The sequence below is a fragment of the Tepidisphaeraceae bacterium genome, from assembly GCA_035998445.1.
Taxonomy (GTDB): Bacteria; Planctomycetota; Phycisphaerae; order Tepidisphaerales; family Tepidisphaeraceae; genus DASYHQ01.
Window position 1 is genome coordinate 1 of record DASYHQ010000064.1, and the last position, 50406, is coordinate 50406.

A 50406-nucleotide genomic window follows, 5' to 3' on the forward strand; every position below is an offset into this window, starting at 1 on the left:
CTCCCGCGTACTCGCCCCTGAGGGCTAGGGAGGGGGCCTTCTTGGCGACTCCGAACGGGTAGACCCCCACCCTAGCCCTCCCCCGGCGCAGGCGGGAGAGGGGACCAGACCGCAGGCGTGCGTCAAGTATGTGAATGCCCAGGAATGTCCGTCCCACTAGAAAGATAGGAGACAGGAAGAGACACAGAAGAGAGGCAGAGGAATACGGGGGGGGAGAGACAGGCAGGAATGCCTGTCCTACAGAAGAAGATGCCGCTAGAGGCGGGACGCGGACGAAATTACTCCGCCGCTTCGATCGCGGCGATTTTCTCGACGCGGCGGACGTGGCGGCCTTCCGATAGCTCGGCGGTCAGGAAGGTCTCGACGATCTTCTTCACGTTCTCCTCGCTCAGCAGATCGGTGCCGAGGCAGACGACGTTGCAGTGGTTGTGCTCGCGCGCGATGCGGGCCGTCACCTCGTCGTGGGCCAGCGCGGCGCGAACGCCTTTGATCTTGTTGGCCACCACCGACATGCCGATGCCGCTGCCGTCGAGCAGGATGCCGACGTCGTACTCACCGCTGGCCACGGCCTTGGAGACCGGGGCGGCGATGTCTGGATAATCGACCGCGGCGGTGCTGTCGCAGCCGAGGTCCTGCACCGTGTGCCCGGACTTCAGCAGAATCGGCAGCAGCTTGCGCTTCGCATCGTAGCCACGATGGTCGCACGCGATCGCAATCTTCATGGGGCGTTCCCTCTCGGCCGCGCGGGTTGGAGCGCGGCCACTCAATTCAGTCTGGTACTTCCGTGGCCAGAGCTACGAAATGTTCAACTCGTCCAGCCGCTTTTCGATTATACCCTTTAGCGAGCCGGCGAGGCTGGTGTAAAGCGCCTGGTCGCCACCGATCGGGTCCTCAATGTCACCGCTCGGGTCCAGCGTGGTCACCTTATCGCGCGCCGACGGCACGAGCGACAGCACCGCGCCCGCATGCGCCCGGCCCATGGTGAAGATGGCGTCGGCCTGGTGGATCAATTCGACCGTCAACGCCCGCGACCGGTGGCCCGACAAATCGCCGCCGAGCCCCTTTACCGCTTCCACCGCCTGCGGTGTCGCCCGCGCGCCGGCCATGGCGAAGCTGCCGGCCGAGATGATGCTGATGCCGCGCTTCTCCAGCGCCATGTCCTCGCCGCCCAGCTTCTTCACCAGGATGGACCGCGCCAGCGCCTCGGCCATGGGGCTGCGGCAGGTGTTGCCACTGCAGACGAACAAAATCGTGGTCTTCAGCATCTTCTCGATGATGCGCTCGTCGTAGACGCCCTGGCGGACGATCTCGTAGCGCGAGCCGTTCACGCGAAGCAGCGTCGACGGCTTGTTGTACCGCGTATGGCCGGCATCGAAGATCAAATCGACCTTGCCGTCCAGCTCCGTCGCCAGCCCGTCGGCCCGCAGCGCGGCGCCCCCGACGGCCGTCAGCACGATCGGGCCACCGGCCTCACCGATCACGTCGGTCGCGATGTTGTCGTCCGGGCAGCGCAGGACGATGCCACCACCGTCGTACAGGTCGGCCTCGTTCAGGTTCAGCGCCTTGGCCGCCTCGGCGCGCCGGTCGGCAGGCACGTCGAACCACAGCCCAACCGGGCCCGGCCATAGCTTCTTCATCATCCGCCGGCCGAGCTCGCTGACCTCGCCGAGGTACTGCATCGCGTCTTCGCGCTTGGCGAGGTGGATCGTGAACGGCTTGCCCGCCGACGCCTCACCGCGCAGCGCCGCGAGCTTCGCGCGGGCCTCGGCGATGTCCAACCGGCCGGCGGCGCCGTAGACGGTCTCGGTGGGCAGCACGACAAGGCCACCACTGGTCAGCGTCTGCACGCCGCGGCGCACCTCGGCCTCGTAGTCGCGCACGTCGAGAATGGGAATGACAGGTACTGGCATCAGGCTTACCCCGTATAAGAGGCGACCCGGCCAGATGTGTCAAGATGGAGAGAGCGTGGGGGCGGGGGAGGACATTGCGAATGACCAATGTCCAAACCCGAATGACCAATCAAATCCCAATAACCAATGACCAAAAGTCCCGCTCGTCTTCATTGGCCATTGGAACTTGGACATTCATTGGTCATTCGGGTTTGGTCATTGGTCATTGGTCATTCCTTCCGCTTTCCCTCATTGGCTCAACGGATCTTCCGGATACTTCTCCTTCAACCGCTGGCGCAGCGCCTTGCTCTTCTCCGCGTCCGACTTCTCCAACAGCCTCGCGGCGCGGTCGAGCAGCGTGGGGGCGTACGGTGAGTTCGGCACGGCACCGGCGAACGCCTCGGCGACCTTGGCGGCGGGGACGGGGTGGCCGCTGCGCTCGATGAGCTGCACCTTCAGCACCGCCGGGTAGCCGCTGAGGAAATCGGTCGGAAAGCGGGTCATCCAGTCGTCCCAAGAGGCGTTGCCGGATTCCCAGTCGTCGTCCTGCAGAAACGCCTCGATCGTCCGCGCCATCGCGCCACTGATCGCGGCCCGCTTTGCGGGCTCATCCTTTACATCGACCGCCTCCAGCAGCTTGGCGCCATCGTCCACCCGGCCAGCCAGCACGTAAGCCTGGCCCAGCCGCACGCGGTCGAGCGGCTGGCCCTTATCTTTGAACGGTTCAAGCACCGTCACCGCCTTGGCGAAATCACCGGCCGTCCACAACAGCAGCTCGGCCAGTTCCTGGGCGGCGGTGGGTTGAAGGTCGGAATCGGCCGGCACGCGCTCCCAGAGCGCCACCTTGGCCGCGGCGTCACCGGGCGCTTCGCGCAGGACATCGAGCACCGCGGCACGGTCGGCGTGCTTCTTTTCCGTCGCGATGCGCACGGCCACCGCGCGGGCGGCGTCGGGCTTGCCCCCTTCGCTCAGCAGGTCGGCGGCGGGCGCGAGCCAGTTCAACGGCATCTTGCCCACGTCGTACTCCGCCACGATTTCCGCAAACACGCTCGCCGCCTCCGACGGTGGCGCCAGCGGGTTACCGCGGAATGCGTCGTAGTCGCGGGCGACGTGGAACTGCGTGGTCTGGGCATCGCTGTTGTTGCCGATGCGGGCCGTCACGCGCACGGGGTAGACGCCCTGCGTGACGTAGACGTGGTCGACCGTTGCGCCGGTGGCCGTCTGGCCATCGCCAAAGTCCCACGCGAATTTCGCGCCCGACATTCCTGCGGGCAGTCGGCCGGTGAACTTGTAGCGATGGGCGTAGTTGCCGGCCGTCCAGCTCTCGCTGACGTGGTCGGCCGTGAAGTCGGCCACCAGCGGCTTCTTCTGCTGTTCCAGTGGCCCGGCGACCGCGCCGAACGCGGCGCCGGTCTCGGCCCGGCCGATCACGTCGTACTTGGTGGCGGTGGGGGGCTTCCAGGCGAGCGTGAACCGCGTGTCGCCACCGTAGTCGACGTGATAGAAGAGCAGATCGTGCCGGCCGCGCGTCAGCTTGACCTTGCCGTGGTGCCGCGCGTCGCCCGGGCCGATGCGCGCAAACACTAGCGGTTTGCCGGCGACGTACAGCGCGCCCACATCATCCACGCTGATCGCAAATTCATACTCGCCATCGACGGCGGCAAAGATCGCGCCGGATAGCTTGGAAACGACCTGTTGCTGCTCGCCGAACGGGTTGTACCCGAGCATGCCCGAGCCCAGGTACTTGCTGCCGATGTGGTCGCCACCTTTGTCCCACGCGGCCTCGATGGCGTCGAACCCGCCCACCTGCCCGCCCTTGTGGATGCGGCTTTCCATCAGCAGCGCCGCCCGCGCCTTCAGCGGTTCGGGCTTCTTGTCGTCCAGCTTCTTGTTGCCGAAGTAGGCGTAAAACTTCTGCTCCCCCTGCGGCATGGCGAACGCCACGCGCACCACATCGCCCGGCCCGGCGAACAGCACACGGCTCGGCACCAGCTTGCCGTCATCGGTGGCGATGCGCAAGTCGCGGCCCTTGGCGTCGGCGTGACCGGCGGTGTAGATGTCGGCCCAGCCCACGTCTTCGCCGGTCGGCCGATTCGCGTCCCACTTCACCTCTAAGGCCCGCCGATACGGCCACGCGGCGTCGAACCAGGCGGCGGTTGCGATCTGGGGCAAACACAGCAGGACGAAGACAAAACAACCACAAAGGCACGACGCCACGAAGCGGTTGCCGGCCGTTCGAGAGGCGCATCGGGGTTGCACGTCTGCGTGGTTCATCAGTTGTGTTACAGTCCGCCGCACGATGACGTTGATGGTACCGCAAGCGATTCTATTCGACATGGATGGCACGCTGACCCGGCCGATGCTCGACTTCGACGCGATCAAGGCCGAGATGGGCATTGGCGATCGCGCGATCCTGGAAGCGATGGACGAGATGTCGCCGGCGGACCGGCAGCGGTGCGAGATCATCCTCGATCGGCACGAGGAACTGGCCGCCGAGGGGTCGGAGTTGAACGAGAACTGCATGCTGGTGCTGAACGACCTGCGCCGCCGGGGGCTGCGCATCGCGTTGATCACGCGCAACAGCGGGCGCAGCGTAGAGACGGTGCTGGCCAAGCACGGGCTATCGTTCGAGTGCGTGATCGCGCGCGAGACTTGCACGCCCAAGCCTGATCCGGCGCCGCTGTTCATGGCCTGCCAGATGCTGGGTGTGCCACCGGCAGGGGCTTGGATGATCGGGGATGGCCGGTACGATATCGAGGCGGGCCAGGCGGCGGGCATCAGCACGGTGTGGGTTAGCCACGGCAAGCCGCGTCGGTTCACCGCTGAGCCTACGATGGAGGTAAGCGACCTGTGCGAACTGCAGGCGCTGGTCCGCAACGTTTTTGAAGGAGCGAAATGAAATCGATCGTCCTCGGTATCGCGTTGATCACCGCCACCACCGTCGGCTGCGCCAACGGGCAGCCCGCCGAGCCCGCGGCGCCACAGCAACCGACGTTGTCGCCCCCGGCGCAATCGCCGCAGGAGCCGCAGACGGGCGCCGCGAACACCGAACCCGCCGCCGCGGCGGCCGTCCCGGCGGCGAATCAGCCGGCGTCGGTGGATGAGGCGCTGGACCGTCTCGATGCGCTCGGCAAAGCCCTGAAGGATTTCAAGGCGGCCGTCACGCTGACCGAGATCGACAACACCAGCGGCAGCGACACTGCCCGCAACGGCAACGTGATCTACCAGACCACCCCCGACGGCAACTCGCGCATCCGCGTGTCGTTCTTAACCAAGGACGAAGGCACGAAACGCTTCGACGAGCGCATCGAATACGTCCTGCAGAACGGCGTGCTGATCGACCGCAACTACGAGACGAAGACCGAGGTTCGCCGGCAGGTGTTGAAGCCGGGCGAGAAGGCCAACCTGCTGAAGCTGGGCGAGGGCCCGTTCCCGCTGCCGATTGGCCAGGACAAGGCCGAGGTGCATCGCCTGTTCGAGGTGACGCAGATCCCGCTGACGCCCGACGACCCGCAGAACAGCGTGCACCTGAAGTTGACGCCAAGGCCCGACACGCAGTTCGCGACCAAGTTCACCGCCATCGACGTGTGGGTGGACGACCAGACCGACTTCCCCGTCCGCATCGACGCCGAGGATGCCAACCAGACCAGCGTGCGCAAGACCGAGTTTTCCGACGTCCAAACGAACAGCGGCGCTGCCGACAACGATTTTAAGCTGGAAGAAGTCGAAAACTGGAACATGCGCACGGAGGAGTTTGCGGAGTAATGGAGCGAATCGCCGACGGAGAGAGCCGCTCTTCTGTAGGACAGGCATTCCTGCCTGTCTCTCCCCCTGTTCTTTCTCCCCCCGTATTCTCTCTTCCGTGGCACAGACATTCTTGTCTGTGTCTTCCCCCGGCTTCCCTTCTTTCGCCTGCAATGATTCAATGAATAGCCAGATGCAGACCCTCAACATCGGCATTATCGGCGCCGGCGCGATCGCACTGGCCAACCACGTCCCCGGCTTCGCGCTCTGCGACGATGTCCGCGTCACCGCGCTCTGCGACAGCAACGCGCAGACGCTGGCGCAGGCGGCCCAGAAGTACGGCGTCAGCAAAACGTTCGAGCGGTGGGAAGATTTACTGGCTCAGGAGGACGTGCACGCGGTGGTGGTGGCGACGCCGAACTTCCTGCACGCGCCGATCACGATCGCCGCCGCCCGCGCGGGCAAGCACGTGTTGTGCGAGAAGCCGATCGCGATGAATGTTGCAGAGGCGGTCGCGATGGCGCGGGCCTGCGACGTTGCTGGCGTTCGTCACATGACGGCGTTCACATACCGCTTCGTGCCGGCGATGCGGTACATGACGCACCTCGTCCGCCGGGGGGATATTGGCCAGCCGTACCATTTTCGGGCGCAGCGGTTTCAGGACTGGGGCGATCGCAATCTTGGCTGGCGGCAGGTGAAGAAGCTGGCCGGCTCCGGTGAACTGGGCGACATGCTCACGCACCGCATCGACTACGGCCACCTGCTCGTCGGGCCGATCGAACGGCTCGTCTCCGACCAACAGCGCTTCCTCGACACGCGCGCCGGCAACACGCCGTCGGACCTGGACGATTGGGTCGCAATCATGGCCCGCTTCACCACCGGCGCCACCGGCATGCTGGAGAGCACCAAACTCGCCACCGGTCGCGGCGAGGGACACTACGGCCTGGACCTGGCCGAGGTGAACGGCCCCGGCGGCACGCTCGCGTTCACAACGCAGAAGCCGCTCGAACTGAAGATCGGCCGCCCCGGCGCGAAGGACCTGGAAACCGTGATGGTGCCGGCCGAGTTCCTCGTCTACCCCGGCTCGAATCGCGACCCCAAGCAGGGCGACCCCGTGGCGACGTTCCGGTACGATCAGAACGTCGAGTTCATCAACGCCATCCGCGACGGCCGCGATTGCAGTCCTAATTTGTGGGACGGCGCCGCGGTTCAGGCCGTGATGGACGCCGCGATTCAGTCGGCCGATGAACGCCGCTGGGTGGATGTGCCGCGGGTGGCAAGATCAATCGCTTCGCCATAGTAGGGTGCGACCGGCGGCTTGCCCGCTCATGCCTACCGGGATTTTCGATCGGACAACGGCTTACTCGCACCTCGTCATCCTGAGGTACTCCGAAGGATCTCCCCCCGTATTCACACGTGGGACGGAAGAGATCCTTCGGAGTACCTTAGGATGACGGACTTTTGACTTGGAACGCACTCACTATGAACAAATCCTCAATCGTAACCGGCGCAGGCAGTGGCGTGGGCCGTGCCGTGGCATTACGCATGGCCAGCGAAGGTTGGACGGTCGCGCTCGTCGGCCGGACTGCGGCATCGCTTGATGAGACGAAGCAATTGGCCGCCGGCAACAGCGACCGCCTGCACGTCTACCCCTGCGACATCGCCGACGCCACCGCGGTGGACGGTGTGGTCGCGGCGGTCGTGAAGCAGTTCGGCACGATCGCGGCCCTGATCAACTGCGCCGGCACGAACATCGGCAAGCGGTCGTTGGAAGTCGTCAACAGCGCCGACTTCCAGCAGGTGATCGACACGAACCTCGGCGGCACGTTCCACTTCGTGCGGGCCGTGCTGCCAGGCATGCGGTCGGCCAACAGTGGCACGATCGTCAATATCGTCTCCGACGCCGGCCTGATCGCCAACGCCAAGGCGGGCCCGGCTTACGTGGCCAGCAAATTCGCGGTGACAGGGCTGACGCAGTCGATTAACACCGAGGAACGCGCCCGCGGCATCCGCGCCTGCGCCATCTTCCCCGGCGACATCGCCACGCCGTTGCTCGACAAGCGCCCCGTGCCACCCCCGGCCGAGGCGCGGGTGAAGATGCTGCAGCCGGATGATCTGGCCGACTGCGTGATGCTCTGCGTGAACCTGCCGGCGCGGGCACTGGTGGAACAACTGGTGATCCGGCCGACGGTGGGGGGGTAGAAAGCGGGAATTTACCGCGGAGACGCGGAGGACGCGGAGGACGCGGAGGACGCGGAGATGGGGGGAGAGAAGCGGGCGAGCGGAGCGTAAAAGCGTGTGAAAGATTGCGGCCGCGTCCCGCTCCGACCGTGGCATGGGCGTCTCGCCCATGCTCGTAGTAAGGCCGGAAGGCGGGATTCATAGCAGCGGCTTGGTCAGCGCAGTGCTCAGTAAATTGTGCTCCCCGTTCCAGTCTACACGCATGGGCGAGACGCCCATGCCACGGTGAAGACCGGACCGGCCGGTGCACTTTCAGAATGACGAGTGCTCTCCGTGCGGCCCATTCGTCTCTTCTCCCTCCCTCTCCGCGTCCTCCGCGTCTTTACGGTTCACCCTCTTTACATCTCGGGCCTTCCCATCGTCCCCCCTCGCGGTTGAAATGCGGCCATGCCGCAACGCCCGGATCCCAATCGCCCGCGACCCGCCAAGTTCACGCGACCGGCGCGGCCCGCGCCGGCCAAGCAATCCAAGCCAAGCGGCATGACCCACTGGGCGGGCGTGGCCGACTGGTACGACAAACTCGTCGGTGACGAGGGCAGCGAATATCAGCGCGAGGTCGTGCTGCCCGGGGCGATGCGCCTGCTGGGGTTGAAGTCGGGCGACCGCTGTGCGGACATCGCCTGCGGGCAGGGGGTCTTCTGCCGGATGCTCGCCGACCGTGGCGTGGCCGTGCTGGGGATCGACGCCGCGGCCCCGCTCATCCACGCCGCCACGGCACGGCAGAAGAACGACGCCAGCGGGTCGAACACGCAGATCGACTACCGCGTCGCCGACGCGCGCGAGCTGGGCATTTTGGACGCCGAGGGTTTCGACGGGGCCGCCTGTCTGCTGGCGATTCAGAACATCAACCCGATCGCGCCGGTGTTTACGGGCGTCGCGCGGGCGTTGAAGCCGTGGGGCCGGTTCGTGCTGGCGATGATGCACCCGTGTTTCCGCAGCCCGAAGGAGACCGGCTGGGGCTGGGACGAGCAGGCCGGCGTGCAGTTCCGGCGGGTCGATCGCTACCTGCTGCCGCGCAAGTCGCCGATCGTCACGCATCCCGGCAAAGACCCCGACACTTACACCTGGACCTTCCACAAGCCCATCGAGGCCTACGCCCGCGCCCTGCGCAACGCCGGCCTGCTGATCGACGCGATCGAGGAATGGCCCAGCCACAAGCTCAGCGACAGCGGCCCCCGCGCCGCCGCCGAGAACACGGCCAAGAAGGAGATCCCGATGTTCCTGGCGATCCGGGCGATCAAGGTGCCGGGAATGGCTGGCGCAACCTGAATCGCCCGGAAGGTCTGATGGAGCGGGGCGAGGTCATCTGGTCCCTCTCCCGGTACTCCGGGAGAGGCTAGGTGAGGGTGACTTGGAACCGAAGACGGCCCACGAATGGCCACGAATCAACGCGAAAAAAAGCGCAATTGCATGCTGCTCTTACTCGTGTTCCTTAGTGCCCCTTCGTGGGCAACGCTTCGGTCACAACGCACGGTGCAGACCGAATCACCCTCACCTAGTCTCTCCCATGACTACATGGGAGAGGGACCGGACATAATACACGCGCTTCGGGAAACCCCCGACAGCTCCGTTCGATTTTCCGACTTGCGACCAAGGCCCCGAATCCCTATCTTCCGCCCCGGGTGCGGGCCGGCGTGGGCCGGGCCGCAGGTTTCGGGGTGATGGGGTCGTCACCTCACGTGGTTTACTCGCGGTGGCACGCGCGCGTCTGGATGGTTTCCGTCTGACGTACAGGTGCGTCCGCGACAGACACGGAGGTGCATCGTGCGCAAGGTTCTGCTCTACTCCGGCCTGCTCGTCGTCGGGCTCATCATTTCACAGTTCATGGGCAACGCGCCCGCGGCCGTCACGGGGACGATCACGTTCCTCACGATGCTCGCGCTGTCGTTCATCATGATCCACGTCGGCTACGAGTTCGAGATCGACAAGTCTCGCCCGCGGCAGTACGTCTGGGACTACGTCGTCGCCGGCACGGCGGCGGCGTTCCCGTGGATCATGGTCGCGATGTACTTCGTCTACGTCATGGCCCCGCGCGAGCTCTGGGGCCACGGCGACCTGTGGCGCGAATCGCTGCTGGAAGCCCGCTTTGCGTCCCCCACGTCGGCGGGCGTGCTGTTTTCCATGCTGGCGGCGGCGGGGCTGGCGGCAACGTGGGTGTTTAAGAAGGCCCGCATCCTCGCGATCTTCGACGACCTCGACACCATCCTGCTCATGATCCCCCTCAAGATCATGATGGTCGGCTTCAAGTGGCAGCTGATGCTGATCGTGCTCTTCATCGCCGTCCTGCTCGTGCTGGCGTGGCGATACCTGCACGTCGTGCGCCTGCCGGTGACCTGGCCGTACGTGCTGGCGTACGCGCTGGGCATCACCGTGGTCTCCGAGATCATCTACTTCGCCAGCATGCAGATCGATGCCGAGGTGCCGATCCACCTGGAAGTGCTGCTGCCCGCCTTCGTGCTCGGCAGCATGCTGGCCCGGCCGGCCGGCGCCGACCCGCACGCGAACGATGCGCTCGAGGGCACCGCACACGGCCCGGTAGCGGCCAATGAACAGCGGGTGTCGACGATCGTGTCGGTCTGCTTCATGGTGCTGGTGGGCCTGTCGATGCCCCCGATCGGGGGGACCGCCGAGCCACTGCAGGCCAACGTGCCGACCGAGGTCGCGCCCACCGTCGCCGGTGAGCAACCGACCGAGGCGCCGGTGACGGCCGCGCCCGCCAAGAAAAAGGCCTTGTCGTACGAGGGCGTGCCCACCGAGGTGATGGCGGAGAAGGATCGCTTCCCGGGCTGGGGCGTCATCGCCGGCCACGTGCTGATGATCACGTTCCTGTCGAACCTGGGCAAGATGTTCCCGGTCTTCTGCTACCGCCGCGAGGCGACGATCCGCGAGCGGCTGGCGGTCTCGGTCGCCATGTTCCCCCGCGGCGAGGTGGGCGCGGGCGTGCTGGTCGTCTCGCTCAGCTACGGCCTGGGTGGCCCGGCCCTCACGGTCGCGGTCCTCTCGCTGGCGCTGAACCTCGTCTGCACGGGCATCTTCATCATCATCGTGAAGAAGCTTCTGGCCGGCGACGAACCACGGCCGGCGCTGGCGTAACGGTGTGAGAAAGGCGAACCGCCAAGGACGCCAAGAGCGCCAATCGCCTTCGCAGTACCTTAGAGGGTGTTAAAGAACGACGCCGCGTCCGCTTCGACCGTGGCATGGGCGCCAGAGCCCATGCGTGTGTTAGGGCCGGAAGAGAGAATTGGTTGCAGCGACTCGGTCGGCGCAGCAGCCAATAAATGAAATTTCTCATTCCAATCCACTGGCATGGGCTCTGGCGCCCATGCCACGGCCAAGGCAGCCGCGACCGTGTTCTTTAACACCCTCTCAGAGTGACGATGTTGTATGGCTCGGCAGCCCCTTGCCTTTCGCAGTCCCCTCCATCCTCCATCTTCCACCCTCGCTTTCTCTTTCTTCCCTCGGCGTCCTTGGCGGTTCAACCCTCTTTCGCATCGCGGCACAATCCCCGCTAAAATGCATGCTCGCGATCCACGCCCGACATTACCCGAGGAGACCGCACCCGTGCCGCAATTTGTGTATGAGCCGACGATTCAATTAGGGGAAGACGACACCGATTACCGCCTGCTCAGCAGCGAGGGCGTCTCCACGATCGACGTCGGCGGGCGCACGCTGCTGAAGGTCGAACCGTCGGCGTTGCGCAACCTCGCCCGTCAGGCGTTCATCGACATCAACTTCCTGTTCCGCCCCAAGCATCTGCAGAAGCTGGCCGACGAGGTGAGCGACCCCGACGCCAGCGACAACGACCGCTTCGTCATCTACACGCATTTACAGAACGCCGTGGTGTCCGCCGCCGGGCAGTTGCCGAGCTGCCAGGACACTGGGACGGCCGTCATCGTGGGGAAGAAGGGCCAGTACGTCTTAACCGACTGCGACGATGCCGCGGCGCTGTCCGAAGGCATCTTCGACACGTATCAGCAGAACAACCTGCGCTACTCGCAACTGGCGCCGTTGGAGATGTTCAAGGAGAAGAACACCGCCAGCAACTTGCCCGCGCAGATCGACATTTCGGCTGAGACCGGCGACGCCTACAAGCTGCTCTTCATGGCCAAGGGGGGCGGCAGCGCCAACAAGATGTACTTCTATCAAAGCACGCCCGCGGTGCTGAACGAGAAGGACTTGGAAACGTTCATCCGCAGCAAGCTGAAGGAGATCGGCACCAGTGCCTGTCCGCCGTACCATTTTGCGGTGGTCATTGGTGGCACCAGCGCCGAAACGACGATGAAGACGCTGAAACTCGCCACCGCCAAGTACCTCGACAATCTGCCCACAACCGGCAGCGAGGGCGGCAGGGCGTTTCGCGATACCGCGTGGGAAGAGCGCATCTTGAACATCACCCGCGAGAGCAAGATCGGCGCGCAGTTCGGCGGGAAGTATTTCGCGCACGACGTGCGCGTCATAAGGCTGCCGCGCCACGCCGCCAGCATGCCCATCGGCATCGGCGTGTCGTGCTCGGCCGACCGGCAGATCAAAGCGAAGATCACCCACGACGGCGTCTTCCTGGAAGCCTTGGAACGCGACCCCGGCAAATACCTGCCCGCCGAGCAACCGAAGCTCGCGGCGCCGGTGAAGATCGACCTCTCGATCGGCATGGACCGCGTGCGGAAAATCCTGAGCCAGTTCCCCGTCAAAACGCGAGTGGAGCTGACCGGCACGCTCATCGTCGCCCGCGACGCCGCCCACGCACGGCTGCGGCAAATGCTGGAGGCCGGCCAACCGATGCCGCAGTACTTCAAGGACTACCCGATCTACTACGCCGGCCCCGCCAAGACCCCGCTCGGCATGGCCAGCGGCAGCTTCGGCCCCACGACCGCCGGCCGGATGGACGCCTTCGTCGACCTCTTCCAATCCCACGGCGGCTCCATGGTCATGATCGCCAAAGGCAACCGCAGCAAACCCGTCACCGACGCCTGCAAGAAGTGGGGCGGCTTCTACCTCGGCTCCATCGGCGGCCCCGCAGCGCTATTGGCGCAGTCGAACATCAAGAAGGTGGAACTGATCGACTTCGAAGACCTGGGGATGGAAGCGATTCGAAAGATTGAAGTGGTCGACTTCCCGACGTTCATCGTGGTGGACGATAAGGGGAACGATTTCTTTGAGGGGTTATAGAGCCGTCGTGAATCGCGCTGCTACTGCAAGGCCATTCCCGCGACGGCTGGCGTGAGACGCCCGTGCGTCCTATAGCGTCCGAGCGAGCCTTATATGACTTCACCAAGTCCGAAGCGAAAATGGCAACAGGTTGAAAACCCCGAACTCCAAGGGGAATCGATCTTTAGCACGCTCCTGTTCCGCGTCATCATCGGCGGCGGGATCTTTGGCGGAATGGCCTTGGCGGCCGTGCTGTTCCCCGAGGCGCCGCAGGCGAAGTTCGCAGTTGCGGGGCTGGTCGGCGGGATGGTGGGATACGTGTTGCATTGGGCAATCGAACGCTGGCGTGGGGACGAAAGCCCGCTGTTCGACCGTCAGCTGCGGGCCCATTGGATGCTCCTCGTGGGGATCGCGCTGGCGTTTGGGTTATCAGTCACGGTGCTAATTGCGAGCGTCACGGACGCAGCCAGGCAGGCGGAAGCCGAAAGGGTGTCTAAGCAGGAACGGGACGCGTACTACGAGAAGCTTCGCTCGCCTGAGGTGAAACGAGGTATGGAAGCGTACGGGGAGATCAAGGCCGCCCGCGAGAGGGCAAAACGAGTCGCGCCCGCGACACTGCCGACTGGTCCGTGAGTCGGGCAGACCGCGCTTTAGGTCAGACGGTACAGGCCCGGATTGGCATCGCTCAGTTCCTCAAGGGCGCTCTCCAATGCGTCCCATTCTTCCTGCGGAACCGAGGCGTCAATACGGGCAGTGTCGGCAACATTGCGGGTGACGGTAACGACGAGCGTGGGAGAGAAGCCCTGCCACGAACCGTTCTTCGGTGGACCCGAGTAGTACGCCACCGCCGTGAGGCGTTCACCCACCTTGGGTCGGCCGCCCGGTGCGTGTACGAGGTTGCCTGCATTCATCACGTAGATGGCTGGATGGCTGCTGCCATGTTCGGTCGACAGGTCGGTGTAGACTGCGACTCGGTAGGGCGCGTCTTTGATTACCACCGCCGGGCAGACGTTTCCGCTTGCCATCTGCTTTTTCTGTTCCGATAGCTGTGTCCAGATGATTATCGGTAGCATGAGAAGCGGCACCCACCAAAGCCATTGATATTTCTCGAAGAAGAGCATGCCGACCGAACATAGGCTCATCGCGATGGCGACGAAGCCTATCACGAACATATGGCAGCGAAGGTACTGGCCGGTCTCGATGTAGAGTTGTGCCGGGTTAGACGCGCGCGAGGACCCATCCGACCGAACCGGCACCTGCCGACCGCCCCCGATGGCGGCTCCCGGGGAATGCCGGGCAACGCTCTGCGTCCGGGGCGGATCGGAACCGGCCAAGTCATAGTCACCAAGTGCCGTCGGTTCACCTTTGGCCGCGGGGACGCTCATCGGTTGCTTGCACGCCTTGCATGCCACCCGTCGGCCGGCGAACGAATCGTCGACCTGGTACCGCTTGCCGCACCTACACTGAAATGAAATACTCATCAGATTTCTCTTCCGTATAACGCTAGTGAGTCCGCCGCATGCAAAACGGTGATTGTAGTCGCGCGCAGAGGCGCGACAAACCTGCCGCTAAAGGCCTTCCACAGAGGACAGCGATGACACCGTGAACGGTTCGAACAACTGCTGGCGGACGTGAAGGACCTCTAAACCCCGCATTTTTCCGCCGACAAACGTGTTCTGGCGGGCAATAATTCACCTTGGGCAGACCGCAGTGTGCGGGGTGCCGGGGCCGCGTTTTTGCGCGGTTCAATCGTGTCGGGACCGGGTGCGCCGGCCTGTTCAAGGCTGGCCGGGGTCGCGGGAATCCTACCGAAGAAGGAGGGAATCATGCTGGGTGCAAATCGGGTGCATGCGCGTGGCGATGTGGTGGCGAATGATAGAGTCGCCGTAGACGGAACTGCCGGTTTGGCAGGTGGGGCGATGGTGCAAAATGGTGCAGAATGGTGCACGAAATCGGGAAATGCCTTGCCCAGTTCGCCGGGCTCGCCGTATTCGCCGCGTGAAAATGAGCGGCCGGCGGTCCCGCGGTTGACGGAGCGGCAGCGGACGGCGGTGGCGCTGCTGTTGGTGGGGGAGAACGATTCGGTGGTCGCCGGGCGGTTGGGCGTGCATCGAAACACGATCTCGCGGTGGCGCAGTCAGAACCCGGTCTTCATCGCCGAACTGCATCGCAGGCAGCACGAGATGTTCGAGGCGCTGGTGGGGCGGGTACGCAAGCTTGCGATGAAGTCGATGCAGACGATCGACACCGCGCTGTCGGACAATGGCGCGGCGTACGACCCGGCGGCGCAGCGGCTGGCGGTCAGCGTGCTGCGCGGCACCGGCGCGTTCAAACAGGCGCAGCCGAGCGGCGCGCAGGACCTGTCGGCGGTCCTAAACGCCCAGGTGCGCGCAACGCGTGCGCCAGCGCAACGCAACGAGCCGGTGACCGACGACGAGCGCGATGCGATCCTGGCGCCATGGCTGGCCGACCCGGAAGCAGGTGACGCCATCGATGCGATCGCGCCGACCGCGCCAACGGAAACCATCCTGCGGCCGGCGTACGACCCGGCGCCACCGAAGCGCGATTGCAGCGAGGCGGTGGACGGTCGTACCATGGTGCCCATGACGACCCCGAACCCCGCCGTCGCGCCAGCAACGCCTGAGGAACCAACGAACTACGACGAGGCGAAGGTGCCGCAATACGAGCTGCCCGATGCGCTGCGCGCGAAGGACGGTTCGGCCGTCACGTCGCCGGCGGCTTGGCCGAAGCGGCGCGAGGAGATCTTGGAGCTGTTTCGCACGCACATGTTCGGGCGATCGTCCGGGCGGCCAGCGGAACTGCGGTTCGAGGTGATCGAGACGAACGAGCAGGCGATGGACGGTGCCGCGACGCTGCGCCGGGTGGCGATCCATTGTCGCAACGGGGATCGGCAGCACACGTCGCGACTCACGCTCTTCCTGCCCAACGCGCTGCGGGGCAGGCGCGCGCCGGTGCTGCTGCTGATCAACAATCGCAAGGCCATGCACATCGATCCCACGCGCGCGACTCGCTCGGGCTTCTGGCCAGCCGAGGAGATGATCGCGCGCGGTTACGGGGCGGCGGCGTTCCAGTACGGAGACGTGGCGCCGGACGATGCGGCCACCTACCGCGACGGGGTGATGCAGCTCTTCGACGACCTGAACCAACCGCGCGCCGGTGATGGCTGGGGCGCAATTGGCGCTTGGGCCTGGGGCGCCAGCCGGGCGCTGGACTACCTGCAGACCGACGATCGCGTGGACGGCCAGCGCGTGGCGGTCATCGGGCACTCGCGCGGGGGCAAGACCGCGCTCTGGGCCGCGGCGCAGGACGAACGGTTCGCAGCGGCGTACTCCAACGAGTCCGGCTGTGGTGGGGCGGCCATCAGCCGGCGCATGTTCGGCGAGACGATCGCGAAGATCACCGCCAACTTTCCCCACTGGTTCGCGCCGAACCTGAACGCCTATCGCGGGCGCGATGGTGAGATGCCGTTCGACCAGCACATGCTGCTGGACCTGCTGGCCCCACGACTGCTGTACGTCGCCAGCGCCAGCGACGACGGGTGGGCCGACCCGAAGGGGGAATTCCTGGGGCTGGCCCACACGTCGCCCGTGTACGGCCTGTGGGGCGAGCCGGCGATCGCGGCGCACGAGTGGCCCGCGCCGGAACGGCCCCTGGTTCGCGGGCGGCGCGGCTATCACGTGCGCACCGGGGGACACGGGATGGAGCCGTACGACTGGGGATGTTTCATGGATTTCCTGGACCGACAGGAGGGGTGGCGGTGAAGGTTAGAGCAGGGCGCATCTTGCTGTAGCGTTCGGGTGGCACGGTCTGGTACTCCAGGCCGTGTCTTCTCTACCCCAGAAAGACACGGCCTGGCGTACCAGACCGTGCCACCAAGAGAGCAAGCCGCTACACGAGAGGGTCCGTTGCTCTAGTCGGAAAGACCCTCCTCGCGCGACCAACATGACAAGTGGGAGCGGCGCGAGAGGGTTCTGTCCGGTAGCGCAAAGGCGCAGCGAAGAACCTTCTCACTCAAGTGGTAAGGCCGAAAGGCCGCTCGGGACTACTGTGTGTCGGGCTATGTGGTGGGCGCGGGGGTCGTCACCGGGGTGGACTCGATCTCCACGCGCGTGTTGTCGTCTAGGTTCAGGGTGATCAGCTCGCCGTCGTCTTTGCGAAGCGTGAGGCGGTCGAGCCAGAGCTTGTCGTTCTTGGAATGGGCGAACCAGCTGCCGGTGGTCTTCTGCTCGTACTCGACGATCGTGCCGCGGATGTCGCTGGCCATCGTGTAATCGCGGGCCGCGATCTGCTGGGTCACCTTCACCTTCGTGCCGACCGTGAACTGCTTGCGGATCGAGTCGTCCATACGGCGCAAAGGGTATGAGAGATGGGGGGAAAGGTCAAAGAGGGGCGGGGAATGGAATGACCAATGACCAAACCTGAATGACCAATGAAGTCCCAATGACCAGTGCCCAACATCGTCTCAGGATTGGTCATTGGTATTTGGGCATTCATTGGTCTTCGGGTTTGGTCATTGGGGCTTTCCCCTAATCCACCACCCCCTCGATCCCTCGCCGGATCAGGTTCACCGCGATGGCGGCCAGCAGGACCATCACGAGCTTGCTGAAGGCCTTCAGCGTGTTGCTGCCAACAAGCCGGGCGATCCGGTCGGCCGACAGCAGGATCGCAAGCAGCAGGGCGAAGTTGACAGCCAAGCTGAGGGCGGTCATCGCATGACCGTGGTGGGCGCTGAGGACCAGCACGTTGGTCAGCGTCGCGGGGCCGGCGATCAGGGGCATGGCCAGTGGGACGATGCCGACCATCTCGCTTTCGAACACCGCCGGCTTGCCGGGCATCACGAGGTCCATGACGGCCAGCACGAGCAGGATCAGCCCACCGGCGATCATGAAGTCGTCGGTCGAGATGCCGAGCAGCCCGAAGATGGCGGTGCCCAGAAACATGAAGCCCAGGCAGATGATCGTCGCCGCCAGCACCGCCTCGAAGCTGATCGCCCGGCGTTGCTTGCGCGATAGCTGAGCCGTGAATGCCAGGAACAGCGGCACCAACCCGAAGGCGTCGATGCTGACGAACAGCGGGACGAAGGTTTCGAGGAAGGAGCGCATGGAGAGAAGGGGGTTAGGAGATCGGAGTCAGGGGTTAGACGATAGAATGCCGAGGTTCGGAGTACCTCAGGATGACGATACGATTGGGATATCGCATCGTAAACCCCCAACGCTTAGAGCGGTTCAACTTCGGGTGTAGCGTCTGGCCGCAACCCTGTCATCCCGAGCGGGAGCGGTAGCGACCCGAGGGATCGCCACTGTCGAGCGACGTCCGTCACGTGAGATCCCTCAGGTCGCTACCGCTCCCTTCGGGATGACACGCTACACCTGAGGTAGAGCCGCTCTAGCCCCTAACTCCCTCCACGCCCGCCATCAGTTCGTCGTACAGCTGAGTCATCGCCTGCGGGACGATGCGGACCTCGCCGACGACGCTGATGAAGTTGGTGTCGCCGGCCCAGCGGGGGACGACATGCTGGTGAAGGTGCCCCGGCACGCCAGCGCCGGCGACGCGGCCGACGTTGATGCCGATGTTGAAGCCCTGGGCCGACACCGCCCGCTTCAGCAGGCGCACGGCTCCTGCGGTCTGCTGGTGGATGTCGAGCAGGACCGGCTCGCTTAGCGCGTCGAACTCGGCGGTGTGGGTGAGCGGCGCGACGAGGATGTGGCCGTTCGTGTACGGGTAACGGTTCATCATCACGACGACCGACTCCGTGCGCCACAAGATCAGCCGTTGGCGGAATTCCTCAGGCGGGCAGGTCGCGGCCTCGCAGAGGAAGCAGCCGGTGTCGGGCTTGTCGATCGCGCGGATGTAGTCCATCCGCCAGGGGGCGTAAAGCGGGGGGTTGGCCATGGATGCATCGTAGCAACGGCAGGCGGGAAGGGGGAAGGACGCCTTCCTTCGTGCTTCGACGCCGGGGGGAGACACAGGCAAGAATGCCTGTGCCACAGCAGAGAAGCAGACGGGGGGAGAGACAGGCAGGAATGCCTGTCCTACAGAAGACGGAAGACGGAAGCGGCCGGGGGCGAGTTAGGACGACGCCGCTGCGGGGTCGGTCGCGAGGCGTTCGCGTACGGTGTCGCGGACCTTCCAGGCGTCCTGTTGGCGGGCGATGGCGCGCCGCCAGATGGTACGGCGCAACAGCGCCATCATGATCGCCGCCAGCGTGGCGCCGGCGACGTCGGCGATCCAGTCGCGCACGTCGGCCTTGCGCCCGACCAGCGTCTGCAGCATCTCGTCGGCGGCGCCGTAACACATCGCCACGGCGATCACGAACAGCGCCGGGTAGCGGAAGTGCGGCCGATAGGCCCACAGCGTGGCGTACAACAGCGTCGCCAGGCCCGCGTACCCCACGAAGTGCTCGATCTTGTCGCTGACGTTCACGTGCGGGACGTGCCGGGGCGGCAGGTGCGTGATCGTGAAGATCACGGCCCAGTAACAGAGCAGCATCGAAGCGAGGATGACACGCCAATGACGAAGCATGAGACGATGGATCAACAGAACGAAGGGGCCCGAGCGTCCCTATCCGGGACTCAACAAAAGTCCGACGTTCGTAATCCTGAGGTACTCCGAAGGATTTCCCCCCGTATTCGTACGTGGGACGGAAGAGATCCTTTGAAGTACCTCGGGATGACCAGGTCGGGGTTACGACACGTGCGCCAGCCAGCGTCACGAATATCAGGCGGCCACTTCGGGCTTGGCGCCACCCGCAACTTTGTTCGCTGCCAGCTTGTTGACGTCGATGTCGTTGTTCACGGTCACCGTCACGCTGGGCGTGCCGGCGTCCATCGCGATCACCTCGCGGGCCAGCGCGCGGTAGTCGGCAGCGCCGTTGCTGTTGGGCTCGTAATCGATGATTGTCTTGCCAAAGCTCGGGCTCTCGGCCAGCTTGATGTTCCGGCGGATCTTCGTGTTGAACACCTTCGCGCCCGCCCACGGCAACGGCTTGCCCTGGGCCGCCTCGATGAAGCCGTTCAACTCGGCCACCACTTCCATGCTGAGCTTGGTTTGGGCATCGAACATGGTCAGCGCGATGCCCGACACCTTCAGCTTCGGGTTCATGCGCTTGTTGACCAGCTGCACCGTCTCCAGCAGCTTGGCCACGCCCTGCAGCGCCAGGAAGTGCGGCTGCATGGGGATGATGACCTCCGTCGCGGCCGCCAGCGCGTTGATCGTCAGCAAGCCCAGCGATGGCGGGCAGTCGAACAGGATGAAGTCAAAGTCGTGCTGCGCGCTCTCCAGCTTCTTGCGCATCAGCAGCTCGCGGCCCAGCACGCTCACCAGTTCGATCTCGGCGGCGGCCAGGTCGATGCTGCTGGGGATCAGCGCGATGTTCTTACCGACCGATTGCACGGCCTCCAGGATGCTGCGGTCCTCCACCAGCACGTGGTACAGCGAGACGACGTCGGGCGACGGGTCGATGCCGTAGTTGATCGTCAGGTGGGCCTGCGGGTCCAGATCGATCAGGCAGACGCGCTTGCCGGCCTCGGCCAGCGCGGCGCCCAGGTTCACCGTGGTCGTCGTCTTGCCGACGCCACCCTTTTGATTCATCAACGCAATCGTACGCATGTTCTGCCACCTTCCCGCAGGGCCCGCCGGCCCATCCGTGGGTCCCTCGTCCCCGTTCGAACTACGCGGGCGATTATCGCGGGGTTCGGGGGAGATACAAGGAATGGCGGGGGAAGATTACCGATTGCGAAGCGGATGGCGGCTCTGGTCCCTCTCCCGGTACGCTGGGAGAGGTTAGGTGAGGGTGATGCGCGTTGCGGACGGCCCACGAATGGGCACGAAAGGACACGAATAAGAGAGGCGCATCATTGCGTAGTTTTTATTCGTGCCCATTCGTGGGCATGTGTTCCATCGCGAAGCGTGAGGCAGTTCGCATCACCCTCACCAGGCCTCTCCCGCTGCTGCGGGAGAAGGGTCGAAGCGGCGCTCACTCCGCGCTCGAGGCCCCCCATGTTTCACCCACTGCAAATACAACCCATGCGGCGGCGCCGTCGGCCCTGCGGCATCGCGATGGCGGGCGGCGAGCATCGCCGGAATGGCATCGGCCGGCGTGCGACCGAGGCCGACCTGCACCAGCGTGCCGACCATGATGCGCACCGTGTGCCACAGGAACCCCGTCCCCGCCACGCCGATCACCAGCCGTGGGCCGCGCCAGGCAACGTCGCAGCCGAGGATCGTGCGCACCGTGTTCTCCCGGCCATGCCCGGGCCGCGCGAAGCTGTTCAGGTCGTGCGTGCCCACGAAGTGCGCCGCAGCCACGCTCATCGCGGCCAGGTCCAGCGGCTGCCACCGATGCCACATCAGGTCGGCGGCAAACAACGGCCGCTCGGTCGCGGTCCAGATCACGTACTGGTAGCGCTTGCTGACCGTGCCGGTGATCGCGTCGAAATCGGGCCCGACCGGTTCGATGCTGCGGATGATCACGTCGTCCGGGAGCCGGGCGTTGGTCGCCCGGCGAAGGCCCTCGATCGGGATCTGCGTCATGTGCGTGTCGAAGTGGGCCACCTGCCCCTTGGCATGCACGCACGCATCGGTCCGCGACGACCCGACGAGGTTGATCGGGTGCCCGACGATGCCCATCAGTGTCCGCCGCAAAGTTTCCTGAACGGTCGGTAATCCCTGCCCCTCAGGCGGCGCCGCGCCGGCCCACGTCGCCGGCACCGACTGCGTCTGCCACCCGTGATACGCGGTGCCGCGGTAGGCGATCGTGAGCTTGTAGCGTTGGGTGGGCATAAGTTGGACGGGGCGCGATGGCCGCTTGGTCACGAAATGTAACTTTGCTAACAGATATTTCTTGCAGCCAGCGAACTCTACCAGTAGCTTGGCCACGGAACTACGAGGGAGAGCACATTGCCTAAGTTATTTATATTCACTGTCTTATCGTGCGCCGGAGCGCTGCTGGCTTTGACCGCTGGCCAGAGTGTAGCCGCTCCCATCACTGCGGTGAACGAGCCGGTCCTGATCGACTTTACAGGGTTCAACGGCTCGGGCTTCAATGCCGTTTATACCCCGGGAACGAACGGCCGATTTGTCTCCCCTGATATCAAGATCATCGGGTTTGATTACGGCACGCTCAACTACAACGGCGACCAGTACGACCTACGCGAAGATTTCGCCCGTGGCAACTTCAGCTCGGGTGTGAGCACTAGTGGCATCTACGGGTTCAATGTGGGCACCGGTAGCGTGACCGATCCCACGTTGGGATGGCAGCCTGGGAACTCCGACATGACGCCCGGTACGTTCACGTTCCGCTATCAGAACCTCACCGGTGTCACGCTGCACGCGTTCGACGTCAGCTACGAGGTTTGGGTACGCAACGATCAAGCTTCCTCCTATGCGGTCAACATGGCGTACGCCGGCGAGGCTGCAGCGTTCACGACCGTCGGCGACCTCGCCGTGATCACACCGGGCAGGGCTGATTCATCACCGGCCTTCGTGCGGACGCTGCGGGAGACGACCGTAAACGCGACCGTTTTGCCGAACGAGTACTTCTACCTTCAGTTCCAGGGCGACGACGCCTCTGGCACCGGCTCGCGAGACGAGATTGCGCTCGACGATATCTCCGTCACCGCCCACACGCCCGAACCCGGCACCGCAACGACGATGCTGGCGCTCGGCGCAGCCGCCGCGCTGCGACGTCGCCGGCGCAGCGCGTAAGGGTTGTCGGGGGTCGGCCGCTGTCGCTTCGGTACCACGGGCGGCTCGCCCATGCCACGCGGTGGCCGCCGACGCCCGGTCCAGCGGCATGGAACTGGTGGTGGTCGGTATGAAGGAGGCCCGTCGCGGGTTCGTACTTTTGCCCAAACGGTGGGTGATCGAGCGGACGAACGCCTGGGCCGCCCGGTTCCGCCGACTCGCCCGCGATCACGAACGACTACCGGACGTTTTCGCCGGCCTGCACTACGCCGCGTTCGTCGTCCTCATGCTCGGACAACTACTCCGACTCAATTAAAGTGGGGAACAGCCTCTAGGCCCCACCTGCAGATGGCGGCACGATTCCGTCATAATCGCGAAATCGGCGGCAGAGTGTCCGCGGAATTCAATCCAAACTCCCGGGAGGTCGTAACGAACTCGCGGGAGTTTAGTTTGGGTCAAACTCCGTGAAGTTCGGGGCCAGAACCGCGAGCGTTGGGCCGCCGGGATTGGGGTTGACTGCATTGCTCTGACGCGAGAAGAACCAGTAAAGGGATGGCGGTCGGGGCAGCCCGGAGGCTGTGTGTTTCCTGCCAAGCTCCGATATCCTTCGTCGCGTGAGACGCCGCCTGTTCAACGTGCTGGCCTGGCTGTCGCTCGTTGTGGGCGTGGTATCGTGCGTGATGTGGTTGCGTAGCTATTTTGTCGAGGAGGTGGTTACTGTCCGATTCGGCCGTCAGCGCATCGGCGTTGCATCACAGCCCGGCCGCGTGGCGTTCTTTCGAGGATTTGGAATTTCGACGAACAGTGGCGGCGTCAGTTACGCAAGGCGGTTCCCAGATTTCTACGTGCGCCCGAACACGCTTGGCTTCAGCGCCTATCGCCTATCGAAAGGCGGCGTGCTCATCACAATTCCATACTGGATGCTGATGTTGCTCTCGACCGTTGCGCCTCTCATCCGTTGGCGCAGGTCGCGACTCCATGCCAACGGCCTGTGCCGCGCCTGCGGCTACGATCTGCGTGCCACCCCTGACCGCTGCCCCGAATGCGGTGCTGTGCCTGAAGCTGTAAGCACTGGTGCTGATTGGCCCCGCGACCGGGGGCACGGCAATCCGTAGTCGCGACGCGGGCGTCGCTATTGCGGGCTCTCTACACCGTGATCGATTCCGGGATGTCGGCGTTGTGGGAGACGGTTTGCACGTCGTCGTTGTCGTCGAGGGTGGCGATGAGCTTCAGCACCTTTTGGGCCGTCTCGCCTTCCACGGCCACGGTGGTGGTGGGGACGTGGGTGATGGTGGAGGCCTCGATCGCGATTTTGGCGGCCTTCAGGGCTTCCTTCACCTTGTGGAACGCTGCCGGGGCGGTGACGACGACGTAGACCTCGACTTCGTTCTTCACGTCGTCGGCGCCGGCGTCGAGCGCCAGTTCCATCAACGCGTCTTCCTCGATCGCGTCGGCCTTCACGGTGATCAGGCCCTGCTTGTTGAACTGGAACGCGACCGCGCCGTTGGTGGCCAGGTTGCCGCCGGCCCGCTCGAAGATGGCGCGAAGGTCGGGGGCGGTTCGGGAGCGGTTGTTGGTAAGGGCCTCGACGAAGATCGCCACGCCACCGGGACCGTAGCCCTCGTATGTGGCGTCCTGATAGTCCTCGGTGCCCAACTCGCCGGTGCCTTTCTTGATGGCGTTCTCGATGGTGGCGCGGGGCATGTTGGCCTCTTTGGCCTCGTCGACCACGTAGCGCAGCGCCAGGTTGTCGCGCGGGTCGCCCCCGTTCTTGGCAGCGATGATGATCTGGCGGGCGATCTTGCTCCAGATCTTGCCCCGGCGGGCATCGTTAGCACCCTTGGCACGCTTAATCGTGGACCAGTGACTATGGCCTGCCATTGAACGGTCTCCCGAAAGGTAAGGCGTCGAGCGAACGCCCGATTGTAGCGGATGAGCGAGCGGGTGAAAACGGGGAAGGGGGCTGAGGAGTGACTGTGAATGTTGGAACAGGGAGGCCTCATCCTGCCCCTCTCCCGGTACTCCGGGAGAGGCTGGGTGAGGGTGATTGGTTCTTTCGAGAGCCGTCAGCAGCTCAAAATCACCCTCACCCTAACCCTCTCCCGGAGTACCGGGAGAGGGGACCGGATCGCACGTATTCCGATCCACCTTGCCCCGGCGTGGCCTGCGTGTAGAGTATCGCGACCTTTATGCCCGAAGCTCGTCGCGCGTCTCAACTTCCGCCACCTGTCGTTGCCTTGGCCGCCTGGCTGTTGCCGGGGTTGGGCCATTCGCTCGTGGGCGAGCGCGTCCGCGGGATCGCGATTGGCGTGACGGTCGTCAGCATGTACGTCGGTGGCTTGCTGATCGGCGGCGTGCGGGTGATCGAGGTGCCGGGGTACGACAACGATGGGCGGAAGATCGCCAACACGTCGACCCTGAACGAGGTGCGCATCAAGCCGTGGTCGATCGCGCAGGTGATGGCTGGCCCGCTGGGCATCGCCAGCGCCGCGGCATCCATCTGGGCGGCGGGGCCGGACGCGTCGGGCGAGCCGCGCGGGGCGCGGTCGCACGTGCGCGTGAACGAGATCGGCACGCTCTACACCGCCGTCGCCGGCATGCTGAACCTGCTGGCGATCCTGGACTGCACCGGCCGGGCCGGCCGGGAGGCGGAGAAGTGAACCTCCCGCCGCTCGCGCTACCGTCGATGTTTCCGCTAGCCCAGTACGTGCCGTTCCTGCGTCCACTGCCGATCTGGGACTACTGGTACCTGCTGCTATTCCCCCTCTGCATCGGCGTGGCAGTGGTCTACAAGTGCATCAAGACACCCGACGTCCGGCGGATTCCGTGGGAATCGCTCGTCATCTCGCTCTGGATCATTCTGGGCATGTGCGGGGCGGCACTGGCGCTGGCGATTGTCGTGCGCATCTTCAGTTGATCGTTCGTCACCCGTTGCCGCGGACGGAAACTACGAGAATTCTGAAGGTGTCGCGGAGGCGAGCAACTTCTCCCTCTCCCTCCGGGAGAGGGCAGGGGTGAGGGCCCGACGATGCGGACGGTTAGGCCCGCGCTACCCGTGTGATAATGCTCAGATCGCGTGGCAGGTTCGTCGCAAGTCATTCGCATGACGAGCCCTCACCCTAACCCTCTCCCGGAGGGAGAGGGGACCGGAAAGGCAAGCACCACCGCCGCTTTATCGCCGCCAGCGTTTCGGCAGGAACTGCTTCATCACGTCCACCCCCAGCACGAAGCACGCCCCGAAGTAGACCGCGGCGCCGACGCTCATCAGCAGCAGCAACTGGGTCGCCCAGGTGAGGCGCGTTTCATCAGTCGGGTAGATCGGCGACAGCTTGATCGCGTAGCAGGCCAGCCCCATCAGCAAGGTCGCCAGCAGCATCTTCATCACCGGCACCGCCAACGACCGTAACCCCAGCCCGCCGAGCCGGCGGTCGAGCAGCCAGAGCATGATGGCGGCCTGGATCGCGAAGCTGACCAGCGTGCCGACCGCCATGGCGCTTTCGCCCAAAGGCGTCCAGAGCAGCGGGATCTCGATCACCAGGTTCAGCAAGATGTTGACGACCGACATCACCAACGGTGTGACCGTGTCGTGGATCGCGTAGTACGCCCGGTTGACGATCTGCAGCAACGAGAACGCCCAGATCGCCCCGGCATACCAGCGCGTAGATTGCGCGATCAGAAGCGCATCATGCTCGCTGATCTGCCCGTGTTGAAACAGCAGCCGTGCGGTGGGCTCGGCGACGAGGATCAGGCCAAGGCTGGCGGGCAGGCCTTCCCAGATCGTGGCTTCCACCCCTTGCCGCAACGTGCCGCGGAAGGCGTCGCGGTCCTTATCGAGGGCGTCGGCGCTCAGGCCGGGGAAGATCGCGGTCGCCAGCGCGATCGCGAAGACGCCGAGCGGAAACTGGTAGAGGAACTGCGCCAGCTCTAAACGCCGCGGTGCGCCTAATTCGAGCGGCAGGCGGATCGATTGGCCGAGGATCGTCACATGCGTGACGAGCTGATGCGCCTCGTCGAGCGTCTGCATGAGGAAGTACGAGATGCCGCGATCGAGCAGCACCGACAGCTGCAGCACACCGGCTCCCATCGCCACCGGCACCGATAGCAATAGCATCTTGCGCACCAGTGGCGTGCGGATCTTGGCGCGCAGATCAAACGTGAACCCGGCGGCCTTCAGTCCCGGCAGCAGTACCGCCACCTGCAGCACGCCAGCCACCAGCACGAAGCCCGAGAGCCAATAGGCCAGGATCGCCTGCAGGCGGATCGTCTCCAGGGTATCGTCGGCGGCCTTCAGGTGCAGGACCTTGGCGCCGATGAACAGCACGCCGATATGGCAAAGATTCAGGATGATCGGCGCCGCCGCGGGCGCGCCGAACCGGCGGTGGACCTGCAGGATGCCCGCAAGGAACGCGCCGCCGCAGATCAGCAGCACGTAGGGCAGCATGATCGCGACGAAGTGCAGCGTCATCACGCGGTCGGGCAGCAGGTCGTCGTTGAACCGCAGGATGCCGAAGATGACGAGTTCACCGACGATCGTGATCGCCAGCAGGATGACCGCCAGCAAGTTCACACTGGCGGCCGCGAAGGCGTTGGCGTTTTCCTTAGTGTCGTGCTTGTTCGCCTGCGCGTACAGCGGGATGAACGCCGCCGACAGCGCCCCTTCACCGAACAGCTTTCGGAACAGGTTCGGAATGGTGAATGCGACGGAAAACGCCGTGGCGACGAGCCCGGTGCCCAGGTAATGCCCGCTGACCATTTCGCGCGCCAGCCCGACGAACCGGCTGACGAGCGTGAGCCCGCCGACGATCTTCGCGTACGCAAGGAACGAGCGGGCCGGCGGGGGTTGGGTGGGGGGTGCGGTTGGGGCCATCCGTGGCTTGCAAGTAGTAGCAATCTACGCGTCGTCGATTTCTTCTGTAGGACAGGCATTCCTGCCTGTCTCTCCCCCCGTCTTCCTCTCCCCCCGTCTTCCTCTCCCCCCGTATTCGCCTCACACCTTCCGATCCAGAATAAACAACTCGGGATACATCCAAGGATCGTCCACGAGCCCCTTCGTCATCGCGTTGTGCAATACGTACTGCAACTTCTCTTCGAACTCTCGCCGGTCGCGAATAACGCGATCGAACGTCTCGTCCTGCCACACCTGACCGGCTTGCTTTCGATGTTCGTTGACGAGCTTGGCCGAGACGCCCTTCGTGCCCTTGCCGATGTCCGACAGACTGTAGTCGTTCATCGGCCGTACGAGCATGTGAACGTGATCGGGCATGACGACGGCAGCAAATAGCCGGTAGAAGCGACCGTGGCCACGCAGAACGTGGTCGTAAACGAGGTGTCGTTCCCTGGCGGATAGACGGCCACCAGCCAAGCGGAAGGTGAGGAAGTAAGTGACGTCTCCGATGTCATAATGTGGGAGGTGGCGGCGGTGAACCGTTCCCTTTCCTGGGGGAAGAGAAGGCAATGCGGGGGGAGAGGCGGGGGGAGAGACAGGCAGGAATGCCTGTCCTACAGAAGAGGGGGATAAACGGCGCGTCATGTCACGCGCCGCAGCCCTCACGTCGTCGGCGCCCACCACCGCGGCGGTAACGGCGACCGCCTTTACGCCCGTCGCCAGAACTTCGTCGACGTTCTCCAGCGTAATCCCCGCGATCGCGATGGCGAAGATTTGGATCTCCGCGGCGACGGCGCGGGCGAAGTCCAGGCCGGGCAGGAAGTCGCGGGGCTTCGTGCTGCTGGGGAAAACGGGGCCCACGCCGATGTAGTCCGCCCCGGCTTCTTCCGCGGCGCGGGCCTGCTCGATCGTGTGCGTGCTCACGCCGACAATCTTGCCGCGGCCCAGCAGTTGACGCACCGCGGCGATGGGCAGGTCGCCTTGGCCGACGTGGACGCCGTCGGCATCAGATAGGGCGGCAATGTCCGGGCGGTCGTTGATGATGCTGATCACGCCGTGCTCGCGGCACAGTGCCACGAAGTCCTTTGCCCGGCGGAGCAGTTCGCCCGATTCCATGTCTTTCTCGCGCAACTGCAGGCAATCGGCACCCCCCTCGATGGCTTGGCGGGCGGCGTCCAGCCAGTGGGTCTTGCACTGCGATTCGGTGATCAGCACGTACAGCCTCACCTCTGCGAAACCGCAGGCGGCGGGGCGAAGGGTCTCGGCAATCCGTTGCTCGATCGCGTAGAAGCGGTAACGGATTTGCTCGACTTGCTGGGACACATCCGCATCGATCGTCTTCAGGTATTCCTCGATCGCGCGCAGCGCTTCACCCATGCGTTTCCCCGCGGCCGTCACCACGTGGGCCAGGTCGTCGCGCCTTGCTTCTGCGGGCGTGCCGATCATCGTGCCGACGTCGCCGGGCGTATCGCGATGGGCGATGGCGGCGGCGACGTGGGGCGCAGTGGCGGCCGTTAAATCGTGCCGCAGGGTCTTCAGCGATTCGCTCAGGCCGGCGTCATCGCGAATGAAGCGGGCGTAGTCCTCCAGCACCCGCAGCGCCTCGCGGGCGCGGTTGAAGTTGGCGTCGAGCAAACGCAATACGGAACTGTTGATGAATTGACCCACAGCCCGCCGATTATAGGGCCAGAGGAAGGGATTGCCGATTTGCGATTTGCGATTGCCGATTGAAAGACAAGTGTGAGTAGGCCGCACCTCCAATCGCTAATCGGCAATCGCAAATCGCAAATTTTGGATTTCCCCATGCTCACTTTCGCCTTCATCCTGTTCGTCGTCATTACCGCAGGGTCGTTCGCTGCCAGCCTGATGCCGAGCGATTTCGCCACCTTTCACCGATACGAGGCCGACGAATGAATTCACGCAAACTCGCGTTCGAACTGGGGTTAAAGTCCATTAAGGGTCGGGCGGCGGTGTCGCGGGCGGCGGGTCCTGTTTGCGCCATCCGGCCCAGCCTCTACAATGGGGCCGGTATGCCCGACGTAAACCAGATCATCCAAGGCGACAGCATCAAGATCCTCAACGACGGGCCGGAGGGCTGGGTCGATCTGGTCTTCGCCGACCCGCCGTTCAACATCGGCTACCTGTATCACGGGTACGACGACAAGAAGGACGTCGACGAGTACCTGAACTTCAGCCGTCAGTGGATGCAAGCGGTCTACCGCGCGCTCAAGCCCACGGGCAGCTTCTACCTGGCCATTGGCGACGAGTTCGCCGCCGACCTTTGCGTGATCGCCCGTCGCGAGATCGGCTTCAACATGCGCAACTGGATCGTGTGGCACTACACGTTCGGCCAGCAGACGAAGAAGAAGTTCGCCAAGAGCCACACGCACATTTTGTACTTCAGCAAGACCGCGCCCGACGCCGGCCTGTCGAACATCACCTTCAACGCCGACGCCGTCCGCGTCGCCAGCGCGCGCCAGACGACGTACGCCGACCACCGCGCCAACCCCAAGGGCAAGCTGCCCGACGACGTCTGGTATTTGCGCCCGCAGGAAACGCCTGAGCCGTACTTCAACGCCGATAGCGACACGTGGAACGTCAGCCGCGTCTGCGGCACGTTCAAGGAGCGCGAGGGCTGGCACGGCTGTCAGATGCCCATCGGGGTGCTGAACCGCGTCATCCTCGCCAGCAGCAACCCCGGCGACGTCGTCCTCGACCCGTTCAACGGCAGCGGCACGACCGTGGTCAGCGCCGCCATGCTCGGCCGCAAGTACGTCGGCATCGACCAGAGCGAGGAGTACGTCAACTACGCCCGCAAGCGCCTCGAGCACGTGCTGGAGGCCGCCAAGACCGGTGACCCCAAGGCCGCCGGCGACGCCGCCGCCCCAATCGCGCTTTCGACGGCGACGAACCCGAAGCGCAGCAGCAAGGTGATGACCAAGACCGACGCCTTCGGCCGCCCCCGCGTCGCCCGCCGCCGCGCCGCGGCGAAGACGGCGTAAGGGCCAGTTAGCATTTCAATCGCATTGCGCAAGAGACGGGCCATGGGGTCCGTCTCTTTCGTTTTACAGAGGCGTTCCCTGGGTCACTTCGGCGTCGTCTTGGAACCTTCGCTGAGGTATTTCCGCCGGATGACGGTTTCCATGTCGACGTCGTTGATGTTCGCGAGCGTGCAGAGCCAGGCGAAGACGTCGGCGAATTCCTCTTCGAGGTTGGCGCGGTTGTCGCCGCGGGCCAGGGCGCGGGCGAGCTCACCGATTTCTTCGGAGAACCACAGCCACGTTCCCGCGGTGCCGCGTGCGCGGTCGGCGGTGGAGTAGAGCTTGTCGATGTGCTGCTGGAACTCGGCGATGGTGAGGGGGGATGGGGTCATATTCGGTTTCCGTCTCCCGGCGCGAGGGAGCTAGGGTGATTGAGTACCGACACTAGGCGCACACTTGTCACCCCGATGGGAGCCTTGGCGACCTGAGGGATCTTCCAAGGCGGGCGTCGTGAGACACATGAGATCCCTCAGGTCGCTACCGCTCCCTTCGGGATGACATTCTGCGCGATGGCCGCATTCAACCTGCGAAGCGTGTTCATCGTCGCAATCCGACGCGTCACTCCTGCTCCGGCTTCTCCGCCGGCGATAACCGTTCCATTGCGGCGATCGAGCGGTTCTGGCGTTCCACCGTCTTTTCGTCGCCGGCCTTCTCGGCGATCTCCCGCAGCAGCTTGTGCGCGTCGAGGTCGTACGGGTTCACGTAGACGCTTTCCAACGCGAACTTTTGGGCCTCCGGCAGCTTGTCGGTATCGCGGTATATGCGGGCGATACGTTTGGCGTAGCGGTTGTCCTTCAGTTCCACCTGGTGCAGCGCCAGGAAGTGCTCGACCGCCTTCTCGGGTTGGTTCACGGCCTTGCTGACAAATAAACCCGCCAACCGTTGGTGCGGCAGGGCGTCCATCGGGCGCAGCGCCGCGATCTCTTCCCACACCGGCACGGCGGCGGCGTACTGCTTGGCCTTGATCAGCGCTTCACCCTCGGCCCGCAAAACGTCGACCTTGGCCGACGTCTTCTCGTCGTAGCCCCATGTGCTGGTCTGCTGCTGCGCCCAGCTGCGGAAGTCTTCGAAGAACTGCGACATGCTGCGGCCGGTGAGGCGCGGGAAGACGTCTTCCTGCCGCTCGGCGTTGCGGAAGGCCTCGAGCATCTTCAGGATCGTGTCGTGGCCGTACTTCTCTTGAATGTACTGACACACCCAGAACGACTGCGCGTACGCCTGCTGGCGGTCGCTGGGCTTCTTCGGGCGCACGAAGCCCCACGTCAGCTCGTCCATGCGGAACAGCGTGTCGTTCTGCACGGCGGCGTAGAGCATGGGCACCCATTCCCAGCGCAGCGGCACGTTCTCTTCCAGCACCGCCAGGCCCTCGGTCATCCAATGCTGAATGCGGTTGTCGGTCGCGGCCAAGGTCACCGTGTGCGTGAACTCGTGCCGTAGCACGCCCGCCCAGTTGAACGGGCCCATCGTCTTCTCACCCTTGCGCGGCGAGACCATCGCGATCACCCGCCCAGTGCTAGCGCCCACCGTGCCAATCCACGGCGAGCCCGTCGTGCGCACCGAGAAGCCGTCGTGCGTCGGGAAGACCTCGATGATCGTCTTGTCCTTCGGCTCGTGCTGGAAGTTGCCGGTGACTTCCTTGTAGATGCTTTCGAGATAATCGCCGAAGTACTCGGGGATGATCGGGTCGGCCTTGGCATCGTACATGATGATGAAGTGCGGCGTCTCCTTGACCGCGTAGCCTTCCATCTCATCGAGCAGGCGCAGGTAGTTCGTCGTGCGCGCGTTGAACGGGTCGAGCGCGCGCGCGCCTTCCAGCACCCGGCGGGCGTCGTCCTCATCGCCGCTCTGCGTGTACAACAGGCCGAGGCCGTTGCGCGGATCGGTCCAGTTCGGCGCACGCTCGATCGCGATCTCGTACATCGCGGCGGCCCGCGGGTACTGACGCATGGCGCCAAGCTGGTCGGCCACCTCGAGATAGGCGGTGGCGTTGTCGGGATCGATTTGCTCGACCTCCTTCAACGTCGTTGTCATCTGGGCCTCTTCCAGGCGCAACGCGTACGTCGCGGCGAGCAGCCCCATCGCTTCCAAGTTCCGCGGCTTGGCGGCCAGCACCCGGCGAATGGGCACTTCGGCTTCCTTCGGGCGACGCTGCTGCAGCAGGTTGCGTGATTCAAGCAGGTCGGCGGTGGCGGAGGCGTCGTTTACGTCGCGCAGGCGCAGGATCATGGCGTCGGCGGCGTCGAAGTTGAAGACGCTGACGGCCAGGCGGCCCATCAGGTTCAGCGAGGCGGGGTCGTTGGGGTTGGCCTCCATCGCCGTCTGCAGCAGTTGCTGGGCCTCGCCGTCCTCGTCATGGCTCATCGCGTACGCCGCCGCCGCGACGCGCGCGGGTGTGTAGGTGCGGTCGATGACGTCGTAGGCGCGCGTGAACATGTCGTAGATCTGCCCGTGCAGGCCGACGTTGTCGCGGTAGGCCCCGCTGAGCGCCGCCCAGCGGTCGATCGCGCTCGTGATGACGGTCAGTTCCTCGGCGTCCTCGAACGCATCCGGATTGCCGGCGAACTTGTTCAGATAGTCCTGTGGCGGCTGGGTGAACCAGGCGTACGACCTCAACGCCGCGTCAAGGTCACCGATGGCCTCGTGCGCGTTGCCCAGCACGGCGTGCAGCCGTGGGGCGGTGGGATGTTTGGCGATTGCCGCAGTTGCGATCTCGACGGCGTCGCGCGGCTGGCCGAGATCGATCAGGATCATCGCGCGCAGCGCGATCGCGGCCGGCGGTGAATCGTTGCCGATGGCATCCAGCGACGCCAGCGCTTCGGCGTGTCTTCCCAGTGCCGACAGCGCCTTGGCCCGCACGGTCGCCATCGTGGCGGGTTCCACATCGCCCGCGCCGCGCAACGTGACCAGCACACGCCGGTACTGCCCGGCCGCCAGCTGCGCCTTGGCCTTGTCGAGCGCATCGTAGTACTCGCGATACTCCGGCTCGGCGGCGGCCTCGGGCATCAGGGGCTCGACCCACTTGTACGGCAGCGTCTGGCGACTGATCGGGTCGGCCGCGAACGCGGACGACGGCAACGCAGTGACGGCGGCGATGAGCAACGCGATTCTTCGATCCATGCGGGTCACCTGTACGAGCGAGACAAAACCGGCCGGGCGAACACGCCGGGATTATAAGCCGCTTAAACCACCGCGGCGAACTGGGCCGTTTGAAGAGTTAATCGCGATATTGGGGAAGAGGGGGAATTGAACCACAGAGAACACAGAGAGCACAGAGGCAGACACGGAGAGTTTGCGGTCCCTACTATTGGGATTTGGTTCTTGGCGCATTGTTTGGCATTGGGGCTTGGGATTTCGCGTAAGCGATGCTGGCTACTTGCGGAACAGCATCACGTACGCGAGCACCGCGGCGGCGTTGACGAAGGTGACGATCGCCGCCTTGCCTAGCAGGTCGCGGAACGAGTCAGGGGCGGCCGCCAGCGGGGCGTTCAGCCATTCCAGCGGGCGCAGGATCAACGGCAGCGGGGCCTCGTCGTCGGCTGCGCTGGTCGGGGGTTCACTTGCGGTGGCGACACTGGTGGCGAGGCCGGCCAGGCCCAGGCCGGCCCGTTCCTGCATCGCTTCGATCGCGTCTGCCTCGGCCGCGGGGGCAGTCGTCGTCGAAGCCATGGGCGATAAAGTCGATGGCACGGCCACCGGGGTCGCGGGGGCCCCGGCGACGGGAGAGGTGGTCGGTGTGTCGGTGATCGGGGGCGCGTCGGACGCCGCGGTGGTGGCGGTGGGTTCCTCGGCCGTCAGCTGCTTGAAGAGGTCGTCGATCTCCGCGCTCAAGGCGGCATTGTCGGTCGATGCGCCCGCAGCCGGTTCGGGGGGCGCGTTGGTGAACGTCTTCGTCGGCTGCGGCAGTTCCACCGGCGCGACCGGCTGATTCAGCTCCGCGAACAGGGCCTGCAGTTCAGCGTCGATGGATGATGCCGCGGCGGGCGCGGGAGACGCGATGGCGTTCAGCGGAGCTGGGTCGCTCGTCGCCAGTCGGCGCACATCGTTGGCGATCGCGTTGGCGTCGAGCTGCACGGAATCCAGCAACTGCAACGCCTGATGCCCGGCGTCGGTGGGGGCGCCGGTAACGCGGCCGGTGGTGGCCAGGGCGTCGTCCAGTTCGCGCGCGGCATCGCTGGCCGTGGGGGCCTCGACGTCCGCCTCGGCCAGCAGGCGGTCAATCTCGTCGCCAGCTAATTGCGACAACAGATCGTCCGTGCCCGCCAGGGCCGGTGCAGGTGCGTTCAGTGGATCGGGCAGGCTGGTGTCGGCCTTGCCCATGCGAGCTCCCTTCGCGTAAGTCGACAAGATCAACATCGGCCACAACCGGGGGTGGCTCGCGTGATGCCTGCGGCGCGTCCTGCGCTCTTATCGGACGTGTTGCCCGCCGCGCATCGTAACGCGACGCCAAACCCCGGGCAAACCCCGCGGAAACCCGTTCCGCGGCAGCGCCGGTGGCCCTTCACACTACTGCCGTCACCCAATCGCGGTTCGCGAAACTTCGACCCGGCTCATGCGTGTAACAAGCGATGGCGAAGAGAGAGTGGACAGTGAATAGTGGACAGTAAATGCATTGCAGCGAAATCACTGCCTTGCTGGCGGTGGGGACGACGGAGATCGCGAGTGCCTTCTTCACGGCCCACTATCCACAGCCCATCGCCCACTCTTCTTAACCCCTCATCGGCCGCAACTTTATGCCTCTTGACGGAAACCCTACTTTAAAAGTATACTTTCCCGCCTTTTGTAAGGCCGGGCAGTAGGGGTTTGGGCGAGAGGCTGACAACGCGGTGAAGACCGCAAAGGAGCCGAGGGCAACGTGGCCAAGACATCGAAAAACAGGACCGTCCCGTCATCCGGCAAGAGCAAGGGCAAATCACGCCCCGTCGCTGTTGCCAAACCCAAACTCAAAAAGGCCGCAGCCAAGCCCGCCAGTAAGCCCACGCCCGCCCGCAGTAAGGCCAAGCCCCTGGTAAAGTCGAAGCCGGCCACCAAGCCGGTGGCGAAGGCCACGACGAAGTCGGCCAAGGTGGCTAAGTCAGCCAAGCCCATGCTAGTGGTCCGCAAGGCGGTGACCGCCGTCACCGCTACGAAGCCGACCACCGGCGCAATCGTCAAAACCGTTACCGCCAGCAAGGTCGCCGTCGCGACCACCAAGGGCACGGCGATCATCGCGAAAGCGACCAAGGCCGTCATCGCCAAGGCCAGCGCGGTCGCCAAGCCGATCATCGCGCCACTGGTCGAGGCCAAGCCCGAGAAGGTCAAGAAAAAGCTGCCCCCCGAGCCGGCCTACCGCCCGCCGTTGCAGGAATCGGTGCCCACCAACGGCAAGCCGCGCAAGAACCAGGCCGGTCTGCTGACCAAGGAACTGGAACACTTCCGCGATTTGCTGATCGAGAAGCGCCGTGAGATCGTCGGCGACATGAGCAGCATGGAACGCGAGGCCCTGCGATCCGGTGGCGGTGGCCTGTCGTCACTGCCCGTCCACATGGCCGACATGGGCACCGACAACTACGAGCAGGAGTTCACGCTCGGCCTGGTCGAAAAGGACCGCAACCTCCTGCGCGAGATCAACGCCGCGCTGGCCAAGATTCAGAACGGCACCTACGGCCTGTGCGAAGGCACCGGCAACCCGATCAGCAAGGCCCGCCTTGAGGCCCAGCCGTGGGCGCGGTTCTCGATCGAACACGCCCGGCAGATGGAACGCCAGCGGGGCATTCGGTAGGGCGAGGCGCGGTCACGTGTGACGTGATCGGCCCGACGACTGGCGAGTTCCGTCGGCAGGGCAAGGCTAGTGCGCGAGCGCCGCGTCAGTTGTCATCCCGATGGGAGCCTTGGCGACCTGAGGGATCGCCCAAGGCCGAGAACCGTCCGTAGCTCGAGATCCCTCAGGTCGCCTTAGGCTTCCTTCGAGATGACCCTGTCGCGTTGATGACGCGGCCGCCCATTGGGGCTTTGCTCGCGACATAAGATCGCCCTCACCCAGCCGCTCTCAAAGCAGGCGGGAGAGGGGGCGGAAAGAACAATTCTCTGATCCAAATGCACCCGTCCCTACGCGCTAATCTCTATTCGCCTGCCGCCTGGGCGCGGTTCTTGGTGACATGCGCGATCGGGCTGACGATCGACCTGGTAACGAAGGTCTGGGCGTTTGGCCGGCTGGCGGAATCGGTGGTGTGGGACGAGACGGGCCGCGTGCACGTGTTTGCCCGCGATGCGATCCAGTTCATCCCCGGCTGGCTGCACTTCGAGGCCGTCGCCAACCAGGGGGCGGTCTTCGGCATCGGGCAGGGGCAGCGCTGGCTGTTCCTGATCGTGTCGGCGGGCGCGATCGGGCTGCTGACCTACCTGTTCCTGCAAAGCGGCCGGGCGCGGTTCTACCAGATCGTGTTGGGCATGCTGCTGGCGGGCGTGCTGGGCAACATGTACGACCGCATGGTGCACGGCTTCGTGCGCGACATGTTCCACGTCTTCCCGGACATGCAATGGCCGGCGTTCGTGCAGAACGCGCTGTCGTTCATCCCGTACTTCCGCGGGCCGATCTTCCCCTGGATCTTCAACGTCGCCGACAGTTTTCTGTGTGTGGGCGTGGCGATCTCGATCGTCTATAGCTTCCGCGCGCAGGGGACCGACGCGACCGAGCCCGGCGACGACCGCACGCAGGACGCCAAGGTTGCCGACGCCAAACCGCAGGCGTAACCTGCCGTGGCGATGACGCCTGATCCCAATCTCATCGATGCTGAATTCATCCGCCGGGCGATCGGCCTGGCGCAATCCGCGCGTGGGCGGGTCGAGCCCAACCCCATGGTGGGGTGCGTGATCGTGAAGGATGGCCGGATCATCGGCCAAGGTTGCCACCAGCAGTACGGCGGCCCACACGCCGAGCCGAACGCGCTGGCGGCCTGCAGTGAATCCCCCACCGGCGCGACGGCGTACGTGACGCTCGAACCTTGCTGTCACCTGAACAAGCAAACGCCACCGTGCGCGCCGCGCGTGATCGCCGCGGGCATTGCTCGCGTGGTCTACGGCTGTCTGGACCCGAACCCTGACGTGAACGGCCGCGGCGTTGCGATGATGCGCCACGCCGGTGTGCAGGTCGACGGACCGGTGCTGGAGGCCGCGTGCAAGCAGTTGATCGCCCCGTTCATCGCGCGGACGATGTTGCGGCGACCCTACGTAACGCTGAAGTGGGCCGAGACCGCCGACGGCCACGTGGCCGCCGCCACTGGCGAACCGCGGTTAAAGATCACCGGGCCGGTTGCGGATCGGGTCGTTCACGCGCTGCGGGCCCGCTGTGATGCGATCGCGGTCGGCACGAATACCGTGCTGGCCGACGACCCATTGCTGACCGCCCGCGACGTATCGCCAGCCCGACCGCTGTTGCGCGTGGTGCTGTCGAACACGTTGAAACTGCCGATCGAAAGCCGGCTGGTCGCGTCGGCGGGCGAGCATGCGGTGATCGTCTTCTGTGCCCAGTCCGCCGCCGACACCGCGCCGCGGACGGTCGCGGAACTGCAACAGCGGGGCGTCGAAGTCATCGCGTTACCAACGCGCGATGAGAACCGATTCTCGTTTGCCGATGTGCTGACGACGTTGCATGCCCGCCGGGTGACTCACTTGCTGATCGAGCCCGGCCCAACGCTCGCCCGCCACATGATTCCGCGGAACCAGGTGGACCGGATCTGGGTCTTCCGATCGCGCGCCGCGATGATTGAAACGCGCGGCCTGCCCGCCAGCCCGATACCGGCTGACTACGCGTTGACGGGCCAATGTGAGTTGGGCAGCGACCTGTTGAGCGAGTACCTGAACCCCCACAGCGCCGCGTTTTTCGCGGCCGATCCTTCCGCGGATTTGCGATTGGCTGGTGGCGAGGGGTGAGGATCATCCGTTCGTTCTGGCGCCAAGGACGCCAAGACGCCAAGGCCGCCAAGGAAGAAATGAGAGTTATAATTGCTGTAGCCGTGACGCCTGCGTCGCGGCTACGAACTGCGTATCCGTAGCGGCCTCAACACAACATCCGTCTTCCCCGCTTCATCCTCTTGGCGTTCTTGGCACCTTGGCGTCCTTGGCGCGAAACGAACTGCAAGAACTCAACCCCGTTGCGCCCATCCCACCTCAATCGCGCAGCGCAACCGTAGAGATGGATAGCGTGCTCTTTGACAACCGAATAGGAGAGAAGCGGAACCCCATCCACTCCATCGCGATCAGGCGATGGTGCAGAATGGTGCATAATGGTGCACGATTTCGCGTTTCCGCTTACCCAAACCGCCGCCGCGGCCTAGCGATTCGATCGACCGGCTTCTTCGCGGTCCTTCGCGTTCTCTTCCTCTTCAACCAGACGCGCAACTACGGCTGCGCCACGTGCAGCACCGCCTTACCGACAAATTTCCGATCCGTCAGTGCCGCGGTGATCTCGCCGACCTTTTCCCAGTTCTCCTCGATCTCGATCTGGGGTTTCAGCTTGCCCTGCGACACGAGCGTCGCCAGGCGGCGCAGGCCGTCGCCGGCGGTTTCGATGGCGAATTCTTTGAAGAGGATGAAGCCGTACAGCGACGCGCCACCGGTGCCGTAGAACTTCTGCGCGTTGATCGTCACGTCGCCACCCGCGGTCGTGCCGAACGTGACGCAGGTGCCGGCCGGGGCCAGCATCGCCAGCACCTTGCCGAAGTGCGGGCCACCGACGGAATCGATGACCAGGTTGAACGGCCCATGCTCGGCCGCTGCCGACGGATCGCCACCGACGATCACGTGGTCGGCCCCGCTTCGCCGCACGACGGCCTCGCGATCGGCCCCACGCACGGTGGCGACGACGGTCGCGCCCGACAGCTTGGCGAGTTGGATCGTGAAGTCGCCAGTGCCACCGGTCGCGCCGGTCACGAGCACCTTCCGGGCCAAAATCGACCCACCCTTGCCCAGCGACAACAACCCGGTCAACCCCGCGACCGGCAGCGTCGCCGCGGCCGCGAACGACACGTCATCTGGAATCTCCGCCAGCTGGTTCGTCGGCACCGCGACCCGCTCGCCCCACGAGCCCAACAGCAGCAACCCCACCACACGGCTGCCCACCTTCGGCCCGCTACCGTCGGCCGCGGCTTGTTCGACCACGCCCGCCAAGTCCCACCCCGGCCGCCGGCCCGCGGGGGCGGTCATGCTGTATCGCACCTCGCCACGGTTGACGGAGAAAGCATGCACCCGCACCACCGCCTGGCTGGGCAACGGCTGGGGGTCTTCGACGGTCTTGATGACCAAACGTTCGGGGACGGCAGGATCGACGACGACGGCTCGATTGGACATGACGTTTCTCCTCCGTGTATGCGAGACGAAAGATCCCGCTGACGCCTACAGCACCTCGACCGCCCTCGGATAGCTCCCCAGCACCGTCAGCTGAAGGCAGTGTGCCTTGGCGGCGTTGATGGCCTTCTGCATGGCGGGGTCGTCGGCGTGGCCTTGGGCGTCGATGAAGAAGTAGTATTCCCAGTTTACCTTTTTGCTGGGGCGCTTCTCGATGTCGGTCAGGTTGATGCCGCTGTCGCGAAAGACGTCCAGCACCTCGGCGAGCGCGCCGGGCTTGTGGGCGGTGGTGAACATAATGGCGGTCTTGTCGTCACCCGTTCGCCTCGCGGGCTCGCGGCTGATGATGAAGAAGCGCGTGACGTTGTCGGGGTTGTCCTCGATGTTCTCGAAGAGGATCGCCAGGCCGTGCACCTCGGCGGCCAGGCGGCTGCCGATCGCGGCGACGCCGGGCATGGTGGCGGCCATCTCGGCGGCACGGCCGGTGCTGGCGGCGGCTTGGGTGTCGCGGTCTTTCGCTGTCGCGCCCAGGAAGTTGCGGCACTGCGTGAAGGCCTCGGGCTTGCTGTAGATCGTCTTGATCTTCTCCCACGGGTCGCGCGCCAGCAGGTTGTGGTGGACGTTGATCAGGACCTCGGCGCAAATCTTCGCTGATGAAGACAGGAACGCGTCGAGCGTGTCGACGACGCCGCCATGGATGCTGTTCTCGACCGGCACCAGGCCGTAGTCGATGTGGCCGCGCATCACCTCTTCGAAGACGGCGGGGATGTCGGTCAGCGGCACGTAGTCGACGCTGTGACCGAACTTGCCCACGCTGGCCTCGTGGCTGAACGTGCCGTGCGGCCCGAGGAAGCCGATCTTCAACGGCCGCTCGAGCGCGAAGCTGCCGCTCATCAACTCGCGGTAGACCGCCTCCAGCGACCGGTTGCTCAGCGGGCCCTTGTTCAGCGACCGCACCTTTTCCAGCACCGCCTTCTCGCGGTCGGGCGCGTAGATGGGGGCGTTGCTCTGGGCCTTCACCTTGCCCACCTCCACGACGACCTTGGCGCGCTCGTTCAGCAGGCGCACGATTTCGTTGTCGAGCTGGTCGATCTGCTGTCGCAGCGGCGCAAGGTCGGATTCGGCGGGCATAGCGGGCGGTTGTATCGGCGGGGTGGGGGCGTGTAAAGGCGGCGGGACCGACCGCTAACGCCATGCCCAACAGGCCTTCTTCGCAAGGCTGCCGCGGACGATCCGGCCGTTGGTCGACAAATTGCCTCTCTTGATGGTGACCGGCGGCCACCCGTGGTCTTCACGTCCGCCGTCGTACTGGAAAAGGGCCGTTCGTTGCCGGCAACGCGTCCTTCGTTGCCGGCAACAGACGGCCCGTTTCCGGCAACGCAAGGGGCCACAGTGTTTGGTAGTGGGTCAGTTTCGACACCTTCCCCCGTGGCACGCGTTTTCAACCCGTGTCTTCGCCCCAGAACACGGGTTGGAAACCCGTGCCACTTCAAACTGACCCACTACCCAGTGTTTCGCGAGACCGTCGAACTTCAGGCGAATAACGCCATTTCATACCGCCCCCACGTCCGAAATTAACGCACTTATCCACAGCCTGCCGATAACGCGCATGAGGGCCGCTGTGGTTCTCGGAAAGCAATGACCTAACATGCCGACCTCACAAGCCAGTCCCCCGATCGTCACCCAGGCGGCCGCCACGCAGCCGGCTGCGGAGATGGTCACGTTGCCCGACCATTGGCCGGCGCAGATCGACATCCTCAAAGGGTGCGAGACGATGAGCACCGGCGCCGCCACGCTGCTGGTGATCGCCGGCATCGTCTACCTGCTGTACGGGTTCGCGTTCTTCAAGTGGCTGGTGATGCTGAACGCCGCCGTGCTGGGGGCGCTGGTGGGGCTGAAGATCGGTCACGCCTACGACGCGGCCATCCCGTGCGCGATCGTCAGCGGCTTCCTGGCGGCGGCCATCACGTGGCACAGCATGAAGTACTCGGTCGCCATCATGGGCGGCATCTTCGGGGCCGTGCTGGGGGCCAGCCTGTGGCACGCGTTCGACTTAGACGCCCAGTACGCCTGGAGCGGGGCGGGCATGGGCTTAATCCTGTTCGGCCTGCTGGCGTTCATCGTCTTCCGCGAATCGCTGATGATGTACATGAGCCTGCAGGGCAGCGTGATGCTGGTCTTCGGCATCCTCGGGTTGATCTACAAGTTGAACGACGTCGGCCCGGTCATCACCAACAAGGCGACCGTCACCCCGTTCCTGCTGCCGCTGGCGATCTTCATCCCGGCGATCGTCGGGATCATCTACCAACAGCAGACGACGCCGGTTGTCCCCGCGGGTGGAGCACCGCCACCGGGTGGAGTGCCAGCGGTGAAGAAGTAGGCAACCGCGAAGACGCGGGGGCGCGAAGGTAAAGGAAGAGAAGGGAGCGACCGGTGGGTCGCTCCCTTCGTTCGTTTCACACCGTGACATCCCGATGGGAGCCTTAGAGCGGCTCTCCCTCAGGTGTAGCGTGTCATCCCGATGGGAGCGGTAGCGACCTGAGGGATCTCGAATTAGAGACGGCTCTCGACAGTGGCGATCCCTCGGGTCGCTTCCGCTCCCGCTCGGGATGACAGGGTTGCGGGCCAGACGCTACACCCGAAGTTGAGCCGCTCTAGCGACCTGAGGGATCTCGGTCGGCCAAACAGCGTCTTTCACGACTTCTTCGACGCGAAATCCTTCATGAACTGCGCCAGCGCCTGACACCCTTCGACCGGCATCGCGTTGTAGATGCTGGCGCGGATACCGCCGACGGTGCGGTAGCCTTTCAGGCCGACCATGTCCTGCCTGGCGGCGGTCTTCACGAACTCGTCGGTCAGTTCCTCGCTGGGCAGGCGGTAGGTGACGTTCATGTGGCTGCGCTGGTCCCGCACGCTGACCGTGCCGGTGTAGAAGCCGTTGCTGTCGTCGATCGTGTCGTAGATCAACCCGGCCTTCTTCGCGTTCGTCTTCTCCATCGCCGCCAGCCCGCCTTGGGCTTCCAGCCAGCGGAAGACTTCCAGCAGGATGTAGACGCCGAAGGTGGGGGGCGTGTTGATCATGCTCTTGTTGTCGGCCTGGTCCTTGAAGCTCCAGAGCTTGCTCGGCACCTTCTTCTGCGTGGCGTACAGGTCCTTCCGCACGATGGCGAGCACGAGGCCGCTGGGCCCGAGGTTCTTCTGTGCGCCGCCGTAAACCAAGGCGCAGTCGTTCACCGGGTGCGGGCGACTCATGAACTCGCTGCTGGCGTCGACGATGAGGTTCGGGTGCTTCGGCCAGGTCGGCAGGCGGTGGCCGTGCACGGTTTCGTTCGAACAGACGTGGAAGTAGTCGGCGTCGCTGGAAAGCTTCCACTCGCTTGGCAGCGGGCTGTGGTCGAAATTGCTCGCCTCGCTGCTGGCGACGTTGGTCACCTTGCCGAGGTCCTTGGCGGCGCCGATGGCCTTCTTGCTCCACTCGCCGCTGACGAGGTAGTCGGCGTTGGTGTTCAGGAAGTTCATCGGGATGAGCGTGAACAGCGCCGTCGCGCCGCCCTGCAGGAAGACGACGTCGTGCGCATCGCCCAGATTCAGCAGCTTCTTACAGCGGGCGATCGCCTCGTCCATCACGCCATCGAATTCCTTCCCACGATGGCTGACCTCGGCGATGCCGAATCCTTTACCCTGATAATCCAGCAACGCGGCGGCGGACTTTTCCAGCACCTCGGTAGGCAACATCGCGGGGCCGGCGGAGAAGTTGAAGATGCGGTGAGACATAGGGTTTGTTGTTTCGTAAAGAGTCGTGATCCGGTCCCTCTCCCGGTACTCCGGGGGAGGCTAGGTGGGGGTGATTTCGAAATGGCTGCTGGCGTGTCGCGGCAGTTCGAAATCACCCCCACCCTAACCCTCCCCCGGCGTACCGGGAGAGGGGACAATTCTAAGCCGCGGCCCATTCCTTGTTCAGGTAGGCGACGATCTTCGGAGCCGTCACATCAAAGTCGGGGATCGCGGCGCCTTCATAGCTTACGCGACCCGCGTAGCCGCCTGCTTTCAAAACTTGGAAGAAGGGCTTGTAGTCCGACTTGCCCGACAGCCCCGGCGCCACGCGGCCTTCCTTGTCGGCGACGTGGACGTGCTTGATCCACGGCATGGCGGCACGCAGGTTCTCCAGCGGTTCGTCCTCCAGCCAGAAGTGGTAGCTGTCGACCAAACACTGAAAGTTCGGGTGGTCCACCTCGCGCACGTAGGTCATGCCCTCAGCGACGCTGTTGATGATGTTCGTTTCACCGCGGTTGAGCGGCTCAACCACGATCGTCACGTTGTGTTCCTTGGCGGCCGGCATGCCGTTGCGCAGGAAGCGGATGATCTGCTCGCGAGCGGTGTCGCGGCTGAAGCCATCCGGCACCATGCGGGCGGCGCCGGAACCGAAGACGACCGTGCGGATGCCCAACTCGCCGCTGCGCTTTAGGACGGTGTCGAGGTACGACTTCAACGCCGCCGCGTCGGCCGAATCACCGACGATGGGCAGCGAACCGGGCACGAGGCTGTTCATGGCCAGGATGGGCAACGCGGTGGTCGCTGCACGTTCGCGGCCGTTCCACTCGGCGTCGGGGGACTGGCCTTTCATTAACGATTGGACGTTCTCTTCGATGTAGTCGAACCCGGCCGCCTTGGCGGCGGGGGACTTTTCGATGCTGGTGCAGATCCCGAATTCCATGGCGGACCCTTTCGTCGCTGAGATCGTGAAGCGGCAAAAGATACGGCAAGCGTCCGGACGATGCCAGCGCGGTCCGGGCGCTGCCGGATGCGCATCGAAGTCGTACGATCAACGTCGATGTCCGACCGACCTACGCTCGTCCTCTTCCCGGGCCTTGGCGCCAACGAACGCTTCTGGGACCGCCAGCGCGGCATCCCCGCCGACATCGTCGTGCCAAGGTGGATCAAGCCGGAACGCCGCGAGACGCTGGTGCACTACTGCGAGCGCATGGCCGAGTTCGTGCCGCGCGGCGTCGATCGGTTGTACGTGGGTGGAAGCTCGTTCGGTGGCATGGTGGCGCTGGAGGTCGCGCGGCTGGTGTCGCCGAGCGCCCTGCTGTTGATCGCCAGTTGCTATCGCGCCGCCGAGTGTCGCGGGCTGTGGATGGCGCCGATCGCGCCGTGGATTCCGAAGTTCGTCTTCGGCCTGATGCCGCTGATCCCCGTGCCGCCCGGGGCGTTGGGCAAGGTGCCACCGGAACTGATGCAGTGGGCACCCGGCGCGATTCGGCAATGGAACTTCGAGGGACATCTGAGCTGTCCCGTCCACCACATCCACGGCGAGTATGACTGGATGATGCCACTGCGCCGGCTCAGCCGCAGGCCCGACACGATCATCCGCGGTGGGCACCTCATCCACCTGCTGCAGGCGGAAGAGATCAACACATTCCTCACGCGGCACGTGACCACGTCCCCCGGGTAGCACGGGCGGCTCGCCCGTGGAGCCCCGGTACTCCGGGGTGTCGGGCCGTACTCGGCCCGAGGTAAAGAGCGCAAGCGATCTTCTCTTTGGTCACCTCGGCAGTCCCTTCGCTTGCGCGATTGCTGATTCGGACGGAGTACCGTCCGATGTGTCGGCGTACCGACACCATGGGCGAGCCGCCCATGCTATGATGAAGACTGCGCGGGATCGCCAGCGTTGGGACGTTAGAGCATTTTCATTTCATCTGTAGCGGTCGAGAAACGTTGTCATCCCGAAGGGAGCGGTAGCGACCTGAGGGACCTCCCAACGACGAAGGTGTGTCCGTCGGTCTAGATCCCTCAGGTCGCTACCGCTCCCTTCGGGATGACACGCTAGAGCTGAAGTGAAAATGCTCTATCCCACCAGTTCCCCCTCCACCACCTTCGCCCCGTGCTCGAACACGAAGTCGTGCTTCGCCGGGTCGACATCGATACGGATCGTGTCTCCCTCGGCGAACGAGCCCGACAGGATGCGCCCGGCCAGCGGGTTCTCGATGCGCTGCTGGATCACGCGCTTCAGCGGGCGAGCGCCGAACGCCGGGTCAAAGCCCTCGTCGGCGAGCAACGCCTTGGCCTCGTCGCTCAGGACGAGCGTCAGGCCGCGCTGGGCTAAGCGTTTGTGCAGGTTGGCCAGCTGCACGTCGACGATGCGCGTCAGCTGGGCCTTGTCCAGCGGGTGGAAGATGATCGTCTCGTCCACGCGGTTCAGGAACTCGGGACGGAACGATACCTTCAGCACGTCGCGGACGGCCGCCTCGATCTCCCACTGCTCGGCGCCTTGCGTCGTCAGCTGTTGGATGCGGTCGGAGCCGAGGTTGCTGGTCATCACGATCACGGTGTTCTTGAAATCCACCGTGCGGCCCTGGCCGTCGGTCAGTCGGCCGTCGTCCAGCACCTGCAGCAGCACGTTGAAGACGTCGCGGTGCGCCTTCTCGATCTCGTCGAACAAGATCACGCTGTACGACTTACGCCGCACGGCCTCGGTGAGCCGACCCCCTTCTTCATAGCCCACGTAGCCGGGCGGCGCGCCGATCAGGCGGGCGACGCTGTGCTGCTCCATGAACTCGCTCATGTCGATGCGCACCATCGCGTTCTCATCGTCGAACAGGAACTCGGCCAGCGACTTGCACAGTTCCGTCTTACCAACGCCCGTGGGGCCCAGGAACATGAAGCTACCGATCGGCCGATTCGGATCGCCGAGGCCCGCACGGTTGCGACGGACAGCGTCGGAGACGGCGCGCACGGCCTGCGTCTGACCGATGACGCGCTCGCCGAGTCGGTCCTCCATCTTCAGCAGTTTCTCGCGCTCGCCTTCCAGCATGCGCGTGACCGGCACGCCGCTCCAACGCGAAACGACCTCGGCGATCTCGTCGGCGGTCACCTCGTCCTTCACCAAGGCATTGCCGTCGCTGCTCATCTCGTGGACGCGCGTCTCGGCCTCGGTCAGCTTGGACTTCAGGTCGCGCAGCTCGCCGTACTGTATGCGGGCGGCCACTTCCCAGTTGCCGGCGCGCTGGGCGTTATCCAGCTCGACCTGCTTCTGGTCGATCTGGTTGCCGATGGATTTGATGGCGTCCATCGCGCCCTTCTCGCTTTCCCAGCGCGTCGTAAACTGCGTGTTGCGCTCCTGTAGCTCGGCCAGTTCCCGCTCGGCCTTTTCGACCTGCGCTTTGGACGCCGGGTCCTTCTCACGCCGCAGGGCTTCCAACTCGATTTGAAGCTGCATCATGCGGCGGCGGATCTCATCGAGTTCCGCGGGCATGCTGTCGTTCTCGATGCGCAGGCGCGAGGCGGCCTCATCAACGAGGTCGATCGCTTTATCAGGCAGAAAGCGGTCGCTGATGTAGCGGTCGCTCAGCGTGGCGGCGCTGACGATCGCGCCGTCGGTGATGCGCACGCCGTGGTGCGTCTCGTAGCGCCCCTTCAGGCCACGCAGGATGGCGATGGTGTCCTCCACCGTTGGCTCGCCCACCAGCACAGGTTGAAAGCGGCGTTCGAGGGCGGCGTCCTTCTCGATGTACTTGCGGTACTCGTCGAGCGTGGTCGCGCCGATCGTGCGCAGCTCGCCGCGCGCCAGCGCTGGCTTGAGCAGGTTGCCGGCGTCCATGCTCCCCTCGGCCTTGCCGGCGCCCACGACCGTGTGCAATTCGTCGATGAACAGGATGACCTGCCCCTCGGCCTGCTGTACTTCCTTGATGACCGCCTTCAGCCGGTCCTCGAATTCGCCGCGATACTTCGCACCAGCGATGAGAGCGCCCATGTCGAGCGCGACGATCTTCTTGTTAGCCAGCACCGCAGGCACGTCACCGTTCAGCATGCGGATGGCCAAGCCTTCGACGATCGCGGTCTTGCCGACGCCCGGCTCGCCGATCAGCACGGGGTTGTTTTTCGTGCGCCGGCTCAGCACCTGCATCGTGCGGCGGATCTCTTCGTCGCGCCCGATGACGGGGTCGATCTTCCCTAGCCGAGCCATCTCCACCAGATCGCGGCCATAACGCTCCAGGGCCTGATACTTGTCCTCGGGGTTCTGGTCCGTCACGCGCTGCCCGCCACGCACGTCTTTCAAAGCAGACAGGATCGTGTTGTAGTCGATCGCGTTGACCGAGAGGATTTCCTTCGTCTCGCTCTTCACGCTCGCCAGCGACAGCAGCAAATGTTCGGTTGAGACGTACTCGTCCTTCAACCGGTCGGCCTGCTTCTGCGCGTCGCTGAAGACGTCCTGCAGGGTGCGGCTCATGCCGAGCTGCGTGCCGGTGGCGCTGGGCAGGCGGTTCAGTTCGGCATCGATGATGCTCGACACCCGGCCCACGTTCGCGCCCACCTTCTGCAGCAACGGTCGCACGACGCCATCGGTCTCGCCGAGCAGCGCCGCCAGCAGGTGAAGGGGCAACACTTCGGCGTTGTTCCGCTGCTGCGCCAGTTCCTGTGCGCGTGCGACGGCCTCTTGAGCTTTCACGGTCAGTTTATCGAATCGCATGTCGGGGTAAGAGCAACGGTCGTGCCAGAATGTCCTAGTCGCACACCGTGCTAATCGGGGGATGTACGGGCACTTACGGACGTGCGTTTGCGGGGCGGTCTGCGCTCGACTGCAAGAGTGGCAGTGGAGCGAAGGTTGGCGCAGAAAGTGGCAAACGAGTGGGCTCCAACCGTGGCATGGGCGTCTCGCCCATGCGTGTGATGGGGCTGGCGGATTTGATTTGCTAGCGGCTGCGCGGCCGGAGCGATCTGCCACTAATCAAATCACTCTTGCTGTTCACACGCATGGGCGAGACGCCCATGCCACGGTAAATGCACGCTGCTCCTACGCCACCGGCGCTTGCTGGGCTTGGTCGACGGCGGCGGCGATGCCGTGGGTCCAGGGTTGGCCGTGGCCGGTGAGGACGATCTGGGCGTCGGTGGCGCGCAGGCGGTTCAGGCTGTGCTTCGCCTGATCGCTGTGGGCGGTGGCGCCGCGGGCGACCACGCGCGGGCCGGTGCGGCCGGTGTAGGGGTCCAGCAGCACGAACGCGTCGCCGGCGAACAGGACGTTACGGTCGGACAGGAACAGCGCGCTGTGCCCGATCGTGTGCCCGGGCGAGAAGACAACCTGCGGCCGGCCGGGCACGGAGAGCGTGTCGCCGTCCTTGTAGGCGTTGATGCTCTTGATCGGCTCCGAGCTCAGCATGCCCCACCAGACGAACGACGCCATCGCCGCGCTGCACGCCGGCCGCCAGGCGTAGTAGAGGCGGCTCTTCTCGTGCTCGTAGCTCAGCGGGTGCTTGGTGATCGGCCGTTCTTCTTCATGCGCGTAGACCGGAATGCCGAGCTTGGTTCGGGCGCGCTCGGCGAAGCCCACATGGTCGAAGTGCGCGTGCGTCAACACGATGGCTTTGATGTCCGACAGCGACCGCCCGAGTTGCGTCAAAGCCATCTGTAAAGAATCCCACGACGCCGGCAACCCGGCATCCACGATCGTCAGGCCCTCGTCTTCCTCGACGATGTACCAGTTAACGTACGAGTCTTCGATCCGATGAACGCCGGGCGCTACGTTGGGGGTAAACATGGTGCCCGTGGGCTTGCATGATGCGTGCCAGCGGGGTCGCGGTATTGGGTGTTCTGATGAGGCTGATTACGCGCCAAGAGCGCCAAGGCGCCAAGGACGCCAAGGTCGGAAAGAGAAGTTGAAGGGGATCTCTCTTGGCGCTCTTTCCTTGGCGCCTTGGCGTTCGTTCTGTTTTGTTAGAGCGTGTTAGGCACTTTCGGGGTCAGTAACGCAGGCGTGCGACGCTGGGTGCCACGGTTTGGTACTCCAAGCCGTGCCGGTACACGCAGACACGGCTTGGAGTACCAAACCGTGGGCACCCAAGCCAGTTTCTGAGCTGGAAAGTGCATAACACGCTCTAGAGGCTCTTAGCTTGTCCAAGCTGTGATGCGGTCGCGGCTGCCTTACCGTGGCATGGGCGTCTCGCCCATGCGTGTGGATTGGAATGGGAGGTTTTATTTGTGGCGTACCGCGCTGACCGAGGCGCTAAAACCAATCTTGTCGTCTGGCCTCATCGCGAGCATGGGCGAGACGCCCATGCCACGGTTGGAGTGGCCGCGGTCTCAACCTTCTAACGCTCTCTCGAGAACAATGAGCTGCGCGGCGTTCCATGGAGGCACAGGCCAAACTCTTGATTTCCTTGGCGCTCCTGGCCGCCTTGGAGGTCTTGGCGCGCATCACCGCGGCGCAGTCGGCTCTTCGCTATCGCAGGCGGGTCTTTAAAGCACGGCACCCCATCGGATGTCTCGCACGGCAGAGGAACGTCCGATGCAAGATGTGATACGAATCGTGATTAAACCGCGCGCTCGTCATCCTGAGAGGGTGTTTACTAAGTCGGCTGGGTCTGCTCCGGCCGTGGCATGGGCGTCTCGCCCATGCTGTCGGATTGGAACGAAGGCCATTATTTGGGCATGTTGCGCC

The 50406-nt window shown here is 64.6% G+C and carries 41 protein-coding genes and 1 pseudogene; 20 read left to right on the forward strand and 22 right to left on the reverse strand.

Annotated features, from left to right (window positions below):
- Nucleotides 1-278 precede the first annotated feature (278 nt).
- The 3 genes from rpiB to VGN72_24300 form a co-directional block, all read right to left on the reverse strand.
- Complete coding sequence (gene rpiB / locus VGN72_24290) at nt 279-722, reverse strand: ribose 5-phosphate isomerase B (protein ID HEV7302481.1); 444 nt, start codon at nt 720-722, stop codon at nt 279-281.
- 72 nt (nt 723-794) lie between these two features.
- Nucleotides 795-1910: a Sua5/YciO/YrdC/YwlC family protein gene (locus VGN72_24295; GenBank protein HEV7302482.1), complete on the reverse strand. Its 1116-nt coding sequence runs from the start codon at nt 1908-1910 to the stop codon at nt 795-797.
- A gap of 228 nt (nt 1911-2138) precedes the next feature.
- Nucleotides 2139-4061, reverse strand: coding sequence for a PKD domain-containing protein (locus tag VGN72_24300; GenBank protein HEV7302483.1), 1923 nt, complete (start codon nt 4059-4061; stop codon nt 2139-2141).
- 127 nt (nt 4062-4188) lie between these two features.
- Here VGN72_24300 and VGN72_24305 point away from each other — a divergent pair, with 127 nt between their 5' ends.
- The 8 genes from VGN72_24305 (at nt 4189) to VGN72_24340 (ending at nt 13652) form a co-directional block, all read left to right on the forward strand.
- The gene (locus VGN72_24305) at nt 4189-4788 is read left to right on the forward strand and encodes an HAD family hydrolase (GenBank protein HEV7302484.1); all 600 of its coding nucleotides are present in this window, start codon (nt 4189-4191) and stop codon (nt 4786-4788) included.
- Nucleotides 4785-5654: a hypothetical protein gene (locus tag VGN72_24310; GenBank protein ID HEV7302485.1), complete on the forward strand. Its 870-nt coding sequence runs from the start codon at nt 4785-4787 to the stop codon at nt 5652-5654. The genes VGN72_24305 and VGN72_24310 overlap by 4 nt, the downstream gene beginning before the upstream one ends.
- Before the next feature lie 172 nt (nt 5655-5826).
- On the forward strand, nt 5827-6933 hold the full coding sequence (locus tag VGN72_24315) for a Gfo/Idh/MocA family oxidoreductase (protein HEV7302486.1): 1107 nt from the start codon (nt 5827-5829) through the stop codon (nt 6931-6933).
- Nucleotides 6934-7115: 182 nt separating this feature from the next.
- Nucleotides 7116-7835 carry an SDR family NAD(P)-dependent oxidoreductase gene (locus tag VGN72_24320; GenBank protein ID HEV7302487.1) on the forward strand — a complete coding sequence of 240 codons (720 nt, stop codon included), beginning with the start codon at nt 7116-7118 and terminating at the stop codon, nt 7833-7835.
- A 426-nt stretch (nt 7836-8261) separates the two neighbouring features.
- The gene (locus VGN72_24325; protein ID HEV7302488.1) at nt 8262-9143 is read left to right on the forward strand and encodes a methyltransferase domain-containing protein; all 882 of its coding nucleotides are present in this window, start codon (nt 8262-8264) and stop codon (nt 9141-9143) included.
- A gap of 495 nt (nt 9144-9638) precedes the next feature.
- Nucleotides 9639-10967 (forward strand): hypothetical protein, encoded by a 1329-nt coding sequence (locus VGN72_24330; protein ID HEV7302489.1) that lies wholly within the window; start codon nt 9639-9641, stop codon nt 10965-10967.
- A gap of 468 nt (nt 10968-11435) precedes the next feature.
- Nucleotides 11436-13040, forward strand: coding sequence for a FumA C-terminus/TtdB family hydratase beta subunit (locus tag VGN72_24335; GenBank protein ID HEV7302490.1), 1605 nt, complete (start codon nt 11436-11438; stop codon nt 13038-13040).
- 93 nt (nt 13041-13133) lie between these two features.
- The gene (locus VGN72_24340; protein HEV7302491.1) at nt 13134-13652 is read left to right on the forward strand and encodes a hypothetical protein; all 519 of its coding nucleotides are present in this window, start codon (nt 13134-13136) and stop codon (nt 13650-13652) included.
- A gap of 17 nt (nt 13653-13669) precedes the next feature.
- On the opposite strand, the gene VGN72_24345 is transcribed toward VGN72_24340, so the two are convergent.
- A complete protein-coding gene (locus tag VGN72_24345) occupies nt 13670-14404 on the reverse strand; it encodes a DUF3239 domain-containing protein (protein ID HEV7302492.1) in 735 nt (244 codons plus the stop codon).
- A gap of 579 nt (nt 14405-14983) precedes the next feature.
- Between VGN72_24345 and VGN72_24350 the strand changes: the two genes are divergently transcribed.
- Entirely contained in the window at nt 14984-16801 is a 1818-nt protein-coding gene (locus VGN72_24350) for a prolyl oligopeptidase family serine peptidase (GenBank protein ID HEV7302493.1), read from the forward strand.
- A gap of 296 nt (nt 16802-17097) precedes the next feature.
- Here VGN72_24350 and VGN72_24355 read toward each other — a convergent pair whose 3' ends face one another.
- From VGN72_24355 to truA, 6 genes are all read right to left on the reverse strand, one after another.
- A complete protein-coding gene (locus tag VGN72_24355) occupies nt 17098-17385 on the reverse strand; it encodes a hypothetical protein (GenBank protein ID HEV7302494.1) in 288 nt (95 codons plus the stop codon).
- 181 nt (nt 17386-17566) lie between these two features.
- Entirely contained in the window at nt 17567-18142 is a 576-nt protein-coding gene (locus tag VGN72_24360; GenBank protein HEV7302495.1) for a MarC family protein, read from the reverse strand.
- 283 nt (nt 18143-18425) lie between these two features.
- Entirely contained in the window at nt 18426-18932 is a 507-nt protein-coding gene (locus tag VGN72_24365; protein ID HEV7302496.1) for an HIT domain-containing protein, read from the reverse strand.
- A gap of 177 nt (nt 18933-19109) precedes the next feature.
- Nucleotides 19110-19562 carry a VanZ family protein gene (locus VGN72_24370; GenBank protein HEV7302497.1) on the reverse strand — a complete coding sequence of 151 codons (453 nt, stop codon included), beginning with the start codon at nt 19560-19562 and terminating at the stop codon, nt 19110-19112.
- Between the two features lie 195 nt (nt 19563-19757).
- A complete protein-coding gene (locus tag VGN72_24375) occupies nt 19758-20648 on the reverse strand; it encodes an AAA family ATPase (protein ID HEV7302498.1) in 891 nt (296 codons plus the stop codon).
- A 321-nt stretch (nt 20649-20969) separates the two neighbouring features.
- Nucleotides 20970-21821 carry a tRNA pseudouridine(38-40) synthase TruA gene (gene truA / locus VGN72_24380; protein ID HEV7302499.1) on the reverse strand — a complete coding sequence of 284 codons (852 nt, stop codon included), beginning with the start codon at nt 21819-21821 and terminating at the stop codon, nt 20970-20972.
- A gap of 117 nt (nt 21822-21938) precedes the next feature.
- On the opposite strand from truA, the gene VGN72_24385 reads away from it, so the two are divergent.
- From VGN72_24385 to VGN72_24395, 3 genes and pseudogenes are all read left to right on the forward strand, one after another.
- Complete coding sequence (locus VGN72_24385; protein HEV7302500.1) at nt 21939-22745, forward strand: hypothetical protein; 807 nt, start codon at nt 21939-21941, stop codon at nt 22743-22745.
- 88 nt (nt 22746-22833) lie between these two features.
- Nucleotides 22834-23040, forward strand: a pseudogene (locus VGN72_24390) (transposase).
- A 298-nt stretch (nt 23041-23338) separates the two neighbouring features.
- Nucleotides 23339-23839 carry a hypothetical protein gene (locus tag VGN72_24395; protein ID HEV7302501.1) on the forward strand — a complete coding sequence of 167 codons (501 nt, stop codon included), beginning with the start codon at nt 23339-23341 and terminating at the stop codon, nt 23837-23839.
- 31 nt (nt 23840-23870) lie between these two features.
- Here the strand turns inward: VGN72_24395 and VGN72_24400 are convergent, their stop codons facing one another.
- Nucleotides 23871-24605, reverse strand: coding sequence for a YebC/PmpR family DNA-binding transcriptional regulator (locus VGN72_24400; protein ID HEV7302502.1), 735 nt, complete (start codon nt 24603-24605; stop codon nt 23871-23873).
- Nucleotides 24606-24913: 308 nt separating this feature from the next.
- On the opposite strand from VGN72_24400, the gene VGN72_24405 reads away from it, so the two are divergent.
- The gene (locus VGN72_24405; protein ID HEV7302503.1) at nt 24914-25384 is read left to right on the forward strand and encodes a DUF6677 family protein; all 471 of its coding nucleotides are present in this window, start codon (nt 24914-24916) and stop codon (nt 25382-25384) included.
- 26 nt (nt 25385-25410) lie between these two features.
- Nucleotides 25411-25641, forward strand: coding sequence for a hypothetical protein (locus VGN72_24410; protein HEV7302504.1), 231 nt, complete (start codon nt 25411-25413; stop codon nt 25639-25641).
- Between the two features lie 255 nt (nt 25642-25896).
- Here the strand turns inward: VGN72_24410 and murJ are convergent, their stop codons facing one another.
- Nucleotides 25897-27591, reverse strand: a complete 1695-nt coding sequence (gene murJ, locus VGN72_24415) for a murein biosynthesis integral membrane protein MurJ (protein ID HEV7302505.1) — start codon at nt 27589-27591, stop codon at nt 25897-25899.
- Nucleotides 27592-27711: 120 nt separating this feature from the next.
- On the reverse strand, nt 27712-29277 hold the full coding sequence (locus VGN72_24420; protein ID HEV7302506.1) for a thiamine phosphate synthase: 1566 nt from the start codon (nt 29275-29277) through the stop codon (nt 27712-27714).
- Between the two features lie 242 nt (nt 29278-29519).
- On the opposite strand from VGN72_24420, the gene VGN72_24425 reads away from it, so the two are divergent.
- Entirely contained in the window at nt 29520-30611 is a 1092-nt protein-coding gene (locus VGN72_24425) for a site-specific DNA-methyltransferase (protein ID HEV7302507.1), read from the forward strand.
- Between the two features lie 83 nt (nt 30612-30694).
- Here the strand turns inward: VGN72_24425 and VGN72_24430 are convergent, their stop codons facing one another.
- The 3 genes from VGN72_24430 to VGN72_24440 all read right to left on the reverse strand — a co-directional run bounded on the left by VGN72_24430 (nt 30695) and on the right by VGN72_24440 (nt 34967).
- Nucleotides 30695-30982: a MazG nucleotide pyrophosphohydrolase domain-containing protein gene (locus VGN72_24430; GenBank protein HEV7302508.1), complete on the reverse strand. Its 288-nt coding sequence runs from the start codon at nt 30980-30982 to the stop codon at nt 30695-30697.
- Nucleotides 30983-31208: 226 nt separating this feature from the next.
- Nucleotides 31209-33767: a tetratricopeptide repeat protein gene (locus VGN72_24435; GenBank protein HEV7302509.1), complete on the reverse strand. Its 2559-nt coding sequence runs from the start codon at nt 33765-33767 to the stop codon at nt 31209-31211.
- Between the two features lie 252 nt (nt 33768-34019).
- On the reverse strand, nt 34020-34967 hold the full coding sequence (locus tag VGN72_24440; protein HEV7302510.1) for a hypothetical protein: 948 nt from the start codon (nt 34965-34967) through the stop codon (nt 34020-34022).
- Nucleotides 34968-35502: 535 nt separating this feature from the next.
- Between VGN72_24440 and VGN72_24445 the strand changes: the two genes are divergently transcribed.
- The 3 genes from VGN72_24445 (at nt 35503) to ribD (ending at nt 38558) form a co-directional block, all read left to right on the forward strand.
- Nucleotides 35503-36408, forward strand: a complete 906-nt coding sequence (locus VGN72_24445; protein ID HEV7302511.1) for a TraR/DksA C4-type zinc finger protein — start codon at nt 35503-35505, stop codon at nt 36406-36408.
- Between the two features lie 371 nt (nt 36409-36779).
- A complete protein-coding gene (locus VGN72_24450) occupies nt 36780-37379 on the forward strand; it encodes a signal peptidase II (GenBank protein HEV7302512.1) in 600 nt (199 codons plus the stop codon).
- Between the two features lie 12 nt (nt 37380-37391).
- Nucleotides 37392-38558 (forward strand): bifunctional diaminohydroxyphosphoribosylaminopyrimidine deaminase/5-amino-6-(5-phosphoribosylamino)uracil reductase RibD, encoded by a 1167-nt coding sequence (ribD, locus tag VGN72_24455; protein ID HEV7302513.1) that lies wholly within the window; start codon nt 37392-37394, stop codon nt 38556-38558.
- A gap of 468 nt (nt 38559-39026) precedes the next feature.
- On the opposite strand, the gene VGN72_24460 is transcribed toward ribD, so the two are convergent.
- Both VGN72_24460 and pheA read right to left on the reverse strand, forming a co-directional pair.
- Nucleotides 39027-39974 (reverse strand): zinc-binding dehydrogenase, encoded by a 948-nt coding sequence (locus tag VGN72_24460; protein ID HEV7302514.1) that lies wholly within the window; start codon nt 39972-39974, stop codon nt 39027-39029.
- A gap of 45 nt (nt 39975-40019) precedes the next feature.
- Nucleotides 40020-41102, reverse strand: a complete 1083-nt coding sequence (gene pheA / locus VGN72_24465; protein HEV7302515.1) for a prephenate dehydratase — start codon at nt 41100-41102, stop codon at nt 40020-40022.
- Between the two features lie 517 nt (nt 41103-41619).
- On the opposite strand from pheA, the gene VGN72_24470 reads away from it, so the two are divergent.
- Nucleotides 41620-42351, forward strand: coding sequence for a hypothetical protein (locus VGN72_24470; GenBank protein ID HEV7302516.1), 732 nt, complete (start codon nt 41620-41622; stop codon nt 42349-42351).
- Between the two features lie 314 nt (nt 42352-42665).
- Here VGN72_24470 and serC read toward each other — a convergent pair whose 3' ends face one another.
- Nucleotides 42666-43745 carry a 3-phosphoserine/phosphohydroxythreonine transaminase gene (gene serC, locus VGN72_24475; GenBank protein HEV7302517.1) on the reverse strand — a complete coding sequence of 360 codons (1080 nt, stop codon included), beginning with the start codon at nt 43743-43745 and terminating at the stop codon, nt 42666-42668.
- Between the two features lie 160 nt (nt 43746-43905).
- Nucleotides 43906-44685, reverse strand: coding sequence for a sugar phosphate isomerase/epimerase family protein (locus tag VGN72_24480; protein HEV7302518.1), 780 nt, complete (start codon nt 44683-44685; stop codon nt 43906-43908).
- Nucleotides 44686-44802: 117 nt separating this feature from the next.
- On the opposite strand from VGN72_24480, the gene VGN72_24485 reads away from it, so the two are divergent.
- Nucleotides 44803-45426, forward strand: coding sequence for an alpha/beta hydrolase (locus VGN72_24485; GenBank protein ID HEV7302519.1), 624 nt, complete (start codon nt 44803-44805; stop codon nt 45424-45426).
- A 393-nt stretch (nt 45427-45819) separates the two neighbouring features.
- On the opposite strand, the gene clpB is transcribed toward VGN72_24485, so the two are convergent.
- Together clpB and VGN72_24495 are read right to left on the reverse strand one after the other, a co-directional pair.
- Entirely contained in the window at nt 45820-48441 is a 2622-nt protein-coding gene (gene clpB, locus VGN72_24490; protein ID HEV7302520.1) for an ATP-dependent chaperone ClpB, read from the reverse strand.
- A gap of 324 nt (nt 48442-48765) precedes the next feature.
- Complete coding sequence (locus VGN72_24495; protein HEV7302521.1) at nt 48766-49506, reverse strand: MBL fold metallo-hydrolase; 741 nt, start codon at nt 49504-49506, stop codon at nt 48766-48768.
- Nucleotides 49507-50406: the final 900 nt, after the last annotated feature.

Excerpts from the sequence above, each read along its gene's own strand:
- VGN72_24360 (HEV7302495.1), bottom strand. The coding sequence starts at position 18,142 with ATGCGCTCCTTCCTCGAAACCTTCGTCCCGCTGTTCGTCAGCATCGAC.
- VGN72_24470 (HEV7302516.1), top strand. The coding sequence starts at position 41,620 with ATGCCGACCTCACAAGCCAGTCCCCCGATCGTCACCCAGGCGGCCGCC.
- VGN72_24400 (HEV7302502.1), bottom strand. The coding sequence starts at position 24,605 with ATGGCAGGCCATAGTCACTGGTCCACGATTAAGCGTGCCAAGGGTGCT.
- VGN72_24440 (HEV7302510.1), bottom strand. The coding sequence starts at position 34,967 with ATGGGCAAGGCCGACACCAGCCTGCCCGATCCACTGAACGCACCTGCA.
- VGN72_24325 (HEV7302488.1), top strand. The coding sequence starts at position 8,262 with ATGCCGCAACGCCCGGATCCCAATCGCCCGCGACCCGCCAAGTTCACG.
- VGN72_24425 (HEV7302507.1), top strand. The coding sequence starts at position 29,520 with ATGAATTCACGCAAACTCGCGTTCGAACTGGGGTTAAAGTCCATTAAG.
- VGN72_24365 (HEV7302496.1), bottom strand. The coding sequence starts at position 18,932 with ATGGCCAACCCCCCGCTTTACGCCCCCTGGCGGATGGACTACATCCGC.
- VGN72_24495 (HEV7302521.1), bottom strand. The coding sequence starts at position 49,506 with ATGTTTACCCCCAACGTAGCGCCCGGCGTTCATCGGATCGAAGACTCG.
- rpiB (HEV7302481.1), bottom strand. The coding sequence starts at position 722 with ATGAAGATTGCGATCGCGTGCGACCATCGTGGCTACGATGCGAAGCGC.
- VGN72_24315 (HEV7302486.1), top strand. The coding sequence starts at position 5,827 with ATGCAGACCCTCAACATCGGCATTATCGGCGCCGGCGCGATCGCACTG.
- VGN72_24320 (HEV7302487.1), top strand. The coding sequence starts at position 7,116 with ATGAACAAATCCTCAATCGTAACCGGCGCAGGCAGTGGCGTGGGCCGT.
- VGN72_24480 (HEV7302518.1), bottom strand. The coding sequence starts at position 44,685 with ATGGAATTCGGGATCTGCACCAGCATCGAAAAGTCCCCCGCCGCCAAG.
- VGN72_24435 (HEV7302509.1), bottom strand. The coding sequence starts at position 33,767 with ATGGATCGAAGAATCGCGTTGCTCATCGCCGCCGTCACTGCGTTGCCG.
- truA (HEV7302499.1), bottom strand. The coding sequence starts at position 21,821 with ATGCCCACCCAACGCTACAAGCTCACGATCGCCTACCGCGGCACCGCG.
- ribD (HEV7302513.1), top strand. The coding sequence starts at position 37,392 with ATGACGCCTGATCCCAATCTCATCGATGCTGAATTCATCCGCCGGGCG.
- VGN72_24305 (HEV7302484.1), top strand. The coding sequence starts at position 4,189 with ATGACGTTGATGGTACCGCAAGCGATTCTATTCGACATGGATGGCACG.
- VGN72_24310 (HEV7302485.1), top strand. The coding sequence starts at position 4,785 with ATGAAATCGATCGTCCTCGGTATCGCGTTGATCACCGCCACCACCGTC.
- clpB (HEV7302520.1), bottom strand. The coding sequence starts at position 48,441 with ATGCGATTCGATAAACTGACCGTGAAAGCTCAAGAGGCCGTCGCACGC.
- serC (HEV7302517.1), bottom strand. The coding sequence starts at position 43,745 with ATGTCTCACCGCATCTTCAACTTCTCCGCCGGCCCCGCGATGTTGCCT.
- VGN72_24370 (HEV7302497.1), bottom strand. The coding sequence starts at position 19,562 with ATGCTTCGTCATTGGCGTGTCATCCTCGCTTCGATGCTGCTCTGTTAC.
- VGN72_24345 (HEV7302492.1), bottom strand. The coding sequence starts at position 14,404 with ATGAGCGTCCCCGCGGCCAAAGGTGAACCGACGGCACTTGGTGACTAT.
- murJ (HEV7302505.1), bottom strand. The coding sequence starts at position 27,591 with ATGGCCCCAACCGCACCCCCCACCCAACCCCCGCCGGCCCGCTCGTTC.
- VGN72_24460 (HEV7302514.1), bottom strand. The coding sequence starts at position 39,974 with ATGTCCAATCGAGCCGTCGTCGTCGATCCTGCCGTCCCCGAACGTTTG.
- VGN72_24295 (HEV7302482.1), bottom strand. The coding sequence starts at position 1,910 with ATGCCAGTACCTGTCATTCCCATTCTCGACGTGCGCGACTACGAGGCC.
- VGN72_24485 (HEV7302519.1), top strand. The coding sequence starts at position 44,803 with ATGTCCGACCGACCTACGCTCGTCCTCTTCCCGGGCCTTGGCGCCAAC.
- pheA (HEV7302515.1), bottom strand. The coding sequence starts at position 41,102 with ATGCCCGCCGAATCCGACCTTGCGCCGCTGCGACAGCAGATCGACCAG.
- VGN72_24405 (HEV7302503.1), top strand. The coding sequence starts at position 24,914 with ATGCCCGAAGCTCGTCGCGCGTCTCAACTTCCGCCACCTGTCGTTGCC.
- VGN72_24340 (HEV7302491.1), top strand. The coding sequence starts at position 13,134 with ATGACTTCACCAAGTCCGAAGCGAAAATGGCAACAGGTTGAAAACCCC.
- VGN72_24375 (HEV7302498.1), bottom strand. The coding sequence starts at position 20,648 with ATGCGTACGATTGCGTTGATGAATCAAAAGGGTGGCGTCGGCAAGACG.
- VGN72_24430 (HEV7302508.1), bottom strand. The coding sequence starts at position 30,982 with ATGACCCCATCCCCCCTCACCATCGCCGAGTTCCAGCAGCACATCGAC.
- VGN72_24355 (HEV7302494.1), bottom strand. The coding sequence starts at position 17,385 with ATGGACGACTCGATCCGCAAGCAGTTCACGGTCGGCACGAAGGTGAAG.
- VGN72_24410 (HEV7302504.1), top strand. The coding sequence starts at position 25,411 with ATGTTTCCGCTAGCCCAGTACGTGCCGTTCCTGCGTCCACTGCCGATC.